At 70.7% G+C, this 55948-nt stretch carries 51 protein-coding genes and 3 pseudogenes (1 of these 54 cut by a window edge); 25 read left to right on the top strand and 29 right to left on the bottom strand.

The window, feature by feature from the left end; all coding sequences use genetic code 11:
* Both ACFTZC_RS34520 and ACFTZC_RS34515 read left to right on the top strand, forming a co-directional pair.
* Positions 1 to 468, top strand: the 3' portion of a protein-coding gene (locus ACFTZC_RS34520; protein WP_365816803.1) for an ATP/GTP-binding protein. It extends 147 nt beyond the left edge of the window; the window shows 468 of its 615 coding nt (coding positions 148–615); its start codon lies off the left edge, out of view; it ends in the stop codon at positions 466 to 468.
* The gene (locus ACFTZC_RS34515) at positions 465 to 1733 is read left to right on the top strand and encodes a cytochrome P450 (RefSeq protein ID WP_382896606.1); all 1269 of its coding nucleotides are present in this window, start codon (positions 465 to 467) and stop codon (positions 1731 to 1733) included. The genes ACFTZC_RS34520 and ACFTZC_RS34515 overlap by 4 nt, the downstream gene beginning before the upstream one ends.
* Before the next feature lie 133 nt (positions 1734 to 1866).
* Here ACFTZC_RS34515 and ACFTZC_RS34510 read toward each other — a convergent pair whose 3' ends face one another.
* Both ACFTZC_RS34510 and ACFTZC_RS34505 read right to left on the bottom strand, forming a co-directional pair.
* Positions 1867 to 3090: a cytochrome P450 gene (locus ACFTZC_RS34510; RefSeq protein ID WP_382896603.1), complete on the bottom strand. Its 1224-nt coding sequence runs from the start codon at positions 3088 to 3090 to the stop codon at positions 1867 to 1869.
* 106 nt (positions 3091 to 3196) lie between these two features.
* Positions 3197 to 3865, bottom strand: coding sequence for a DedA family protein (locus tag ACFTZC_RS34505; protein WP_382896600.1), 669 nt, complete (start codon positions 3863 to 3865; stop codon positions 3197 to 3199).
* Positions 3866 to 4143: 278 nt separating this feature from the next.
* Between ACFTZC_RS34505 and ACFTZC_RS34500 the strand changes: the two genes are divergently transcribed.
* Entirely contained in the window at positions 4144 to 5265 is a 1122-nt protein-coding gene (locus ACFTZC_RS34500) for a hypothetical protein (protein ID WP_382896598.1), read from the top strand.
* Positions 5266 to 5370: 105 nt separating this feature from the next.
* On the opposite strand, the gene ACFTZC_RS34495 is transcribed toward ACFTZC_RS34500, so the two are convergent.
* The 3 genes from ACFTZC_RS34495 to tuf are packed head-to-tail and all read right to left on the bottom strand — an operon-like array spanning position 5371 to position 8149.
* On the bottom strand, positions 5371 to 6024 hold the full coding sequence (locus ACFTZC_RS34495; RefSeq protein ID WP_382896595.1) for a class I SAM-dependent methyltransferase: 654 nt from the start codon (positions 6022 to 6024) through the stop codon (positions 5371 to 5373).
* A gap of 28 nt (positions 6025 to 6052) precedes the next feature.
* Complete coding sequence (locus ACFTZC_RS34490; RefSeq protein WP_382896592.1) at positions 6053 to 6913, bottom strand: spermidine synthase; 861 nt, start codon at positions 6911 to 6913, stop codon at positions 6053 to 6055.
* A 57-nt stretch (positions 6914 to 6970) separates the two neighbouring features.
* Positions 6971 to 8149, bottom strand: a complete 1179-nt coding sequence (gene tuf, locus ACFTZC_RS34485) for an elongation factor Tu (protein ID WP_382896590.1) — start codon at positions 8147 to 8149, stop codon at positions 6971 to 6973.
* Between the two features lie 395 nt (positions 8150 to 8544).
* Here tuf and ACFTZC_RS34480 point away from each other — a divergent pair, with 395 nt between their 5' ends.
* Positions 8545 to 9267, top strand: coding sequence for a TVP38/TMEM64 family protein (locus tag ACFTZC_RS34480; protein WP_382896587.1), 723 nt, complete (start codon positions 8545 to 8547; stop codon positions 9265 to 9267).
* A gap of 16 nt (positions 9268 to 9283) precedes the next feature.
* Here ACFTZC_RS34480 and ACFTZC_RS34475 read toward each other — a convergent pair whose 3' ends face one another.
* Genes ACFTZC_RS34475 through ACFTZC_RS34460 form a run of 4 tightly spaced genes read right to left on the bottom strand, consistent with a single transcriptional unit; the run spans position 9284 to position 15529 of the window.
* Complete coding sequence (locus tag ACFTZC_RS34475) at positions 9284 to 10369, bottom strand: enoyl-CoA hydratase/isomerase family protein (protein WP_382896584.1); 1086 nt, start codon at positions 10367 to 10369, stop codon at positions 9284 to 9286.
* A gap of 24 nt (positions 10370 to 10393) precedes the next feature.
* Positions 10394 to 11386 (bottom strand): methylmalonyl Co-A mutase-associated GTPase MeaB, encoded by a 993-nt coding sequence (gene meaB, locus ACFTZC_RS34470; RefSeq protein WP_382896581.1) that lies wholly within the window; start codon positions 11384 to 11386, stop codon positions 10394 to 10396.
* Positions 11387 to 11390: 4 nt separating this feature from the next.
* Entirely contained in the window at positions 11391 to 13610 is a 2220-nt protein-coding gene (scpA, locus tag ACFTZC_RS34465) for a methylmalonyl-CoA mutase (RefSeq protein ID WP_382896579.1), read from the bottom strand.
* Complete coding sequence (locus tag ACFTZC_RS34460; RefSeq protein WP_382896576.1) at positions 13610 to 15529, bottom strand: methylmalonyl-CoA mutase family protein; 1920 nt, start codon at positions 15527 to 15529, stop codon at positions 13610 to 13612. Before ACFTZC_RS34460 ends, scpA begins: the two co-directional genes overlap by 1 nt.
* A 479-nt stretch (positions 15530 to 16008) precedes the next feature.
* Here ACFTZC_RS34460 and ACFTZC_RS34455 point away from each other — a divergent pair, with 479 nt between their 5' ends.
* Positions 16009 to 16881, top strand: a complete 873-nt coding sequence (locus ACFTZC_RS34455) for an undecaprenyl-diphosphate phosphatase (protein ID WP_382896573.1) — start codon at positions 16009 to 16011, stop codon at positions 16879 to 16881.
* Between the two features lie 46 nt (positions 16882 to 16927).
* Here the strand turns inward: ACFTZC_RS34455 and ACFTZC_RS34450 are convergent, their stop codons facing one another.
* A complete protein-coding gene (locus ACFTZC_RS34450; RefSeq protein ID WP_382896570.1) occupies positions 16928 to 17107 on the bottom strand; it encodes a hypothetical protein in 180 nt (59 codons plus the stop codon).
* Positions 17108 to 17273: 166 nt separating this feature from the next.
* On the opposite strand from ACFTZC_RS34450, the gene ACFTZC_RS34445 reads away from it, so the two are divergent.
* The 3 genes from ACFTZC_RS34445 (at position 17274) to lnt (ending at position 19727) form a co-directional block, all read left to right on the top strand.
* Entirely contained in the window at positions 17274 to 17444 is a 171-nt protein-coding gene (locus ACFTZC_RS34445; protein WP_365816834.1) for a hypothetical protein, read from the top strand.
* A 133-nt stretch (positions 17445 to 17577) separates the two neighbouring features.
* Entirely contained in the window at positions 17578 to 18033 is a 456-nt protein-coding gene (locus ACFTZC_RS34440) for a nuclear transport factor 2 family protein (protein ID WP_382896567.1), read from the top strand.
* Between the two features lie 62 nt (positions 18034 to 18095).
* Positions 18096 to 19727: an apolipoprotein N-acyltransferase gene (gene lnt, locus ACFTZC_RS34435; RefSeq protein WP_382896565.1), complete on the top strand. Its 1632-nt coding sequence runs from the start codon at positions 18096 to 18098 to the stop codon at positions 19725 to 19727.
* Here the strand turns inward: lnt and ACFTZC_RS34430 are convergent.
* Complete coding sequence (locus ACFTZC_RS34430) at positions 19642 to 20556, bottom strand: Gfo/Idh/MocA family protein (RefSeq protein WP_382896670.1); 915 nt, start codon at positions 20554 to 20556, stop codon at positions 19642 to 19644. The genes lnt and ACFTZC_RS34430 overlap by 86 nt on opposite strands.
* A gap of 46 nt (positions 20557 to 20602) precedes the next feature.
* Positions 20603 to 21868, bottom strand: a complete 1266-nt coding sequence (locus ACFTZC_RS34425) for an FAD-dependent monooxygenase (RefSeq protein ID WP_382896563.1) — start codon at positions 21866 to 21868, stop codon at positions 20603 to 20605.
* A gap of 103 nt (positions 21869 to 21971) precedes the next feature.
* On the opposite strand from ACFTZC_RS34425, the gene ACFTZC_RS34420 reads away from it, so the two are divergent.
* From ACFTZC_RS34420 to ACFTZC_RS34410, 3 genes are all read left to right on the top strand, one after another.
* The gene (locus ACFTZC_RS34420) at positions 21972 to 22661 is read left to right on the top strand and encodes a TetR/AcrR family transcriptional regulator (RefSeq protein ID WP_382896560.1); all 690 of its coding nucleotides are present in this window, start codon (positions 21972 to 21974) and stop codon (positions 22659 to 22661) included.
* Between the two features lie 152 nt (positions 22662 to 22813).
* The gene (locus tag ACFTZC_RS34415; RefSeq protein WP_382896667.1) at positions 22814 to 23281 is read left to right on the top strand and encodes a DinB family protein; all 468 of its coding nucleotides are present in this window, start codon (positions 22814 to 22816) and stop codon (positions 23279 to 23281) included.
* A gap of 169 nt (positions 23282 to 23450) precedes the next feature.
* Positions 23451 to 23924: a hypothetical protein gene (locus ACFTZC_RS34410; RefSeq protein ID WP_382896558.1), complete on the top strand. Its 474-nt coding sequence runs from the start codon at positions 23451 to 23453 to the stop codon at positions 23922 to 23924.
* A gap of 77 nt (positions 23925 to 24001) precedes the next feature.
* On the opposite strand, the gene ACFTZC_RS34405 is transcribed toward ACFTZC_RS34410, so the two are convergent.
* The 12 genes and pseudogenes from ACFTZC_RS34405 to ACFTZC_RS34350 form a co-directional block, all read right to left on the bottom strand.
* Positions 24002 to 24466, bottom strand: coding sequence for a hypothetical protein (locus tag ACFTZC_RS34405; protein WP_382896556.1), 465 nt, complete (start codon positions 24464 to 24466; stop codon positions 24002 to 24004).
* A gap of 70 nt (positions 24467 to 24536) precedes the next feature.
* A complete protein-coding gene (locus ACFTZC_RS34400) occupies positions 24537 to 25220 on the bottom strand; it encodes a uracil-DNA glycosylase (RefSeq protein WP_382896554.1) in 684 nt (227 codons plus the stop codon).
* Between the two features lie 105 nt (positions 25221 to 25325).
* A complete protein-coding gene (locus tag ACFTZC_RS34395) occupies positions 25326 to 26123 on the bottom strand; it encodes an SDR family oxidoreductase (RefSeq protein ID WP_382896553.1) in 798 nt (265 codons plus the stop codon).
* Positions 26124 to 26140: 17 nt separating this feature from the next.
* Positions 26141 to 26902 (bottom strand): 3-oxoacyl-ACP reductase FabG, encoded by a 762-nt coding sequence (fabG, locus tag ACFTZC_RS34390; protein WP_382896550.1) that lies wholly within the window; start codon positions 26900 to 26902, stop codon positions 26141 to 26143.
* Positions 26903 to 27021: 119 nt separating this feature from the next.
* Entirely contained in the window at positions 27022 to 27450 is a 429-nt protein-coding gene (locus ACFTZC_RS34385; protein WP_382896547.1) for a DUF3037 domain-containing protein, read from the bottom strand.
* On the bottom strand, positions 27447 to 28307 hold the full coding sequence (locus tag ACFTZC_RS34380) for a HipA family kinase (protein WP_382896544.1): 861 nt from the start codon (positions 28305 to 28307) through the stop codon (positions 27447 to 27449). The genes ACFTZC_RS34385 and ACFTZC_RS34380 overlap by 4 nt, the downstream gene beginning before the upstream one ends.
* Before the next feature lie 76 nt (positions 28308 to 28383).
* Positions 28384 to 28581: an integrase gene (locus tag ACFTZC_RS34375; protein ID WP_382896664.1), complete on the bottom strand. Its 198-nt coding sequence runs from the start codon at positions 28579 to 28581 to the stop codon at positions 28384 to 28386.
* A gap of 174 nt (positions 28582 to 28755) precedes the next feature.
* Positions 28756 to 28953, bottom strand: a pseudogene (locus ACFTZC_RS34370) (transposase); the annotation flags it as partial.
* A gap of 466 nt (positions 28954 to 29419) precedes the next feature.
* Positions 29420 to 30502: an MBL fold metallo-hydrolase gene (locus ACFTZC_RS34365; RefSeq protein WP_382896541.1), complete on the bottom strand. Its 1083-nt coding sequence runs from the start codon at positions 30500 to 30502 to the stop codon at positions 29420 to 29422.
* A gap of 45 nt (positions 30503 to 30547) precedes the next feature.
* Complete coding sequence (locus ACFTZC_RS34360; protein ID WP_382896538.1) at positions 30548 to 31663, bottom strand: NAD(P)-dependent alcohol dehydrogenase; 1116 nt, start codon at positions 31661 to 31663, stop codon at positions 30548 to 30550.
* Positions 31664 to 31975: 312 nt separating this feature from the next.
* Positions 31976 to 33082: a Gfo/Idh/MocA family protein gene (locus ACFTZC_RS34355; protein ID WP_382896535.1), complete on the bottom strand. Its 1107-nt coding sequence runs from the start codon at positions 33080 to 33082 to the stop codon at positions 31976 to 31978.
* Positions 33083 to 33193: 111 nt separating this feature from the next.
* Positions 33194 to 34165 (bottom strand): aldo/keto reductase, encoded by a 972-nt coding sequence (locus tag ACFTZC_RS34350; protein WP_382896533.1) that lies wholly within the window; start codon positions 34163 to 34165, stop codon positions 33194 to 33196.
* Between the two features lie 206 nt (positions 34166 to 34371).
* Here ACFTZC_RS34350 and ACFTZC_RS34345 point away from each other — a divergent pair, with 206 nt between their 5' ends.
* Positions 34372 to 35001: a MarR family winged helix-turn-helix transcriptional regulator gene (locus tag ACFTZC_RS34345; protein ID WP_382896530.1), complete on the top strand. Its 630-nt coding sequence runs from the start codon at positions 34372 to 34374 to the stop codon at positions 34999 to 35001.
* Between the two features lie 601 nt (positions 35002 to 35602).
* Positions 35603 to 35924 (top strand): annotated as a pseudogene (locus ACFTZC_RS34340) (IS5/IS1182 family transposase); the annotation flags it as partial.
* Between the two features lie 195 nt (positions 35925 to 36119).
* Here ACFTZC_RS34340 and ACFTZC_RS34335 read toward each other — a convergent pair.
* Positions 36120 to 38879: a helix-turn-helix transcriptional regulator gene (locus ACFTZC_RS34335; protein ID WP_382896527.1), complete on the bottom strand. Its 2760-nt coding sequence runs from the start codon at positions 38877 to 38879 to the stop codon at positions 36120 to 36122.
* A 489-nt stretch (positions 38880 to 39368) separates the two neighbouring features.
* Positions 39369 to 39473: pseudogene (locus tag ACFTZC_RS34330) on the bottom strand (IS5/IS1182 family transposase); the annotation flags it as partial.
* A 68-nt stretch (positions 39474 to 39541) separates the two neighbouring features.
* Here ACFTZC_RS34330 and ACFTZC_RS34325 point away from each other — a divergent pair.
* From ACFTZC_RS34325 to ACFTZC_RS34300, 6 genes are all read left to right on the top strand, one after another.
* Entirely contained in the window at positions 39542 to 40450 is a 909-nt protein-coding gene (locus tag ACFTZC_RS34325) for a TIGR03619 family F420-dependent LLM class oxidoreductase (RefSeq protein ID WP_382896524.1), read from the top strand.
* Positions 40451 to 40984: 534 nt separating this feature from the next.
* On the top strand, positions 40985 to 41284 hold the full coding sequence (locus ACFTZC_RS34320) for a hypothetical protein (protein ID WP_382896522.1): 300 nt from the start codon (positions 40985 to 40987) through the stop codon (positions 41282 to 41284).
* Positions 41285 to 41380: 96 nt separating this feature from the next.
* Positions 41381 to 42283, top strand: coding sequence for an LLM class flavin-dependent oxidoreductase (locus ACFTZC_RS34315; RefSeq protein WP_382896519.1), 903 nt, complete (start codon positions 41381 to 41383; stop codon positions 42281 to 42283).
* Between the two features lie 261 nt (positions 42284 to 42544).
* A complete protein-coding gene (locus tag ACFTZC_RS34310; RefSeq protein WP_382896516.1) occupies positions 42545 to 43984 on the top strand; it encodes an aldehyde dehydrogenase family protein in 1440 nt (479 codons plus the stop codon).
* Positions 43985 to 44011: 27 nt separating this feature from the next.
* The gene (locus ACFTZC_RS34305; RefSeq protein WP_382896513.1) at positions 44012 to 44623 is read left to right on the top strand and encodes an antibiotic biosynthesis monooxygenase; all 612 of its coding nucleotides are present in this window, start codon (positions 44012 to 44014) and stop codon (positions 44621 to 44623) included.
* Between the two features lie 399 nt (positions 44624 to 45022).
* Positions 45023 to 45841 (top strand): IS5 family transposase, encoded by an 819-nt coding sequence (locus ACFTZC_RS34300; RefSeq protein WP_382896511.1) that lies wholly within the window; start codon positions 45023 to 45025, stop codon positions 45839 to 45841.
* Between the two features lie 59 nt (positions 45842 to 45900).
* Here the strand turns inward: ACFTZC_RS34300 and ACFTZC_RS34295 are convergent, their stop codons facing one another.
* Positions 45901 to 46632: a TetR/AcrR family transcriptional regulator gene (locus tag ACFTZC_RS34295; RefSeq protein WP_382896508.1), complete on the bottom strand. Its 732-nt coding sequence runs from the start codon at positions 46630 to 46632 to the stop codon at positions 45901 to 45903.
* Between the two features lie 122 nt (positions 46633 to 46754).
* Between ACFTZC_RS34295 and ACFTZC_RS34290 the strand changes: the two genes are divergently transcribed.
* Positions 46755 to 47552, top strand: coding sequence for an NmrA family NAD(P)-binding protein (locus ACFTZC_RS34290; RefSeq protein WP_382896506.1), 798 nt, complete (start codon positions 46755 to 46757; stop codon positions 47550 to 47552).
* Positions 47553 to 48684: 1132 nt separating this feature from the next.
* Positions 48685 to 49701, top strand: coding sequence for a helix-turn-helix domain-containing protein (locus ACFTZC_RS34285; RefSeq protein WP_382896503.1), 1017 nt, complete (start codon positions 48685 to 48687; stop codon positions 49699 to 49701).
* Between the two features lie 84 nt (positions 49702 to 49785).
* Here the strand turns inward: ACFTZC_RS34285 and ACFTZC_RS34280 are convergent, their stop codons facing one another.
* Positions 49786 to 50091 carry a hypothetical protein gene (locus ACFTZC_RS34280; protein WP_382896501.1) on the bottom strand — a complete coding sequence of 102 codons (306 nt, stop codon included), beginning with the start codon at positions 50089 to 50091 and terminating at the stop codon, positions 49786 to 49788.
* A 532-nt stretch (positions 50092 to 50623) separates the two neighbouring features.
* Here ACFTZC_RS34280 and ACFTZC_RS34275 point away from each other — a divergent pair.
* The 3 genes from ACFTZC_RS34275 to ACFTZC_RS34265 all read left to right on the top strand — a co-directional run bounded on the left by ACFTZC_RS34275 (position 50624) and on the right by ACFTZC_RS34265 (position 53725).
* On the top strand, positions 50624 to 52000 hold the full coding sequence (locus ACFTZC_RS34275; protein WP_382896498.1) for a PHB depolymerase family esterase: 1377 nt from the start codon (positions 50624 to 50626) through the stop codon (positions 51998 to 52000).
* Positions 52001 to 52066: 66 nt separating this feature from the next.
* The gene (locus tag ACFTZC_RS34270) at positions 52067 to 53089 is read left to right on the top strand and encodes an LLM class flavin-dependent oxidoreductase (RefSeq protein WP_382896660.1); all 1023 of its coding nucleotides are present in this window, start codon (positions 52067 to 52069) and stop codon (positions 53087 to 53089) included.
* A 147-nt stretch (positions 53090 to 53236) separates the two neighbouring features.
* Positions 53237 to 53725 carry a Rieske (2Fe-2S) protein gene (locus tag ACFTZC_RS34265; protein WP_382896495.1) on the top strand — a complete coding sequence of 163 codons (489 nt, stop codon included), beginning with the start codon at positions 53237 to 53239 and terminating at the stop codon, positions 53723 to 53725.
* Positions 53726 to 53895: 170 nt separating this feature from the next.
* On the opposite strand, the gene ACFTZC_RS34260 is transcribed toward ACFTZC_RS34265, so the two are convergent.
* Entirely contained in the window at positions 53896 to 54801 is a 906-nt protein-coding gene (locus ACFTZC_RS34260; protein WP_382896492.1) for a LysR family transcriptional regulator, read from the bottom strand.
* Between the two features lie 74 nt (positions 54802 to 54875).
* Here ACFTZC_RS34260 and ACFTZC_RS34255 point away from each other — a divergent pair, with 74 nt between their 5' ends.
* On the top strand, positions 54876 to 55898 hold the full coding sequence (locus ACFTZC_RS34255) for a DMT family transporter (protein WP_382896489.1): 1023 nt from the start codon (positions 54876 to 54878) through the stop codon (positions 55896 to 55898).
* Positions 55899 to 55948: the final 50 nt, after the last annotated feature.

Raw genomic sequence — 55948 nt, 5'->3', positions numbered from 1 at the left:
GAAGAGGTCATGACGCAGGCCGGGGTCGGCGTCGACGAGACCGCCGGGCTGACCACGAAGACGACCACGACCGTCGCCTTCGACTTCGGCCGCATCAGCCTCAACGACCGCATGGTGCTCTACTTGTTCGGGGCACCGGGCCAGGAGCGGTTCTGGTTCCTGTGGGACCGGCTCTTCTCGGGCACGCTGGGCGCGGTCGTCCTGGTCGACACCCGGCGGATGAGCGAGTCCTGGTACGCCATCGACCGGCTCGAACACCACCGGACCCCCTTCGTGGTGGCCGTCAACCGGTTCGACGACGACGCCTCGGCGTTCTCGCTGGACGAGATCCGCCAGGCCCTCTCGCTGCCGGAGCATGTGCCGCTGATCGACTGCGACGCGCGGGTCCGCTCCTCCGGCAAGAACGTTCTGATCACCCTCGTGGACCACCTCTACGAACTGGCCATGGCCCGGGAGATGACACCATGACCGACCCCGCAGGACCTGTCGAGGGACAGGCCCCGCCACCCGGCTGCCCCGCGCACGCGGGCGGCGCCGTGCGGCTGGGCGGCCTCGAATACCAGCAGACGCCGTCCCAGCTCTACCGCGCCCTGCGCACGGAGCACGGCGCGGTCGCGCCCATCCTGCTCGACGGCGACATCCCCGCCTGGCTGGTGCTCGGCTACGCCGAGGTCTCCTACGTCACCGGCCACGACGAGCTGTTCGCCCGGGACTCACGGCGCTGGAACCAGTGGCCGAACATCCCCGCCGACTGGCCGCTCATGCCGTTCGTCGGCTACCAGCCCTCGCTGCTGTTCACCGAGGGCGCCGAGCACCAGCGGCGCGCCGGAGTGATCACGGAGGCGCTGGAGGCGGTCGACCAGTTCGAACTCGCCCACACCTGCCGGGAGATCGCCGAGGGGCTCATCGACGCGTTCGCGGGCAGCGGCCAGGCCGAGCTGATGGCCTCGTACGCGCACGCGCTGCCGATGCGCGCGGTGGTCCAGCTCTGCGGGATGCCCGCCGGCGGCGTGGACACCGAGGATCTCGTACGGGACCTGCGGATCTCGCTGGACGCCCCCGAGGACGACGACCCGGTCGCGGCCTACCTGCGGGTGCAGGACCGCATGGAGCGGCTGGTCAAGGAGAAGCGGAACAGCCCCGGCACCGATGTCACGTCGCGGATGCTGGCCCACCCGGCCGGGCTGACGGACGAGGAGGTCGTCCAGGACCTGATCACTGTCATCGCCGCGGCGCAGCAGCCGACGGCCAACTGGATCTGCAACTCGCTGCGGCTGCTGCTGACCGACGACCGGTTCGCGCTGAACGTGTCGGGCGGCCGGCTCAGTGTCGGGCAGGCGCTCAACGAGGTGCTGTGGCTGGACACCCCGACACAGAACTTCGTCGGCCGATGGGCGGTGCGGGACACGCAGCTCGCCGGGCGGCAGATCAAGGCGGGCGACTGCCTGGTCCTCGGCTTCGCGGCGGCCAACACCGATCCGCAGATCTGGCCCGAGGGGCATGTCGGGGCGGAGAACTCGGCGCACCTCTCGTTCAGCAACGGTGAGCACCGCTGCCTCTACCCGGGGCCGCTGCTCGCGGACGTCATCGCCCGTACGGCGGTCGAGACGCTGCTGGAGCGGCTGCCGGACGTGGTGCTGGCCGTGGAACCGCACGAGCTGACCTGGCGGCCGTCGATCTGGATGCGCGGGCTGACCGCGCTGCCGGTGAGCTTCACACCGGTGGTGCAGTAACCGACGGCGTACGGCGGCGGCTCGTGCCGTACGGACCGATGCGCGGGTACGTACCGACGCGGGCGTACGTACCGACGTGCGGGTACGTTTCGGCCGCCGGGCCCGGGAGTTCCGGGCCCGGCGGGCGCCGTGATCAGCCGACCGGTGTGAACTCCACCGGCAGCGACTGCGGTCCCCGGGTGAACACCCCCTGCTCGACCGGGTCGAAGCCGTCCGCCAGCCGGATGTCCGGCATGGCGTCCAGGAGCTGGTTGATCCCGGTCTCGACCTCCGCCTTGGCGAGCAGCGCCCCGACACAGAAGTGCCGGCCGAGGGCGAAGGCGAGATGGTCGGCCGCGGCGGAGAACGCGGTGGTGGCGGTCAGGTCGTCGCGGAAGATGTCGAAGGAGTCCGGCTCCCGGTAGCGCGAGCCGTCGCGGTTGGCCGCTCCGATCAGGCAGGTCACCGTCGAGCCGGCGGGGACGGTGCCGCCGCTCAGCTCCACGTCCGCGGCCGTCTGCCGCATGATCATGTGCACGGGCGGGGTGAACCGGAGCGTCTCCGCGAAGGCCCGGTCGATCAGCGTACGGTCGCGCCGCACGGCGGCGAGCTGCTCGGGGTGGAGCAGGAGGTTCGCGAAGATGCTGGCGATCGCCTTGTCGGTGGTCTCGCCGCCGGCGGCGAGCAGCAGGCTGCAGAACGCCTTGATGTCCTCGTCGCTCATCCGTACGCCGTCGACCTCGGCGGCGCAGAGGGTGGAGAGGAGGTCGTCCCCGAGGTGGTCGCGCCGCTCCCGGATGATCGGCAGCATGTACTCGGCGAACTCGACCCGGGTCCGCTCACCGGCCGCCGCCACCTCGGGGTCGCCCGAGAGGTTGCCCAGGAAGGCGATGACCGCGGTGTACCAGCCGTGGAAACGGCCGTGGTCGGCCTTGTCGAGGCCCAGCATGTCGGCGATGACGTTGACGGGGAAGCGGGTGGCGTACGCCTCGACCAGATCGACGGAGCCGGTGTGCCGGAACGTGTCGATCAGTTCACGGGAGTTGCGTTCGATGACGGGCTGGAACTTGTCCCGCAGATCACCGCCGCGGAAGGCCGGCGCGACCAGGGCGCGGCGTACGGCGTGCTCCCGCCCGCTGAGCTGCAGGATCGTCTTGCCGTGCACGGGTTCGAGCTGCCAGTCGTAGTTGTCGGTGGTGAACACCGACTCCTTGTCCTTGAAGGCCCGTTCGACGTCGTCGTACCGCGAGATGATGTAGCTCTTGGTGGCTTCGTGCCAGATGAGCGGGGCGCTCTCCCGCATCGTCCGGTAGGCGGGGTACGGGTTCTCCGCGAATTCCGGCGACAGTATGTCGGGGATCTGCTCTGCGGTGGCCATGGCACTCCCTCTGTAGGTGCCGCCCGATCGGTAACGGGCGGCACCTCAAGGGTATTGATCATTGGCCGACAGAAACAGGCCAGCTCCTGGCTGTTGGGTGAGTAGCTCAGTCCGCGACGGGTACGGTTTCCGGCTCGGCCGACGCCGCGGCCTTGGCCTGCCGTGCCTTCTCGCCGGCCTTCTTGGCGCGGCTCTTCAGGACGAGCATGGAGGTGATCCCGATGAGGACGGCGAGCACGAGTCCCAGCCAGGAGAAGCGCTTGAGCCATGCCTCGGCGACGACGCCCACGGAGTAGATGACGGCGGTCGTGCCGCCCGCCCACACGATGCCGCCCAGCACGTTGGCGATCAGGAACTTCCAGTACGGCATGCGCAGGACGCCCGCGAGCGGTCCGGCGAAGATCCGGAGCAGGGCGACGAAGCGGCCGAAGAAGACCGCCCACATGCCCCACTTCTCGAACGACCGCTCCGCCATGGCGATCTGGTCCTCGCCGAAGTGCTTGGGGAATTTCGCGCCGAGCCAGGCGAGCAGCGGCCTGCCGCCCTTGCGTCCGATGGCGTAGCCGATCGAGTCACCGATGATCGCGCCGGCCGTGGCGCAGGCACCGAGGATGTACGGGTTGATCTCGCCGTGCTGGGAGGCGAGCAGCGCGGAGCTGACGAGAACGATCTCGCCGGGCAGCGGGATACCGAGGCTCTCCAGTCCGATGACCACCCCGACCAGGATGTAAATACTGACCGCGGGGATGGTCTCCAGCCACTCCTGGACGTGCAACGGCGGTTCCTCCTGTGCGTCACTGGTTCCGTGGGCCGAGCCGCCATGGGCCGGATTCCCGGATTCCGGGTTCCCTGTGCCGGCGCGCGCGGCGCGCGCCGCGCGGGCGCACGCGGCGCAGCCTACCCGGGGTGACGGCCACGGGAAATTCGGGGCGCCCGCCGCCGGGCCGCGACCGTGACATCACCCGCGACATTACTTACGGGTAGGGCAGCTTCACCAACCCCTGACAAGGCGGACGTAGCAGCCCCGCCGGGTCCCCTCTATCGTTACTGGCCATGTGGCAAGGACAGCAGCCGCCCGGGGGCGAGCAGAACCCGCAGGACCAGAATCCCAATCCGTACCAGCAGCCGGGGTACCAGCAGCCGAACCCGTACCAGCAGCCGGGATACCCGCAGCAGCCCGGGTACGGCTATCCGCAGCAGCCGGGGGCCGAGCAGCAGCCCGGATATCAGCAGCCCGGATATCAGCAGCCGGGGTACCAGCAGCCCAACCCGTACCAGCAGCAGCCGACGGTGCCGACGCAGTACGCCGCGGCCGAGACGCCCGGCGGACCCGGGCCCTCGGGGGACGACAAGAAGAAGACGACGATCGTGGCGGTCGTCGCGGCCTCGGTGGTCGTGATCGCCGCCGCGGGCACGGCGTTCTTCGTGCTGGGCAAGGATGACGGTTCAAGCGACAAGGCGGCGGACCCGAAGACGTCGGCGTCGGCCTCGGCGTCCGGTTCCGACGAGCCGAGCACAGGGGCCTCGCAGGAGAACCCGCGCAGCGGCGCGGCCTCCGAGCCGCAGGTCGAGGGCTGGAAGGTCGTGACCAACCCCAAGCACGGGACGCAGTTCGACGTTCCCGCCGACTGGGAGGTCTCGAAGCCGGGGATCATAGCCGGTTTCGAGGATGTCGAGAAGGGTGACGGCTCGCCCGCGATCTCCTTCTCCGCGCCGGCCTACTTCAAGTCGGAGTGGTGCTCGCAGGACACGAACAAGGACGGCAAGCAGGAGTACAGCAGCCTGGCGGGCACCGGCACCAAGGGCGCGAGGGGCGCCACGGACACGGCGACGGCCTCGCAGAACGAGGCGGGCAGCTGGGTGTGGGCCGCGTACGCGCAGCACGAGCCGAAGTCCACGCTGAAGCAGAAGATCAAGGTCGGCAAGCCCGAGGCGTTCACCACCACGTCGGGGCTCAAGGGGCACTTCACGACGGCCGAGAGCACGGGGCTCGACCTGAAGAACAAGTGCGACACCGACGGCAAGGCGATCGCCTTCACGTTCACCAACGCCAAGGGCGACTACGCGACGTGGGTCCTGTACGCGAACAAGGGCGTGCCGGACGAACTGTCCGAGGCGACGATGAAGAAGATCATGGGCACGGTCCGCCTCGCGGGGGCGTCCCCGGAGTCCTGACCGGAATCCACCGGCCGGTACCACCGCCGACCGGTCCAGCCGCCGGCCGGGAGCCGGACGTCCCGGCCCCCGGCGGCCGGCGGCTGGACCGCCGTACGCGGGCGCCTAGCCGTCGGCGGGCCGGTGGGCCAGGAGGTACGCCTGGGGGACCTTTTCGGTGCCGCTGGGCTCGCGCACCAGACGGGCGTCCATCCTGAAGCCCGCCTTCTCCAGCCCCTCGGTGACCCGGTCGGGCGAGAGCCGGTGGAAGTCGAGGGACACGGTGTGGCCGAACGCCTCGGTGAAGCGCAGTGGTGCGTCGCCGACCTGGAAGGCGATCAGGAGGTGGCCGCCCGGGGCCAGCACGCGGTGGAACTCCGCGAACACCTCGGGATGCGACTCCGGCGGGACATGGATGACGGAGTACCAGGCGAGCAGGCCCGTGAGGGAGCCGTCCGGGAGGTCCAGCGCGGTCATCGACCCCTCGTCGAAGCGCAGCTCCGGGTGGTCGCGCCGGGCCAGCGCCAGCATCGCCGGGGACAGGTCGATCCCGGAGAGGCGTACGCCGAGGGAGTGCAGGAACCCGGTCACCCGGCCCGCCCCGCTGCCCACCTCGACGACGGGGCCGCCCCCGGCGCCCTTGATCAGCTCGGCGAAGGCCGTGAGCATGGCTGTGCCCAGCGGACCGTCCGCCAGCATGGTGGGGAACGTCTCGGCGTAGTCGCCGGCGATCTTGTCGTAACCCTCGCGGGTGTCACGCAGAAAGGTGGCTTCCGTCATGACGAGGACAGTAACCGGGGCCCGCTGGTCAGCCCACGGAAAACGCGCCATCGGGCGGCCGCGGCGAGGGGACCGCGCCCGCGTCCCGTACGGGTGCCGCGTCCCCGGTGAACCGGCGGAGCGACGCGCCGTGTTCGACCCGGGCGGGGAAGGCGTCCGCGGCGGTGCGGCGGGCCAGGGACGCCGTGTCGAGCGGGCGGTGCGAGGCGACCAGCACGGCGTTGCCGAAGCGCCGCCCGCGCAGTACGGGCGGTTCCGCGATCAGGGCCAGCTCCGCGAAGGCCGTGGCGAATGTGGCCAGTTGTGATCGGAGGAAGGCGAACGGGGCGCCGTCCGCGAGATTCGCCGCGTAGACCCCGTCCGCGCGCAGCACCCGCGCGGCCTCCCGCGCGTACTCGACGGAGGTGAGGTGCGCGGGGATCCGCGAGCCGCCGAAGACATCGGCGATCAACACGTCCGCGGAGCGGTCGGGCGCCGCTTCGAGGAAGCGCCGGGCGTCCGCCGTGTGGGCGGTGATCCCCGCGTCCGCCGGTATCGGCAGCTCCTGCTCGACCAGTGCCAGCAGCGCCGCGTCGGCCTCCACCACGGACTGCGCGGAGCCGGGGCGGGTCGCTGCGATGTAGCGGGGCAGGGTGAGGGCGCCGCCGCCGAGGTGGAGCACCGTGAGCGGCGCGGGCGGCTCCGCCCACCCTGCGGACGCCGCGCAGTCGACGACATGGGCGAGGCGCCGTACGTACTCGAACTCCAGGTGCGCCGGCTCGTCCAGGTCGACGTACGACTGGGGCGCGCCGTCGACCGTCAGCAGCCAGGCCCGCGCCCGGTCCACGTCGGGCAGGAGCCTGGCGGTGCCGTGGTCGACGGCGCGGATGACGGGGATCGACTCGTTCACCGTCCCATTGTGCGCCGCCCCGGGGACCCGGGTGCGGGGTCCCCGGGGCGGCCGTGGTCACAGCAGGGTGGTGACCGTGCCGGCGCCGACCGTACGGCCGCCCTCGCGGATCGCGAAGCCGAGCCCCGGCTCCAGCGGGATGTCGCGGCCCAGCTCCACGGTCACGGTGACCGTGTCCCCGGGGCGTGCCACGCCCGCCTCGCCCAGGTCGATGTCGCCGACGACATCCGCCGTACGGATGTAGAACTGGGGCCGGTAACCGCTGCTCACCGGTGTGGTCCTGCCGCCTTCCTTCGTGGACAGGACGTACACCCGCGCGGTGAAGCGCCGGCTCGGGACGACGCTCTCCGGCGCCGTGACGACATGGCCCCGGCGGACCGCGTCGCGCGGCATGCCGCGCAGCAGCAGCGCGACGTTGTCGCCGGCCTCGGCGGACTCCATCGGCTTGCCGAAGGTCTCCAGCCCGGTGACAGTGGTGGGCTGCGGTCCGGTGGCGGCGCCCAGCACCTCCACCCGGTCGCCGACCCGCACCGTGCCGCGCTCGACAGCGCCGGTGACGACCGTGCCGCGCCCGGTGATGGTGAGGACGTTCTCCACCGGGAGCAGGAACGGCGCGTCCGTGTACCTGACCGGCATCGGCACATACGTGTCGACCGCGTCGAGCAGCGCCTCCACGGCGGCGGTCCACCGTGGCTCGCCCGCCAGCGCGCCGAGCGCGGAGACCCGTACGACGGGCGCCGCGTCGCCGCCGTAGCCGTGCTCGGTGAGCAGCTCGCGGACCTCCAGCTCGACCAGGTCGGTCAGCTCGTCGTCCCCCAGGTCGGCCTTGGTGAGCGCGACGACGATGTGGTTGACGCCGACCTGCCGGGCGAGCAGGACGTGCTCGGCGGTCTGCGGCATGATCCCTTCGAGCGCGGACACGACGAGGATCGCCCCGTCGAGCTGGGCGGCGCCGGTGACCATGTTCTTGATGTAGTCGGCGTGGCCGGGCATGTCGACATGCGCGTAGTGCCGGGTGTCGGTCTCGTACTCGACGTGCGCGATGTTGATGGTGATCCCCCGCGCGGCCTCCTCGGGGGCCCGGTCGATCCGGTCGAAGGGCACGAAGGTGCCGGTCCCGCGGTCGCTGAGGACCTTGGTGATGGCGGCGGTCAAGGTGGTCTTGCCGTGGTCGACGTGGCCCATGGTGCCGATGTTGACGTGCGGCTTGGTGCGCACGTATGCCGTCTTGGGCATTGGTTCCTGCCTGGACTCGAAGCGTGAGCGGGACCCCTGGGCCTTGCCGACCCTCCCCCTGCGGGGTCCGCCGGACGTTCCGGGAAGGGTCAGCTTCGGGCGCCGCCGAGAGGCGCCTGGACTGCGGCCGCTGCCGCTGCGAGCGGCGCCGCCGCCAGGTGCCCGGCAGCCTTCGGCGCGTCCGCGACTGCGGACGGCGCTGCGAGGAAGGCGTACCGGAACATGCCGCCGATCCTGTCCCATGCCCGGCGCCACGTCGAATGGTTTTCCGCGGGCGGCCGGTTGGCGCGCTCAGGGGGTGCGCTCAGCGAGTGGGCACGCTCGACCGATGAGGTCCGGTACGACGTGCGCCACACTTTACGTCGCTCCTCCATCGGGTCGGTTAGTCTCCCCGAATGCTCGACACCGTCCCCCGGTCTGCCCCGGACCAAGGTCCCGCTGTCGTTGTCCGCCGCTCCAGGGCGCTGCTCTCGCCCTGGTTCCGTTTCGCCGTGCTGATCGCCGTGCTGGGCGCGGCGGCCACCGTGGTGCTGCTGTACGAGCCACAGCGGCTGCTCGCGGACGGCTGGCCCGAACAGCTGCGCGGGAGCACGGCCGTGGCGCTGTTCGCCGTGGCGTACGGGCTGTGCGCCACCGCGTTCGTCCCGCGCCCGCTGCTCAATCTCGCCGCGGGCGCGCTCTTCGGCTCGGCGTTCGGCCTGGCGGCGGCGCTCGGCGGGACGGTGCTGGCGGCGGGGGCGTCCTTCGCGCTCGGCCGCCTGCTCGGGCAGGACGCGCTGCGGCCGCTGCTGCGGGGCCGCTGGCTGAAGGCGGCGGACGGGCAGCTCAGCGGGCACGGCTTCCGGTCGATGCTGGCCATCCGGCTCTTCCCCGGCGTGCCGTTCGCCGCGGCGAACTACTGCGCGGCGGTCTCCCGGATGCGAGCGTCGTCGTTCCTGCTGGCGACGGCGATCGGATCGGTCCCGAACACGGCGGCGTACGTGATCGCGGGCAGCCGGGCCTCCTCGCCGACCTCACCGGCGTTCCTGCTGGCGACCGGGTTCATCGTGGTCACGGCGGTGGCCGCGGGCGTGCTCGCCTGGCGGGAGCGGCACCGCCTCCCCGGACGCCGCGCCTAGAGTCCCCCCGTTCGGATCAGAGGGTGAGGTGCGCTGTTCCCTCGGCCAGCCCGAGGTCGCCGTCGGGCGGCGGGGCCGCGAAGCGTGCCACATCCGCCTCGGTGACCTCCGCGAGTTCCCTCGGCGACCAGCGCGGCGCGCGGTCCCTGTCGATGAGCCGGGCGCGGATCCCCTCCACCAGATCGGGGTGGGCGAGCGCGGCGCACGAGGCGCGGTAGGCGCGGTCGAGCGTCTCCTCCAGTGTGCTCGGCGGCCCGTCCCGGCGTATCGCGGCGAGCGTCGCCTTCAGGGCCGTCGGTGAGCGGGAGAGCAGGGTCTGCGCGGCGTCCTTCGCCGCGGGCACCCCGCTGTCCAGCAGCCGTCCGACGATCTCCGGGACCGAGCCGGCCGCGTAACAGGCGTCGATCCACGGACGGTCCCCGGCGAGCCGGCCCCCGGGCGGCGTGGCCGCGTACCGCAGGACCGTCTCCCGTACGCCCGCCGCGTCCCGTACCCCGGGCGCGGCCAGGGCGTCGCACAGCGCGGTCAGCCGCTCGGCGGGGACGAAGTGGTCCGCGAGCCCGCACAGCAGCGCGTCGGCCGCGCCCACCGTGTTCCCGGTGAGGGCGAGGTGGGTGCCGAGTTCGCCGGGCGCGCGGGCCAGCAGGTAGGTGCCGCCGACGTCGGGGACGAGGCCGATGGCGGTCTCCGGCATGGCGACGGCGGACCGCTCGGTGACGATCCGCACCGCGGCGTGAGCGGAGAGACCTACGCCGCCGCCCATCACGATGCCGTCCATGAGCGCGACGAAGGGGATCGGGCAGTGCGCGATACGGGAGTTGAGCCGGTACTCGTCGCGCCAGAAGGCGGGCGTGGCGGTGGCGCCGGCGCGGGCGTCCTCGTGGATGGCTCGGATGTCGCCGCCGGCGCAGAGCCCGCGCTCCCCCGCGCCGGAGAGGATCACGGCCGTCACGCTCGCGTCGCGCTCCCACCGGTCCAGGGCGGCGTTGATGGTCAGCACCATGGGGTGGGTCAGGGCGTTGAGGGCGCGCGGGCGGTTCAGCGTGATGCGGGCGGTGGAGCCCGCCCGGCCGAGGAGCACCGGTTCGTCGTCGTGGACCATGCCGCCCAGTATCGGGCACGGCGGTTACGGCCGGGCCAGCGCCTCAATGATCCGCTCGGCGGCGAGCGTCGCGGTCAGCGTGCCCTCCCGTACCTGCCGTTCCAGCGCGGGCGCCACCTCCCGTACGCCCGGGTGCTCGCGCAGCCGGTCCAGGAGGTGGTCGCGGACCATCGTCCAGGCCCAGTCGACCTGCTGGTCGCTGCGCTTGCGCGTGAGACGGCCGTCGGCCTCCAGGACCCGGCGGTGTTGTTCGAGCCGTTCCCACACCGCGTCGAGTCCGGTCCCCTCGCGGGCGCTGCAGTGGAGCACCGGGGGTGTCCAGGCCGCGTCCACCGGGTGCATCAGCCGGAGCGCGCCCGCGAGTTCGCGCGCCGCGGAGCGCGCGTCGCGTTCGTGCGGGCCGTCGGCCTTGTTGACGGCGATGACGTCGGCCAGTTCCAGGACGCCCTTCTTGATGCCCTGGAGCTGGTCGCCGGTGCGCGCGAGGGTGAGCAGCAGGAAGGAGTCGACCATGTCGGCGACCGCCGTCTCCGACTGCCCCACGCCCACGGTCTCGACGAGGACGACGTCGTAACCCGCCGCCTCCATCACGACGATGGTCTCCCGGGTCGCCTTGGCGACCCCGCCCAGCGTGCCCGCCGTGGGCGAGGGCCGGACGAACGCGGCCGGGTCCGCCGCCAGCCGCTCCATCCGGGTCTTGTCGCCCAGGATGGAGCCGCCGGTCCTGCTGGAGGACGGGTCGACGGCGAGGACGGCGACCCGGTGGCCGAGGCCGGTGAGCAGGGTGCCGAGCGCGTCGATGAAGGTCGACTTGCCGACCCCGGGCACCCCGCTGACCCCGATCCGGCGGGCCCGCCCCGAGTGCGGCAGCAGCTCCGTCAGCAGCCGCTGCGCGAGTGCGCGGTGGTCGGCCCGGGTGGACTCCACCAGGGTGACAGCACGGGCGATGTACGAACGGGAGCCGTCCAGGACGCCCTTGACGTAGGTGTCGATGTCGATCTCGCTGCGGGGCGCCACCCGTTCACCGCTCGTGGCCGAGCGAGGCCGCCAGGGAGACCAGCAGGTCGTGCGCCGCGTCGGGAATGACCGTGCCCGGCGGGAACACCGCCGCCGCGCCCGCCCGGCGCAGCTCCTCGACGTCCTGGGGCGGGATCACCCCGCCGACGACGATCATGATGTCCGCCCGGCCCTCCGCGGCGAGTTCCTCGCGCAGCGCCGGTACGAGGGTGAGGTGCCCGGCGGCCAGCGAGGAGACGCCGACGATGTGCGCGTCGGCCTCGACCGCCTGCCGGGCCACCTCGGCCGGCGTCTGGAAGAGCGGGCCGACGTCGACGTCGAAGCCCAGGTCGGCGAAGGCGGTCGCGATCACCTTCTGGCCGCGGTCGTGGCCGTCCTGGCCCATCTTGGCCACCAGGATGCGCGGGCGGCGTCCCTCGGCCTCCTCGAACTCCCGGGCGGCCGCGCGGGTGCGCTCGACGGCCGGGGAGCTGCCTGCCTCGTTGCGGTACACACCGGCGATGGTACGGATCTGGCCCGAGTGGCGCCCGTACACCTTCTCCAGGGCGTCGGAGATCTCGCCGACGGTGGCCTTGGCGCGGGCGGCGTCCACCGCGAGGGCGAGGAGGTTGCCGTCGAGCCCGGGGCCGGGTCCGGACGCGGCGGCGGCGGTGAGGGCGCGCAGCGCGTCCTGGCAGGCGGGCTCGGAGCGCTCGGCGCGCAGCCGGCGCAGCTTCTCGATCTGCTGGGCGCGTACGGAGGAGTTGTCGACCTTGAGGACGTCAATCTTCTCGTCGGTCTCGACGCGGTACTTGTTGACGCCGATGACGGGCTGGCGCCCGGAGTCGATCCGCGCCTGGGTGCGGGCGGCGGCCTCCTCCACCCGGAGCTTCGGGATGCCGGCGTCGATGGCCTGGGCCATGCCGCCGGCCGCCTCGACCTCCTCGATGTGCTGCCAGGCGCGGCGCGCGAGGTCGTAGGTGAGCTTCTCCACGTACGCGCTGCCGCCCCACGGGTCGGTGACCCGGCAGGTGCCGGACTCCTGCTGGATGAGGAGCTGGGTGTTGCGGGCGATGCGGGCGGAGAAGTCGGTGGGCAGGGCCAGCGCCTCGTCGAGCGCGTTGGTGTGCAGCGACTGGGTGTGGCCCTGGGTGGCGGCCATCGCCTCGACGCAGGTGCGGGTGACGTTGTTGAAGACGTCCTGCGCGGTGAGGGACCAGCCGGAGGTCTGGGAATGGGTGCGCAGGGAGAGCGACTTGGCGTTCTGCGGGTCGAACTTCTTGACCAGCTTGGCCCAGAGCAGCCGGGCCGCCCGCAACTTGGCGATCTCCATGAAGAAGTTCATGCCGATGGCCCAGAAGAAGGAGAGCCGGGGCGCGAACGCGTCCACGTCGAGCCCGGCGCCGAGTCCGGCGCGCAGGTACTCGACGCCGTCGGCGAGGGTATAGGCCAGCTCCAGGTCGGCGGTCGCGCCCGCCTCCTGGATGTGGTAGCCGGAGATCGAGATGGAGTTGTAGCGGGGCATCCTCTGCGAGGTGTACGCGAAGATGTCGGAGATGATCCGCATCGAGGGTTTCGGCGGATAGATGTAGGTGTTGCGGACCATGAACTCCTTGAGGATGTCGTTCTGGATGGTCCCGGCGAGCTTCTCGGGCGGTACGCCCTGTTCCTCCGCCGCCACGATGTAGAGGGCGAGTACGGGCAGCACGGCGCCGTTCATCGTCATCGAGACGCTCATCCGGTCGAGCGGGATGCCGTCGAAGAGCCGTCGCATGTCGTAGATCGAGTCGATGGCGACCCCGGCCATGCCGACGTCGCCGGTGACCCGGGGGTGGTCGCTGTCGTAGCCGCGATGGGTCGGCAGGTCGAAGGCGACCGACAGGCCCTTCTGTCCGGCCGCCAGGTTGCGCCGGTAGAAGGCGTTGGACTCCTCCGCGGTGGAGAACCCGGCGTACTGGCGGATGGTCCAGGGCTGGTTGACGTACATCGTGGGGTACGGGCCGCGCAGGTACGGCGCGATCCCGGGGTAGGTGCCGAGGAAGTCGAGCCCGGTCAGGTCGTCGGCCGTGTAGAGCGGTTTGACGGCGATGCCCTCCGGGGTGTCCCAGCGGAGGTCGTCGTCGCCCTTCCCGGTCCGTTCCTTGACGGCGGTGCGCCACTGGTCGGCGGTGACTTCGGCGCTGTCGGCGCTGTCGGCGCTGTCGGCGGGGTGCAGTTCGATCTCGGAGAAGTCGGGGATCCCCATCACGCCACTCCCATCCGGTCGAGGACCGAGGTGAGGACGGCGATCGCGTCGCCGCCCGCGACGACGAAGTCGTCGACCCCGGCCCGTACATAGGTCTCACGCTGTTCGCCGGGGCGGCCGGCGAGGAACACCTGCCCGGCGCCCGCCGACTTGAGCGCCTCGGCGACGGGTGCGGCGCCCTCGGCGTAGAGCGCGTCGCTGGAGCAGATGCAGGCGACGCCCGTCCCGCTGCGGGTGAAGGCGTCGGCGGCGGTCGCCGGGTCGATCAGGCCGGCCGGCTCCGGGTCCTGGACGGGTTCGATGCCGCCGGCCTGGAAGAGGCCGGCGGCGAAGGCGGCGCGGGCGGTGTGCGCGGCGGCGGGGCCGAGCGTGGCGAGGAAGACGCGGGGCCGGGAGCCGGTGGCGGCGAGGTGCGCGTCGGAGCGGGCGCGCAGTTCCTCGTACGCCTCGTCGCGCCGGACGACGGGCAGCCCACCCGGCAACGGCGCGGGCGGCACGGGCGGCGCGTCGCGCTCCACCGGGGGCTGGGACAGCTGCGGGAACTCGCTGACGCCGGTGATGGGTTCGCGCCGCCGGGCGAGGTTCGTGGAGCGCTCGGCCCAGGTGGCGGCGAGCCGCTCGCCGACGAGTCCCGAGCGCAGGGCGGCGTGCTGGCCGCCCGCGCGTTCGATCTCCTGGAACCAGGCCCAGGCGGCGTGGGCGAGTTCGTCGGTGAGGCGCTCGACGTACCAGGAGCCGCCGACGGGGTCGATGACGCGGCCGAGGTGGGACTCCTCCAGCAGGATCGTCGAGGTGTTGCGGGCGATCCGGCGGGCGAAGGCGTCGGGGAGTCCGAGGGCGTGGTCGAAGGGGAGCACGGTCACGGCGTCGGCGCCGCCCACCCCGGCGGCGAGCGCGGCGACCGTGGTGCGCAGCATGTTCACCCAGGGGTCGCGGCGGGTCATCATCACGGCGGAGGTGACGGCGTGCTGGCGCTGCGCCGAGGCGGCGGGGCCGGCGCCGCTGACCTCCGCGACGCGGGCCCACAGCCGCCGGGCGGCGCGGAGTTTGGCGATGGTCAGGAACTGGTCGGCGGTGGCCGCGTACCGGAATTCGAGCTGGCGGCAGGCGGCGTCCACGGAGAGCCCCGCGGCGGTGAGGTCGCGCAGCCAGCCGACGCCGGTGGCGAGCGAACACCCCAGTTCCTGCGCGTCGGAGGCGCCGGCCTCGTGGTAGGGCAGGGCGTCCACGGCGATGGCGCACAGGCCGGGGTAGTCGCGGTCGCAGAGGGAGGCGAGTGCGGTGGCCTCGGCCGTACGGTCCGTCATGTCGCGTCCCGTACGGGCGAATCGGCCGACCGGGTCGGCGCCGAGGGTGCCGCGCACCGCCTCGCGGGCCACTCCGCGCTCGTCGTGGATCCGCAGCAACTCACGTGCGGCGGGCTCGAACGCGTCGCCCGCGTCGAGTGCGACGGGCGCCAGGTCGAGATGGACGCCGTCGAGCGCGGCGGCGAGCGCGGACACGGGCACCCCGTCCGTGCCGACGGCGAGCCACAGGGAGGTGACCCCGTTCTCCAGGTCGGCGAGGACCGCCTCGTTGGTCAGGGCGGGGTCGGGTCGGGTGTGGCGCTGGCGCACGTCCCACCCGGAGACGGCGCCGCCCTCCGGCCTGCCGCCGCGGGTGAACGGCGCGAAGCCGGGGAAGCCTCCGGTGCCGGGGGCTCCGTCGGGGGCTGCGCCGGGGGCGTCCTCCGCCGTGTAGAGGGGCCGGGTGGACAACCCGTCCTGGAGCGCGGTGGAGAGCGCTTCCTCGGCCGCCGCCCCCGCCGCGTCCCGGCCCGTCCTGCGCAGCACACCTGACACCAGGTTCTGCCACTGTTCGCGGGTCGCGTCGGGGAACTCTGCTGCCAGGGAAAGCCCGTCGTCATTGAGGACCGTCATGGCGCGATCGTAGGACAGCGCGTTGATCGCGCAGCAGAGCGCGTGGCTGTGACCTTCCCCTCTCCCGCCCCTCCGGGATCCCTTCGGATGAGGGTTCCGCCGGTGCGGGGGCGCGCGGTACGGGAGGGCGGCGTACGGGCGGTGTGCGCCGTACGGCGGCCCCCGTGACGTCAGATCCCTGCCGCCGTCCGTTCACCCGCAGGCGCTACGCTGCCCACGCCCGGGACGATGAGATCGCCATAGTTTGCGCCTGAACGGGGTCATTTGACATGCCATGACTCCGCCCCAGCAGCGCCGCGCAGAAGAGGAGTCAGTGTGTGCGGCCCCTCTCCTTCCCCCATATGAGCGACTCCCTGTCCGGGCCGCAGGCCCTCACTCCTCCCGCACCCTTCCCTCGTCCACTGCCCCTCACCACCGCTCACCGGACCGTCGTCGCGCCGGCCGGTGGCTGATCATCTTTTGGATGGCGTCCTCCTCCCATGTCTTGGTTCGAATCTTTCATCCTGGGGCTCGTCCAGGGGCTGACCGAGTTCCTGCCCATCTCGTCCAGCGCGCATCTGCGGCTGACCGCGGTGTTCGCGGGCTGGCACGACCCGGGCGCGGCGTTCACCGCGATCACCCAGATCGGCACGGAAGCGGCCGTGCTGATCTACTTCCGCAAGGACATCGCCCGCATCCTCTCGGCGTGGTTCCGTTCGCTGACGAACAAGGAGATGCGCGGCGACCACGACGCGCAGATGGGGTGGCTGGTCATCGTCGGCTCGATCCCGATCGGGGTCCTGGGCGTCACGCTGAAGGACCAGATCGACGGGCCGTTCCGGGATCTGCGGCTGATCGCCGTCACGCTGATCGTGATGGGCATCGTCCTCGGCGTCGCCGACCGGCTGGCGGCCCGCGACGAGACGGGCGGCAAGCACCGCTCGATCAAGGAGCGCAAGTCGCTGAAGGACCTGAGCGTCAGGGACGGTCTGATCTTCGGCTTCTGCCAGGCGATGGCCCTGGTGCCGGGCGTCTCCCGGTCGGGCGCGACGATCAGCGGGGGTCTGCTGATGGGCTACACCCGTGAGGCGGCGGCCCGCTACTCGTTCCTGCTCGCGATCCCGGCCGTGCTGGCCTCGGGTGCGTACGAGCTGAAGGACGCGGGCGAGGGCCATGTCTCCTGGGGGCCGACCCTCTTCGCGACCCTGGTCGCCTTCGTGGTGGGATACGCGGTCATCGCCTGGTTCATGAAGTTCATCACCACGAAGAGCTTCATGCCGTTCGTGATCTACCGGGTGCTGCTGGGCATCGCCATCCTCGTCCTGGTCGGTACGGACACACTGAGCCCGCACGCGGGCGAGTCGGCCGGCTGACCGCGTACGGGCCCTGTGCGACCGGGACGGAACGGTGACCGGCGGATCAGGGGAAGAGCACGATCCCGACGGCGATCACCAGCACGACTACGACCACGATGGCGAGGACGCTCCAGGTACCGCGGTGGAGCAGCGGAGCCTTCGGGCCCCCGCCGCGCGGCCGGTCCTCCGGCAGCTTCGGGTGGGGCGGCCGGTCGCTTGCGTAGAAATCCGCTTCCGACAACATCTGAACCTCCTCACAGAGGTCACCACTCACGTGCCTTATACCCTCAAAAGTACCAAATGCACATGATGTGACCGCTGGATGTGTGAGGAGTCGCCTACCACGAGTGTGAGCAAGGACGCTCCCGGAACGGCACCGGCCGCCCCTCGGCCGCCCCTAGGCTGGTCACATGTCCTCCACTTCCGCATCCGCCATCCGGGCCTCCGGCGCCGTAGCGGCCAATGAGCGGATCCGCGCGCTCGTCGACGCGGCCGACGGAACCTGGCCCTCGGAGGCGTACGAAGTCCTCCTCCTCGAATGGGCCGCGGCCCTGCACGACGACGTCGACCAGGCCGCCTAGGCCCGCCGGAGCGCCGCACCCGGCGCAGAACGGCACAGCACCGCACAGCCCCTGGACCATCCAGGGGCTGTTCCTTTTGCTCCCTGTGTGCGCGTCTCTTGGCCCGGGGCCCTCCCTGCCGGAGACTGAACCGATGACACAGCGTGTGGATCTCGCGACCGTGATGGACCGTCTCGCCATCGATGAGGTGATCACCGGCTACGCGGTGGCCGTGGACGAGGGCGACTGGCCGGGATTCCGCGCCCTGTTCACCGCGGACGGCCGCGCCGACTACACCGCGGCGGGCGGTATCGAGGGCCCGGCGGCCGAGGTCGCCGACTGGCTCGCCGGCACGCTGCGCCCGTACGGCGTGCGCCAGCACCTGATCGTCAACCGGCGGCTGCGCCTCCAGGACCTGGGCGGCTACCCCGGCGACCGGGCGGAGGTCCGCGCCGACTACCTGAGCCCGCTGCGCCACACCTCGGGCGCCGACCTGCTGCGCGGCGGCACCTTCGCCTTCGGGCTGCTCCGCGACGACGCCCGGTGGCGGCTGCGTACGGTCGCGGTGCACGAGAAGTGGCGGCGCGGCCCGGATCCCGCCTCTCACTGATCCCGCTTCGCCGCCGTCCTGCGGGGAAGGGTCTGCTGGGACGGACACGGTGAGGAGGCACGGTGACGGGGACCACGGTCGTCCTGCGGGAGCGGTCACGGCGCGGCCGGGGCCTGGTGTCGCCGTGGTGGCGCGGGGCCGCGGCGGTGGCGGCCGGGGCGCTCTCCGCACCGGCCTTTCCCGCGCCCTCGCTGTGGTGGCTGGCGTATGTCTCCCTGGTGCCCTGGATGCTGCTCGTACGGAGCGCCCCCACGCCGCGCCGGGCCGCGCTGGACGGCTGGCTGGGCGGGCTCGGCTTCATGGTCGCCGTGCACCACTGGCTCATACCGAGCCTGCATGTCTTCATCGTGCTGCTGGCGGGCCTGCTCGGGCTGCTCTGGGCGCCCTGGGGATGGCTGGTGCGCTCCGTGCTGGGCGGCCCCGCGCCGTCCACGGGGCGCGCGCTCGCCGCGCCCGCCGTGGTCGCCTCGGGATGGCTGGTGATCGAGGTGACCAGGTCCTGGGAGGGACTGGGCGGCCCGTGGGGACTGCTCGGCGCCAGTCAGTGGGAGGTCTCCCCCGCCCTGCGGCTCGCCTCGGTGGGCGGGGTGTGGCTGGTGAGCCTGGTGGTGGTCGCGGTGAACACCGCGCTGACCCTGCTCATAGCAGTGGCCGCCGCGCGGACCGCCGCGGCCGTGACCCTGGTGGTCTGCGGTCTCGTGGCCGGGTCGGCGGCGGCCTGGGCGCCGCGGCCCGAACCGTCCGGCCACACCCGGATCGCGGTCGTCCAGCCGGGCGTCATAGGCGGCGCCGACTCCGTCGAGCGGCGCTTCGCGCGGGGCGAGGCCCTGACCCGCACCCTCGCCGGGCAGCGGCCCGCTCTGGTGGTGTGGGGCGAGAGCAGCGTCGGGATGGATCTGGAGCGGCGGTCCGATCTCGCCGAGCGGCTCGCCGCGCTCTCCCGCACCGTCGGGGCGGGGATCCTGGTCAACGTGGACGCGCGCAGCACGGACGCGTCGGGGCGCCCGGGCATCTTCAAGCGCGGCGTCCTCGTGGGCCCCGGCGGACCGACCGGCGATACGTACGACAAGATGCGCCTGGTCCCCTTCGGTGAGTACGTCCCGGCCCGTGCCGCCCTCGGCTGGGTGACCTCGGTGGGCAAGGCGGCGGGCGAGGACCGGGTGCGCGGCACGCGCCAGGTGGTGATGACGGCGCCGGAACCGGGCGGGGGCCGACTGCGGTTCGGGCCGCTGATCTGCTTCGAAACGGCCTTCCCCGACATGAGCCGGCGGCTGGTGCGGTCGGGCGCGCAGGTGCTGGTCGCCCAGTCGTCCACCTCGTCGTTCCAGGGCAGTTGGGCGCCGGAGCAGCACGCGTCGCTGGCGGCGCTGCGGGCCGCGGAGAACGGCCGCCCGATGGTCCACGCCACGCTCACCGGCGTCAGCGCCGTCTTCGGCCCGGACGGCCGGCGGGTCGGGAGCCCCGTCGGTACGGAGCGCTCCACCGCCACCGTCTTCGACCTACCGCTGGCGAACGGCACGACCCCGTACAGCAGGCTGGGCGACTGGGCGGTGTACGGGGCGCTCGCCGTGCTGGCGGTCGCGCTCGCGGTGGAGGGCGTACGGTCGCTCAGGCGTCCCGGGGCCTCTCGTCCAGCACCGCGCGTACCACCCGCTCGCACAGCTCGTGCGTCCGCAGGGCGTCCTGTGCGCTGAGGGCCCGGCCGGCCCGTACCGCGTCCAGGAAGCTCAGGACGCACTGTTCGACACCCCGCTGCCGGGCGACGGGCACCCAGTCGCCGCGCCGCCGTACGCTCGGCTGCCCCTTGTGGTCGATGATCGTCGCGAGATCGTGGACGGCCCGCTTGGTGTCCTGCCCCGAGACCTCCAGGATCTCCTCGGCGGAGCCGCTCAGCCGGTTCATCATGCCGATCGCGGTGAAGCCGTCGCCGGAGAGCTGGAGCACGACGTGGTGCAGCAGTCCGTCCCTGATCCTGGCCCGCACGTCGGTGTGCTCGACGGGTCCCGGCAGCAGGAAGCGCAGGGTGTCGACGACATGGATGAAGTCGTCCAGGACGAAGGTGCGCGGGTCCTCGGGGAGCCCGACGCGGTTCTTCTGGAGCAGGATCAGTTCGCGCGGATGGTCCAGGCACTGGACGTAGCCGGGCGCGAAGCGGCGGTTGAAGCCGACGGCGAGACCGACGCCGCGCTCCTCGGCCAGCTCCACCACCCGCCGCGCGTCGGCGAGTTCGTACGCCAGGGGCTTGTCGACGTACGTGGGCACGCCCGCCGCCAGCAGCCGCGTCACGATCTCGGCGTGGGCGGCGGTCGGGGCGTGCACGAACGCGGCGTCGAGATCCTGCGCGAGCAGGGCGTCGAGGTCCCGGTGGCAGTGCTCGGCGGGGACGCGGAAGGTCTCGGCGGTGCGCGTGAGGGTCGCGGGACTCCGGGTCTGGAGGTGCGGTTCGACCCCGGGGAGGGTGGTCAGCACCGGCAGGTACGCCTTGTGCGCGATGTCGCCGAGCCCGATGCAGCCGACCTTCACGGGGATCTCCCTGGCGTGGGTGGAGCGCGGTCGCTCCACGGTGTGTTCAGTGCTCCGCGCGGCCTTCTTCCCACTGTCCGCGCGGTGTCCCGGCAGCATACGGGCGCTGCGGTGGACGCCAGTCGGCGATGCCGTCGAAGTTCCGCAGCACGAGCCCGGGGACGAGCCGGGACACCCCCGCGACGAGGTGGTCGCGCAGGGCGGCGGTGACCGCTCCGCCGGCGCCGGCCAGCCGGCCCGTCCGGTGCGCCTGGCGGACGATCGCGGTCGTACGGGGCAGCCGGGCGGCGGTGTACGCGGCGAGGTCGGGGGCGGCGTCGGCGGTACCGGGTCCCGCGTGGTGGGCGAGGACGACGGCGTCCTCGATCGCCTGGTTGCCGCCCTGCGCCAGGGTGGGCTGCATGGCGTGGGCGGCGTCCCCGATCAGGGCGACCCGGCCGCGATGGTACGCGGGCAGCGGCGACCGCATCTCGTGGACGTCGTGGCGCAGGACGTCCCCGGGCGCGGCCGCGTCGATGATCCGGGGTACGGGGTCGTGCCAGTCGCCGAAGAGCCGGCGCAGCTCCGCCCGTTCGTCGTCGGGGGCGTGACCGCCGGCGGGCGTCACGGCCATGGCGTACGCGTACACGCGGCCGTCCTTGAGCGGCTGGGTGCCCCAGAGGCGGCCCCGGCCCCAGGTCTCGTGCGGCGCGAACGGCCGCCCGGGCGGCGGGACCACCACACGCCAGGTGGTGTACCCGGCGTACACCGGTCCCGGGTGGCCGGGGAAGAGCGTCCGGCGCGCGGCGGACCGGGCGCCGTCGGCGGCGACGACGAGTTCGGCCTCCAGGGCACCGTAAGCGGTGTCCACGACGGCGGCCCTCGGACCGGTGCCGGGGCCGCCGCCGGGGTCTCCGGAATCGCCGGGGGCTCTGCCGGGGTCGGCGAGCGTGGCGGCGGTCCCGGTCCGTACGGCCCCTTCGGGGAGCGCGTCGCACAGGAGCCCGACCAGGGTGGCCCGGTGGAGCAGGACGAGGGGTCCGCCGAACCGCTCGGCCGCCGCCTGCCCGTCCATCCGGTTGAGCCAGCGGCCCGCGGGGGTACGGAGCCCGCCGGCGCCCTGCCAGGCGGAGAGCTCCCTGACCCGGTCGCCGAGACCGATGACGTCGAGCGCGCGCTGCGCGTTGGGCATGAGGCCGATGGCGGCGCCGACCGGGGTGAGCGCGGGGGAGCGTTCCAGGACGGTGACCGCCCAGCCCCGCTGGTGCAGGGCGATGGCCGCGGTCAGACCGCCGATTCCACCGCCGATGACGACGGCACGGGGCTGGCTCATGGCGTCTCCTCCCCTGGCCGCGCCGATCCCGACGCGAACTACAGGTGTAGTGGCATGTACCGGCAGCGTACTACGGGTGTAGTGGTGGGGATAGATTGGCCTCATGTCTCCACGCACGACACGCCCCACCAGCACGCCAGGCACCACAGGCACCTCAGAGACCTCGGGCACCGGCGCCACGGGTACGGCCCGCGCGGAGCTGATCGCCGACGCCGCCCTCGCCCTGCTCGTCGAGCGCGGGATGCGCGGACTCACGCACCGGGCCGTGGACGAGCGGGCCGGGCTCCCGCAGGGCTCGACGTCCAATTACGCGCGCACCCGGCAGGCGCTGCTGGAGGCGGCGGTACAGCGCCACGCGGAGCGCGAGATGCGGGTGCTCACCCCGGACGAGATGCCCGCGGCCCTGGGCGGCGCGGCCGGTCCCGTCGACGCGCTGGCGCTGGCCCTGCACCGCTATCTGACCCGCCACCCCGATCTGCTCATCGCCCGCTACGAGCTGGCGCTGGAGGCCACCCGCCGCCCGGAGCTGCGGGCCTTCTACGACGCGACGGGCAGCCAGTTCCGGGAGCCGCTGGTCGCGATGATGCGGGCCGCGGGATCGGCCGAGCCCGAGCGGCACGCGCTCTCGCTGGTCGCGTGGTGCGAGGGGCTGATGTTCTCCTGCGCGGCGGGCTCGTACCACAGCGCCGTACCCACCCTGGACGAACTGCGCCGCGGCTTCGCCGAACTGCTGCGCGGCATGGTGGGCGACCTGACGCCGCCGCCGGGCGACGGGCCGGGCCCCGCCGGATAACCGCTGGCAGCGGCCGTCGGCGGTACGTGAGGATGGCCGCCATGACGACTTCCGAGACAAACACGGCGACCGCTCCCACGGCCGCCTCCGCGACCGCCACCGTGCCCGCCGACACCCGCGCCGTGCCCTCCAGTTTCGCGGGCGAGCGCGAAATGCTGGAGGGCTGGCTCGAATTCCACCGGGAGACCCTCGCCCTGAAATGCGCCGGACTGACCGGGGAACAGCTGAGGGAGCGGGCCGTACCGCCCTCGGAGCTGACCCTGCTCGGTCTCGTCCGGCACATGGCCGAGGTCGAGAGCTCCTGGTTCCGCAACCGGCTCCGCGACGAGAAGGCCCCGCCGGTCTACTTCACCGACGCGGACCCCGACGGGGACTTCCACGCCGGTGCGGACGACACCTGGGAGGAGGCGTACGCCACCTGGCAGGCCCAGATCGCCTACGCGCGCGAGGTGGCCGCGCCGCTCCCGCTCGACCATCGCGGTTCGGGCGAGCGGCAGCGGAGCAGCGGCGACCCGTTCACCCTCCGCTGGATCTACGCGCACATGATCGAGGAGTACGCCCGGCACAACGGCCACGCCGATCTCCTGCGCGAGCGTCTGGACGGCGCGACGGGCGACTGACCCGCTCGCGGCGCCGAGGTCCGGGCGCCACAGCACTGGCCGGCCCGGGGGGGCCGGCCGCGCCGAGCCGTCAACGTCGCAGGCCACACGCCCGGGCCACTTCACCCGTACGAGCCATCACCCCCTTCTCGGCTCGCCAACGACGTCCGCGCCCAGCAGAGTTGCGCGCGTGCAGCGAACGAGAAGCGTGGCGATGGCCCTGCTGGGCGTGGCGGTCACGGCCGTCTCCGGATGTGTGGCCGTGGGCCCTCGGCCCCCGCAGGACCCCCGGCCAGCGCCCCCGGCGACCGCCCCCGCCCCGGGGCCCGGCGGGGCGGAGCCGCAGGTCGTCCAGTCCCCGGTCAAGGAAGCCCTGGAGCGGATCACCCCCACCCCGAAGCCGCCCGCCTCCCCCGGGGCGTCGCGCCCGGCCCTCGCCCGGGAGACCGGCGGCGGGACCGCGGGCCCGAGGCACACCCCGGCCCCGGCGCCACCGGAGCGCGGCCAGGGCCGACTCCACGAGCGGCCCCATGAACCGCCGCGGCGACGGCCCGCCGCGCCGCTCCCGTCCGTACCGGCCCTCGCCGACCTCTGCGCCTTCGGCGAGGGCTACGCGCGCTGGCCGGCCGACAGCCCCCAGGCCGGCATCTGTCGTGGAACGTAACGGAATTACATGACGGAATTACGTCACGGAGCCACGCCCCTCGGGTCACACCCCCGCGCCCATCTCTCCCCCCGTGCTCACCACTCCCCCAGCCTCCGCTCCAGACGGTCGATGCCCGTCCGGATCCCGTCGCCGTACCCGGCGGGCCCGAGCGCGTCCGCCGCGTCCCGTGCCCGGTCGAGATGGAGCCGGGCCGCCTCCGGGCGCTGGAGCTTGAGATAGTCGGCCGCGAGATTGAGATGGAGGGACGGACAGAAGGCGCGCACGGCGGGCGACGGCTCCCCCGCTTCCCCGTCCGGCCCCTCCACCGCGGTCAGCGCCCGCAGGTCCCACGCCAGTTCGTCCCCCGGGTCGTCCTGGGTGTCGGCCATGTAGTGCGCCAGGGTGCAGCGGTGGAGCGCGTCCCCCGCCTCGCCGATCTCCGCCCACAGCTCGCCGAAGCGGTTGCGCGCCTCCTCGCGGTCACCGGCGTGGAGCAGCATGACCGCCTGCCCGATCCTGGTCAGGACGGCGTCCGCCGACGTCTGCCGCTGCTCCGCCACTGCCGCCTCCGCTTGCCCGTCCCATTTGTCCGACGAACATCACGCTAACCGCCCCGCCGGGCATCCGCTCTCAGCCGAGGTCGGGGATGCGCCAGTCGATGGGCGCGTGCCCCTGCGCGGCGACCGCCTCGTTGATCTGGGTGAACGGCCGCGATCCGAAGAACTTCTTCGCCGAGAGCGGCGAGGGGTGCGCGCCCTTCACCACCACGTGACGCTCCTCGTCGATCAGGGGGAGCTTCTTCTGCGCGTAGGCGCCCCACAGGACGAAGACCGCCGGGTCGGGCCGCTCGGCCACGGCGCGGATCACCGCGTCCGTCACCTTCTCCCACCCCTTGCCCTTGTGGGAGTTGGCCTCGCCCTCCCGGACCGTCAGCACCGCGTTGAGCAACAGGACCCCCTGCTGTGCCCAGGGCATCAGATAGCCGTTGTCCGGCACCGGAAGGCCCAGCTCCTCCTTCATCTCCTTGTAGATGTTGCGCAGGGAGGGGGGCGTCCTGACCCCGGGGCGGACCGAGAAGCACAGCCCGTGCCCCTGCCCCGCGCCGTGGTACGGGTCCTGGCCCAGGACCAGGACCTTCACCCGGTCGTACGGGGTGGCGTCGAGCGCGGCGAAGACCTCTTCACGCGGCGGGTAGACCGGCCCCTTCGCGCGCTCCTCCTCGACGAAGTCGATCAGCTCCTTGAAATAGGGCTTCTCCAGCTCCTCGCCGAGGACACCACGCCAGGACGCGGGCAGCATGTCGGTCTCGGTCACGTCAACAACCTCCGGTAAGCGATCACTTGTATCCCTGAACCTACCGGTGGCCACTGACAACCGCTCCTACCAGCTCCTTCTGCCCGCGGGGACCGGGACCGGCGGTCAGCCGACCCCCGTGTTGAGGAAGATCCCGCCGTCGACCACGAGCGTCTGCCCGGTGATCCAGTCCGACTGGTCGGAGGTGAGGAACGCGGCGGCGCCACCGATGTCCTCGGGTACCCCGAGCCGGCCCAGTGGGTACGCGGCGGCGGCCTCGGCCTCCCGGCCCTCGTACAGCGCCACGGCGAACTTGGTCTTGACCACGGCGGGCGCGATGGCGTTGACCCGGACGCCCGGCGCGAACTCATGCGCGAGCTGGAGGGTCAGGTTGACCATGGCAGCCTTGCTCATCCCGTACGCGCCGATGAACGGGGACGCGGAGATCCCGGCGACGGAGGCGATGTTGACGATCGCGCCGCCGTTCTCCTTCTGCCAGGCGCGCCAGGTGAGCTGGGCGAAGCCGAGCGCCGAGATGACGTTGGTCTCGAACACCTTGCGGGCGGCGTCCAGGTCCAGCTCGGCCATCGGGCCGAAGACCGGGTTCGTTCCCGCGTTGTTGACCAGGAAGTCGACCCGTCCGAACGCCTCCATGGCGCGTTCGACGGCGACCGCCTGGTGCGCCCGGTCGTGCGCCTTGCCCGCCACTCCGATGACCCGGTCGGCGCCGAGCCGCTCGACCGCCGCCTTGAGCGCGTCCTCGTTCCGGCCGGTGATGCACACCCGGTCGCCGCGCGCGAGGAGCGCCTGGGCCACGCCGTACCCGATGCCCCGGCTCGCGCCGGTGACGAGTGCGGCCTTCCCGCTCAACGGGGCCCGCGCGCCCCGTTCCGCGCGTTCGTCGCGTTCCGTCTGCTCCGTCATGTGGACCGCCCCCGGTGTCAGTTGAGCGGTCCGCCGGCGACGTACATGACCTGTCCGGAGACGAAGCCCGCCGCGTCGCCCGTGAAGAAGGCGATCGCGTTCGCGACGTCCTCGGGCCGCCCGACGCGCTGCACGGGGATCTGGGTGGCGGCCGCGGCCTGGAACTCCTCGAAGCCCATGCCGACGCGGGCGGCGGTCTGGGCGGTCATCTCGGTGACGATGAAGCCCGGGGCCACCGCGTTGGCGGTGATGCCGAACTTGCCGAGCTCCTTGGCGAGCGTCTTCGTGAAGCCCTGGAGGCCGGCCTTGACGGCGGCGTAGTTGGCCTGGCCCCGGTTGCCCAGCGCGGAGCTGGAGGAGAGGCTGACGATACGGCCGAACCCGGCGTCCACCATGTGCTTCTGGCAGGCCTTCGCCATCAGGAACGCACCCTTGAGGTGGACGTTGACCACGGTGTCCCAGTCGGACTCGCTCATCTTGAAGAGCAGGTTGTCCCGCAGCACGCCCGCGTTGTTGACGAGGATGGTCGGCGCGCCCAGTTCGGCGGCGACCCGCGCGACGGCCGCCTCCACCTGGGCGGCGTCCGAGACGTCACAGCCGACGGCCAGGGCGTTGCCGCCCGCCGCGGTGATCTTGCCGACGGTGTCCTTGCAGGCCGCCTCGTCGAGGTCGAGCACGGCCACGGCACGGCCCTCCGCCGCCAGCCGTTCCGCGGTGGCGGCGCCAATGCCGCGCGCCGCCCCGGTCACGACCGCTACGCGCTGCTCGGTGGTGGACATCCCTGATCTCCTCGCCCTAGGGTCCTGCGGCCCGATGCTGAGCAACCGCTTAGTAGGTTCAGCAGACAGACGCTAGAAGCCACAGCACGCCGTGTCAACGGCCGACGGCGCCGGACGGCTCAGAACACGAGCAGACGCAGCAGCCTTTCCGCCTCGGCCCGCGGGTCGGACGTCAGTCCCGTGTGGACGGGGCCGGGCTGCACGACGGTCGAGCGCGGGGCGATCAGCCAGCGGAAGCGCCGGCCCGCGTCGTCCGTGCCGGCCTGTCCGGCCGCGTCGCCGCCCGCGCAGATGTTCTCGACCGCGCGCAGTGCCGCCCGTACCCCCGCGAGGTCCGCCCGGGGGTCGAGGACGGACAGCTTGGCCTCGTCGAGATGGGTGAGGGCGCCGACGTACGACCGCGCCCGGCAGTAGACGAGCACCCCGGCGTTGAAGCACTCGCCCCGCTCGACGCGCGGCACGACCCGCAGCAGCGCGTACTCGTAGACATCCTTGTCGCCCTTGACGTTCTTGACGTACGTGGGCCCGGTGAAGCCGGTCGCGCTCACTGGGCGCCGCCCTTCTCGCTCCGCGCGCCGTGCGCGCGCCGCGGCTGCGGGGCCAGCCGGTCGGCCAGCCATCCCGGTGCCCGCGAGGGCCGTTCGGGGCTGGGCGCGTCGAACGTGACGCGCCCGTGGATCGTCGCGGCGCGCTCCAGGAGCGGCGTCACGTACGCACGGCGCAGCGCGTCGGTGGAGTCGAAGCCGGGCTCGTCGGCCAGCCATTCCTCGGGGACGTCGGCGGTGACCTCGGTCAGCAGTTCCTCGGTGACCAGCGGGGCGAGCCGTTCGGCGGCCGCGGCGACATCGGGGGCGAACGGCGCGAGCGCGTGGTCGGAGGCGTTGTACGGCTTGGCGGCGGACGCCTGCGCGCCCGGCCAGTTGTGGTGCCAGATCATGGTGGCCCCGTGGTCGATGAGCCAGAGGTCGCCGTGCCAGACCAGCAGGTTGGGGTTGCGCCAGGAGCGGTCGACGTTGTTGATGAGCGCGTCGAACCAGACGACCCGGCCCGCCTCCTCGGAGCTCACCTCGTACGCCAGCGGATCGAAGCCGATCGATCCGGGGAGGTAGTCCATCCCGAGGTTCAGCCCGCCGCTGGCCTTCAGCAGCTCCTGCACCTCCTGATCGGGCTCCGAGAGCCCGATGACGGGGTCGAGTTCCATCTGTACCAGTTCGGGGATCCGCAGGCCGAGCCTGCGGGCGAGCTGTCCGCAGATGACCTCGGCGACCAGGGTCTTGCGGCCCTGGCCCGCGCCGGTGAACTTCATGACATACGTGCCGAGATCGTCGGCCTCGACGAGCCCCGGCAGCGAACCGCCCTCACGGAGGGGTGTGACATAGCGGGTCGCAGTGACCTCATTCAACATTTTCCCAGGCTACCCGTCTCTTCAGCCTTGCGATCCATGAATAACTGCGGAAGGCTGCAACAGTGCGCATCACCCGTCAACGGCCCTGGGGAGAATCTGGGGAGTTTCGACCGGCAGGCGGTTCCCCCTGCTCTCCGAGCAGTCCGTCGATGGCGGTACGCCCCTTGCTTCCGGCCTCCGGCATGAAGTGAGCATAGTAACCGAGTGTAATTGCCGGCGAAGAGTGCCCAAGACACCGTGCCAAGGTGACGACGGACTCCCGGGCCTCCAGCATCATCGAGGCATAGGTGTGCCGCAGTACATGAAAGTATCCCCTCTTGTCCCTCCGGGTTCCCACGGAAGCTCTACTGCTGTCGACAGGAACGCCCACCGTGTCGGGTCAGTTCCTCAGCCACCGAGGAGGGAATGTCGACCGTACGGGTCTTCCTCCCCTTCGGCAGGGTGAGTTCCAGGGAATTCCCGTGCGGCTCACGTGGAGGGGCGCGTTGAATACGTCCCGTAAATCGACCTTGGCCGACTGCCCGGTTGGTCTGCGGTCGAGCCGTGTCTTTCTCCACGCCGTCAGCGTCGGCTCGATCAGGGCCCATCGGGCGTCGGACAGGTCGCTCGGGTACCCCGTCGGGTCGGAGGCTACCGGCCCGAACACGGCCGGCTCGGCCCGCAGCAGGCCCACATCGGCCAGGCAGTTCTTCGCCCAGGGCCACCGCGAGCGCACATCCAGCAGGATCTCGCCCGGATCGTGCACCGCCCGCGGCTTGCACCACGGCAGGAGCGGCACTGATATCGCCGCATCCAGACCGGTCTTGCGGACCGTCTCGACCAGGAGCACCGAGCCGACCTGCGAGACGACCCCTCGACCACCGCCCTCGACACGGACACGCTGGTAGGACCCGATACGCTTCTTCGCCTGGGAAGTGCTTCTTTTCCTGGAGTCAGCAGGAACCTCAGCAATTCCTACTCTTTGCAAGTCAGAAGTACTTTCCGTCTTTTGGTCAAGCCTCGGGCAGTCCGCCCCGTAAAAAGCGGGAGGCCAACGGTCAGCGCAGTGAGCGGTGCGACGGACCAACACAGTTCGTCGCGCCGCTCATCTGGTCGTACTGTTCAGGACGGGGTCAGGTCAGGAAGACCGGGGGATTCTCACCCCGCAAGCGGTAGTCCGGGCGAGGCCGTTCCAGCCGGATCGACTCCAGCACGGTGTACGCGTGGTACTTGGTCTGGGTGGTGGCACCTGCCAGACGCTCCCACCAGAGCTGGCCGTTGCTGGTCGTCTTCTCGAGGACGTGCCGGGTGGTGTAGTTCGCCATGGAGTTGATCCAGTTCTCGGTGCCGACAAACATCCTGTTCCAGCCGGTGCCGGAAACGATGTCGACGAGCGCATCCGAGCGACTGAACCGCTCGACCGCCGCGGTCGCCCCCTCGAGCACGTCGGCGAAGTACTCCACGCACAGTTTCACCTGCTCGTAGGTGCCGTAATGCATGTGATGCCCGCCGACGAAGAAGTCGAAGTCATATTCGAGAATCTGCGACTGCGCCTCGTACCAGCCAGAGATGTTCTGCGAGGCGTCGCAGTGCATGAACGTTACGCTTCCCGGACTTACGATGTCCACGGCAGTGAGCACCTTCTGCTGCGGCGCGTAGATGAAGATGTTTCCGGGGCAGTGGTTCTCGCCCTTGTAGGAGAGCTGCAGGCTCACTCCGCCCACTTCGAGGACGAGCTCGTCGTCGAATGTCGTCGTCGGCAGGGGCCGCTTCGGGTCGGGAAAGCGCTCCAGGAGATCCTTGGTGATGCGGTGGGCGACGATCTCGACGTCGGGACCGAATACGGAAGCCGCGCCGATGTGATCGGCGTGCCAGTGACTGTAGATCACGTGGGTCACCGGTTGGTCGGTGACGTCGTCGATCGCCGCCAGCATGTTCTCGCCCAGCGTCGGCGGCGCGTCGATCGCGATCACGCCCTGCTCGGTCACCACGAACGCGGCGTCGTAGCCGGCGCTGGTGACCCAATAGAAACCGTCGCGCAGTTCTTCGACGTGGTAGCCGTACTTCTGGAAGTGCTCACTCTGGAAATAAGGGGGGTAATACCCCTCGGGATCCGACGGGTCGTCCTCCCCCACTGGAGGGAAGCCATAGTGGTCGATCGCGTAGAAGCTCGAAGTGTTGTCAACGCTGATGGGTTTCTGACTGCTCTGGCACATCGACGAGATGCCTCTCTGTTGTGGAAAATCTGTCGAACGGGAGGGCTATCCCGGTGACGTGAAGCGAAGGATCGCCTTGGTGGCGCGGCCCGAACCCGCGTCCTCGAACGCGGTGTTGATATCGGAGAAGTCGTAGAAGGACAGCAATCGGTCGATCGGGAACCGGCCGGCTCGATAGAGCTGGGCGAGATCGTTGATCAGTAGCGAGGAGACAGCGTCTCCCTGGATGATGCCCTGCAGCGACTGGCCGACCGTGAGCCGGCCGGCGTCGATCATGGCGCCTGTGCCTTCATGGAACGCCACGAAGCCGAATCGACCCAGCGGCGCCAAGGCGCCGACCCCTGCGTCCAGATTCTCCGTGCGGCCGCTCGTGTCGAGGACGTACTCCAGACCGCGCGCCTCGATGGCGCGGAGCGCGCCGGTCAGATCCTGGACCTGGCCGGGATTGACGATGTGCGTCGCTCCGAGATCGCGGGCGAGTTCGAGCCGGCCGGCGTCGACGTCGACGGCGACGATCGTGGTAGCCCCCGCGACGCGAGCCGCCATGACCGCCGCCAAACCCACCGCGCCCACGCCGAACACCGCGAAGGACGCCCCCGGCGGAACAGCGAGGGCCTTGAACACGGCCCCCGCGCCTGTCTGCAGCCCGCACCCCAACGGAGCCATGACGTCGAGGGGCAGATCACGAGGGACCTTGATCGTGTTCCGTTGGTGGGTCAGGGCGTAGGTGGAGAATGAGGACTGGCCGAAGAAGTGACCGTGTGGCTCAGCGCCATGGGCGACGTGCAGGCCGTTCGAGCCGTCCAGGCGGGCACCTGCGAAGTTGGCGGCCCATACGTTGTCGCAGTAGGCCGCGTGAGCGGACATGCACGGCTTGCAGTGGCCACACGAGTGGTAGGACAGGACGACGTGGTCACCGGGCTCGACGGTGGTGACAGCGGCCCCCACACGTTCGACGACCCCCGCGCCCTCGTGCCCCAGCACCACAGGTAGCGGCGTCGCCATACGTTGCGCCCGCACATGAGCGTCGGTCGCGCATATTCCGGTCGCGACCATGCGGACGAGTACCTCATCGGGTCGCGGGTCTTCGATCTCGATGTCACGGAACTCGAACGGCCCGTCCTGGGTGTCGAGAACGGCGGCACGCGCGGACGTGGTCATACGTCGTGAGCCTCTCGCGAAGCGCCACCGGCGCCGTGGTGGCAGAGGACAGAAATCATCAACGACTCCTGGATCGGGGTTGTGGAGCTCAGGGGGGCCTCCGACGTGTCCGAACCTACGTCGGCTGCCCGCGCTCGCGGATCGGTCGCCCTATCGGTCACGACCCGGTTCTCTCGAAGACCGCCGTGATCGGGCCTGGTGTCCGCGACCTCGATCGCGGACACCAGGCCTGACCGGGCAGGGCACGGCCGTCGGCTGTCCGTACATCACCGGCAGCGGTGCACGGTGACGAGCAGGAGTGGTGCTACACCTTCACTGCCGGTGACCGGTGCGTGAGGCCTGTTCGACTCGGGCGATCAGGCGGCTGTTGTGGACGGCGTGGTCGAATCCCGGGGTGTGGTGGGTCCCGTGCGCCATGTCGCGCGCCAGGCCGGCATAGACCTCCCCCACGTTGATGGACGCCCCCGTCCAGATCTCGGCGGCGGTCGGGCCGGTACCGGTGGCAACGGGGCTGTCGGGCGCGGTGAAGTCCACGCTCGACGACAGCGCGAGGTCACCGACCTGAACGCCCGCGGGGTGATCGCCGGTCAGCTTCAGCCAGCCGTCCGACCCACGAACTTCCAGGCTGAAGTGGGCGTCGGGCGCCGGTACGCCCGCCAGAATCTGCACCCCGACCGGCGCCCCCGACGAGGTCTTGACGATGGCGTCGAGGTGATCCGGGACTTCCCGGACGGAAATCGCGGCAGTGTCCACCAGCTTCACCTGCGGCCAGAGGAGTTCGGTGCGCGCATCGATTTCGGTGATGTCACCGAGAACGGCTTCGATGACATCCAGGACGTGGCCTGCCGCGATCGTCAGGAAGCTCGCACCCGCCGCAGCCTTGTCAAAGTACTCGTACGCGCTCACCGACTCCGGGCCGTTGCCGAATGTCGTCGCCGCGACTCGCGCCGAAAGCAGCCGCCCGAGCCGGCCCATCGCGATGATCTCCGCGGCGCGGCGCACCGAGGGATTCTGCCGGCCCTGCAGGCCGATCGCCGTGTGCAGCGAGCCGGCCGCGGCAGCCATCTCTTCCGTCTGTGCAACGGTGGCCCCCAGCGGAGACTCCGAATACACGGCCTTGTTGGCCGCGAGGGCCGCCAGGACAAGCTCGCGGTGAGCCGGGACCTTGACAGCCACGGTGATCAGATCAACCGACGGGTCGCGGATGAGCTCGAACGGATCGGCAAACCAACGCTCGGCGCCGAACGCCTCGGCAGCACTGCGGGCACTCTCCTCGTGCCGCGTCGCCACGCCCGCCAGCTGGAAGGCCGGCTGTGCCGCCAGCGCGGGGATGTGCGATGCCCCCGCCCAGCTCGCCTTCGTGTCCGCACCGATAATGCCGACACGAATGACTCCACTTGACATGATGTAATGCTCCATTCCATCCGCTGCAACAAAAAATATGGGTCTGCCCGGTCCGCCGCTTACTGCCCGGCCTGATGTACGCAACCGGCGGATCGATGGGGGCGAATCCCTCACCCCGCGCTTTTCTCACTGGTCGATGGCCGCCATGTCGGGCTCGGCATGGCGTTCGCCGGACGCCGGTGTCAGGTTTCCCAGACGGGTGAGCTGGCCCGCGGTGAGCCGGATTCCGCCGGCGGCGCTGTTCTCCTCGAGCCGGTCGATACGCTTCGTCCCCGGAATAGGCGCGACATCGTCCCCCTGCGCGAGCAGCCAGGCCAGAGCGACCTGCGCGGGAGTGGCCCCGATGTCGTCGGCGACCTCGCGCACTTGGTCGACGATGCGCAGGTTGCGCGTGAGGTTGTCGCCGGTGAACCGAGGATTGGTACGACGCCAGTCGGCGGCGTCCAGGCCGTCCAGGCTGCGGATTTGGCCGGTGAGAAAACCGTGCCCCAGCGGCGAATAGGGAACCAGTCCGATGCCGAGCTCACGCAGCGTCGGCAGCACTTCCGCCTCAGGGTCCCGTGTCCACAGCGAGTACTCGGTCTGGACAGCGGCCACCGGATGAACCGCGTGGGCCCGGCGGATCGTCGCCGCAGCCGCCTCCGACAGCCCGATGTGGAGGACCTTGCCCGCGTCCACCAACTCACTCAACGCTCCCACCGTCTCCTCGATGGGAGTGCCGGGGTCGACCCTGTGTTGGTAGTACAGGTCGATGTGGTCGGTTCCCAGTCGCCGCAGCGACCCGTCAACAGCCGAGCGAATGCCGACGGGAGTGCTGTCCGGGCCTGGTCGGCCGGTGTGGGAGACGAGGCCGAATTTGGTGGCGAGAACCACTTCGTCTCGACGGCCCTTGACGGCGCGCCCCACCAGTTCCTCGTTGACGTAGGGCCCGTACACCTCGGCGGTGTCCAGATGCGTGACACCGAGGTCCACAGCGCGCCGAATGGTGCGGATCGACTCGGCGTCGTCTCGACCGGCGCCGGTGTAGAACGCCGACATGCCCATGGTCCCAAGACCGATGCGCGAGACTTCGAGCCCTCCAAGCGACGTGACCTGCATCCGGTTGTCCTTCCCTGGATCCATTCGCGAGCCCCACACTTCGCCGCGGGGACCGGTTTCAGCGCCGCGGCAAGCTGAGTGACGACGCCGACGGCGCACCGCGCCGGCATCAGTTATGCGCTCGGGCGACAGTGAGACGAACTTGACGCATCAATAACTACACCCTCTCAACTTGACGCGTCAACAAGGGTGACTAGCATGGCCTCATGGCGAGTACCGCAGGTGGCACAAACGGACGAAGCCGTCGGCGTACGTCGAACGGGTCGGCATCCGAGACGACGGCGTCGGCCGAAAAAGGCTCTGGGTCAGGGAAGTCCACTGGTCCGGTTACCGAAACGCGATGGCTGAACCATGACGAGCGGGCGGCGTGGCTGGCCAACTCCGCGATCATGATCAGCTTGCCGGCTGCCCTGGACGCGCGGATGCAGCGCGAAGCCCAGATGACCTTCTTCGAGTACATGGTCCTCTCCGTCCTGTCCGAACAGCCGGCTCACACACTGCAGATGAGCGATCTGGCTGCACGAACGGCGGCGTCGCTGTCACGGTTGTCGCATGTCGTCGGACGGCTGGAGAAGCGCGAGTTGCTCACACGAGCCCGGATCCCGGGCTCCGGCAGACGCACCAACGCGACGCTGACCGAGAGCGGTTACGAAACGGTTGTGGCGGCGGCGCCGGGACATGTCGCAGCGGTTCGCGCATACCTGATGGACGCGCTCGGGCCCCAAGAACTGGCGACACTGCGCCGCATCGGCGCCGCAGTCGACGCCGCCATCAAGCGCGAGCAACTCGACGCGGGCTCTGCGGCATCGACTCCGCCCGAAACATCGACGCCATAGTCGCACGACCGCATACCGTCACCGATTGTTCTGGGGGCACTCGCTGATCCAACACATGCTCACCGGCAGCTGTCCGCAGGGCCGTACCAGTGACGTCGCCGTCAACATCGCCGAGCGGCAGGTCGGCTCGTGGGCCCCCGAGGCTCCTGCCCTCGCGGCTCATTCTCCAGTTCGCGGTCTTCGGCCTGCAGATGCCGTACGCACCGGGCTGTGGACCGCAGTGGAGGCGTGCACGGCACCCTGTCGGGTGGCCAGCAGCACGCGCATGGCCTCGCGTTCTCCGCGTCTGCGGGCTGGATGCCGTGCTCCGTGACCAGTGCCTCGCACGCTGCGCGGATGGCGTCGAGCATGTGCGTCCTGCGTCCGCCGCGGACCGGCGGGCGATGGGGGCGGCCGACCTCGATGACGTATTGCACGGAACACGCTCGACGTCTACGGACCGACATTGCCGGGGAGTTCCACGGCTCGGTGATTGTGGTGGGTCCTGTGCACCGTCGGAACAAGCGCTGTCCTGTCCGAGGAGTTGTCGTGCACCTCGATGGCCAGCAGGAATTGCCGACGGGCGCATGTGATGCGAATGTTGAATCCCCGCAGGTAGCCACCACTGGGCTGCCACCGTCGGCGTAATCAGCGAACGGGTCGACTTCGACAAGCTCCTTCAACTGCTGTGCTTCGGCTGTTCTTACGAGGCGATCGCCGGCACGACCTGTTCGGCCACCACGATCCGCAGCCGCCGCGACGAGTGAATCCGACTCGGCGTCCTCGCCCGGCTCAAGCAGATCGCGCTGGAGTTCTACGATCGGATCCTCGGCCTCGTCCTCGGCCAGATCGCCGTGGACGGCTCCATCATCAAGGCGCCCGGAGGCGGCGAGGCCGCAGGCCGATCACCGGTCGACCGTGGTCAACAGGGCCTGAAACGCTCGGAGTCCGACTCCCGCCCGTCGATGAGATGGCGGGCGTGACGGAGGCGATCAGACCGGTCACAGCAATGGGTCCCTCTTGTCGTCCGAGCCGCGTGCCGACACTTGAGCCGGATGCCGGAAGGCTCGCCGGAAGCGCTGCAAAGGTCCTGGTCCGAACGAATCTGGTGTGCAAGCGGCTATCGGCGTACGGCACGGTCAGTCACCGGCCGCGCGGAGCCGCAGGCTCCCCGCGAAGTCGATCCGGGCCAACTCCGCACGGGAGGTGATGCCCAGCTTGGAATAGACCTTGGCCAGGTGGTGGCCGACCGTGCGTGGGCTGATCAGCAGATGTGCCGCGATCTCCCGATTGGTCAGACGCTTCGCCGCCAGTTGCGCGACCCGCAGTTCCTGCGTGGTCAGCCCGGCCTCGTCGGTGCAGCTGGGCACGAGACGGACTCGCGGGCTCTCGGTCAGAGCGTGCTCGGACAGCGCCCGCGCCCACAGTGGTTTCGCACCCAGGCGGTCGAAGATCTCGGCTGCTCCGGCAAGCTGGATCCGGGCGTCGGCCCGGCGGCGCGCCCGTCGCAGCCACTCCCCGTAAAGCAGCCGTGTACGGGCGTACTCGAACGGATAGTCCGCCGCACCCGCCACGTCGAGGGCCGCTTGATACGAGGCCTCTGCCGCCGGGCCGCCGAGCACGAGGGCGCGGAGACGATGGCCGGTGGTACGGGCCCACGTCGCACCCGTGCGCTGTGCCCACGCCTCCACCATGGCCACCTGGGGTTCGACGACGTCGGCGTTCCCCAACTGCACCGCCGACTCGACGGTGTCCATGGCGGCTAACAGCGCACAGGTAGGGTGAGCGGCCTCATGCTCGGGGTCGGCGAGCGGCATCAGGTGAGTCAGTGCGTCCTGTGGGCGACCGTCGAACAGCGCCGCGCGGCCGCGGTGCAGGTACGCCGATGCGCTGAGTCCCCGCACCCCGCGTGGGACCGAGACCCGCAGGATCTGGGTGGTGTGCTCGTCGACGGTGGGGTGATCGCCCCGGGCAGCGGCCAGTGCTCCGAGGGAGACGCGGCACTGCGTGGCCAGGTGATCCGCCCCGACTTCCTCGGCCAGCCGCAGCCCGTCGGCCGCCGCGGTCTCGGCGGCTTCCCAACGCCCCGCGGCGATGTCGAGGACTGCGGTCTGTGCGAGCACCAGCGCCAGCGCGGTGAGTTCATGCCGACGCCGCAGGTGTACGGCCTGCTCGCGCAGCACATCGAGCAGCGAGCCCTCTATCCCCCAGGCCTGGGCCAGCGGTACGGGTGGCAGCAGCTCCCACGCGGCCGTACCGAGCCGGCTGACCGTGCCGCCGGCCATCTCCGGGGTGGTCGGCGTGGCCTCACCGGTCTGGTCGTAGCAGGACCACCAGACCCTCAGCACGGGCAACAGCTCCGACAGGGCGGGATCACTGTCGGTGTCCACGGCGAGCAGCCGCTGTAGTGCCTCCTGCTGGAGGTCGGGCCGCCCGGCCGACCACGCGGCGCGGACGGCCACCGTGCCGAGTTCCACCGCGCCGCGAGCGCCGGGGACGACAGCCATGTCGCAGACCAGGTAGCGGTGAGCACGCTCAGGAAGGCCGTGGGCGAACTCGAGGATCCCGCGCAACCCGCCGCTCAGCCGGGCGACGAGAAGCTCGCCCCCCAGGCGCTCGGCGTCGTCCAGCAGTTGCCGTGCCGCCTCCGCGTCGCCTGCGTCCCATGCGGCCCGGGCGGCAGCAGCCAGGCGGCGCGCGGCCGCGGCCGGTTCGGGGGACAGCTCGGCCGCCCGCCGCAGTGTGCGAGCTGCCATCGGCCCCGCACTACGTTGCAGGCACTGCTCGGCGGCTTGCTCCAGCAACGTGGCGACGTCCTCGTCCACCGTGTCGGCAGCGGCGGCCAGATGCCAGGCCCGTTCCGCGGTGGCGTCCCTCGGCAGGGCGACGGCCAACGCCCGGTGCGCGGTCTGCCGGTCCAGGAAGGGGGCGCCGTCGTAGATCGCCGCCCGGATCAGCGGGTGGCGGAACTCCAGCCGGGCCCCGGTCGCACGGATCAGACCGGAGCGCAGGACCTCGTCCCAGGTGGGCGTGTCGACGCCCCAGTCGGCCCCGGCACGGTGCACGACATGGCGGTCGCCCCGGTCCTCGGCAGCGGCCAACAGCAGCAACGCCCGGGCCGGCGGCGTCATGGCCATGGCCCGGGAGCCGAACGCCCGCCGCAGCCGTGGCCCGACCGGCGTCAGATCGCCGGATCTCCCGAGCGGCGCGTCGCCATCGGGCTCGTGATCAATGGTGGGCAGCTCGTACAGCGCCAACGGGTTGCCCCCAGCTGCCCGGATCGTGCGATCGACCAGCGCCTCGTCGGCCCCCGGGGCGGCCGCGACCAGGAGCCGCCGGGCGTCGTTGTCGGCCAGCCCCATGACCTCCAGTGCCGGCAGTCCTTCCCACGGCCCCGAGGCAGGGTCCTCATGTCCGGTGAGCAGCACCGCGACCGGATCGGCCGCCACTCGCCGGGCGAGGAAGCCCAGGCAGTGCGCGGTCGCCTCGTCGACCCACTGGGCGTCGTCCACTGCGACAAGCACCGGTCGCTCCCGGGCAAGATCGCTGACCAGTGACAACACGGCCGCGCCGATGAGGAATCGGTTGGTCGTGTCCCGGCTCAGTCCCAGCGCGCCGCGCAACGCCGCAGCCTGTGGAGCGGCGAGCCTCTCCAGTCGGTCCATCACCGGCCAGAGCAGCTCATGCAGCGCCGCGAATGCGAGCCCTGCTTCCATCCGGGAGCCCCGGCACCGTAGCACCGTCGCGTCGGACGCGGCCTCGACGGCGTGCTCGAGCAGGGCGGTCTTGCCGATACCCGGCTCGCCCCACAGCACGAGTCCGGAGCCCGAGCCGTGTGCGGCCCGATCCAGCAACCTGTCGAGGGCCGCGGTCTCGGCGTGCCGTCCGAACAGCTCCATGTCCCACCCCAGAATGTCGTGCCAGGCCGCGGTGATGCGACCGTTTCGAGGCTATAGGCCATTCTGCCGCTGTGGCCGAGCGACCGATCCGGCGGGGACGGCGGCGCCCGGCATTCTGTCCCGTCGGCCGTTCGGGCGTCGATCCGGTCGTGGAACCCAGGAGCTGCTCGTGATCCGCCTGCACGGCCTTACCACGGTCGTCCCCACTGACGTCGCCGAGCATCAGGCGGTTCGTGAGCCGGCCCCGCCCGCATGGTCGCGACCGGCATCTGCGCCACCGATCCCACCACCGAAACTCTGCGGCTTCTGCACCGTGCCGACGACCTGGAACACCCTATCGGCCTGCTTCCTGGCCACCCTGCCCCGTTCGTCCGCCGGCCTCCGAGCGGCCCCGTTCCGGACCACGTGCCGGTGCGGTGCGAGCCGCGACCGATACGGTGACCGATTCGCGAGCTCGGGCGGCCGACGTAGGTTCGGGCCTGAGTGAATGGCCTTGCGTTCATAACGGCGGTGGAGGCGGCCGTATCCGGCGAGCCAGGTGCGTTCGATGATCCAGCGATGGCGTCCCGGTCGCTGGGAGGACTCAGTGCCTTTACAGAAAACCGAAGTTGATGCTTCAACATGGGATCGGTCAATTTATCGTTGTCTCTCCAGGAGTTCGCATGCACATCGGATTCTCGCTTCCGCAGTACGGCGCGATGGCTCAAGAGCTCGGCAAGGTCGCCGACTTCGCCCGACAGGCCGAGGAACTCGGAGCCGACAGCCTATGGGTGGGTGACCGCGTGCTGGCCGCGGTGAATCCAAGCGTGGGCTACGGGGGCACGGACACAATTCCGTGGCAACTGCACACCATGCTCGACCCGTTCGTGGCGCTGAGCGTTGCCGCGAGCGTCACCGAACGGGCGCTGCTGGGCACCTCCACGCTCATCGCCCCCTGGTACCCTCCGCTGCTGCTCGCCCGGTCGCTGTCCGGCGTCGATGTGGTGAGCGGGGGGCGTCTCATACCCGGCCTCGGCACCGGCTGGTCGCCCGAGGAGTACCAGGGCGTGGGCGTTCCTTGGGAGGAGCGGGGCGCGAGGCTGGACGAGTGTCTGGACGTACTGGAGGCGGTGTGGACCACCGAGCCCGTCGGGCAACACGACGGCAAGCACTACGCTTTCCCCGCCGCCCACATCGGGCCCAAGCCGGTCCAGCGCCCTCGGCCTCCGGTCTATCTGTCTGGCTTCGCCCCGGCCTCCCAACGCCGTGCGGCCCGCCGCGCGGACGGCATACTTCCCGTGGCGTTGCCCGTTCCGGGTTCCGTATTCGACCCTGCCGCCGTGGTCGACCAGCCGCTGCAGCAGGTCCGCCGCATGGCCGAGGCCGAAGGTCGCGACCCGGCCAGCATCGACGCCATCCTGCGGATCAACCCCACCTCCGAGTCGACCGTGCCGGAGATCGCGGACATCATCCTCCGTACGGGAGACGAGACGGACGTCGACCACGTCTTCGTGGACTTCGTCTACCTGGCCGACCAGGGCGTGGACCAGGCACTGGACCTGCTCCATCAGACGCTGGAACTGACACGCTGAAAGCCGTGGTACGGCGAAGGGCCGTCAGCGGCGTCTCCCCCTCTCCCCCGGCGGTGCGCAGGGCCTTGATGGCAGTGGGTCGTCTCCTCGTCGTGCGGCATCCACAACTGAAGCCAGTGCAGTGTTCGCGACGAAGTGGGTGTTGCAGGCGCAGGCTTGAGGCTCGGCCGGAGCGGGGGTGCTGGTGACCCCGACCGCGGCCAGACGTAAACCCCTTGGCAGGACGGTCCTCTCTCACAAGATCGTCCGCTGCGGACACCAGAAACTTCGGGTTGGTCACCTGTGTTGCCATGCTCGATGTCCCCGCGTCGCCTCCGCGGGGCGGACGACCGGCGTTGGTGCCGAGTCGCGCCATGGTCGACGCCGTGGACCGGGAGACCGTGCTCACTCGGCTGGAGCCGCTGGCCGCGATCTCTCCGATGTACGGCCAGGACGTTGTCGTCACGTCCTGCGCGGCCGTGTATGGACAACGCGAGCGACGACCCACCGGTTTCCAGCGGCGAACCGGTCTCCCGAAGCGGCCTGCTCCGGCACATGACCCCGCGGTTTGCCGCGGCGGCCGCCCGCGTGATCCGCAGTGGCGCGATCGGATGGTTCCAGCTCCGTTCGGTCGGCGGCGCCGTCGCCGGTGGTCCCTCGGACGCCACCGCCTACGCCCACCGCGACGCGAACTTCTCGCTCGTGGTGATGGGCGGTGCCGGCGAGGCGGTCGACAGGGCCTCGGCCCAGCTGCGCCCCTTCCTCGATGGCCTCTACATCAGCTTCGGGTCCAGCCTTCGGCCCGGGCGTCTCGCCGGGGCATCGCCCCCCACGGACCCTCTCGCGTCTGCGTAAGCTCAAAAGCGTCTACGACCTACGACCCGGAGGGCGGTTCGGCGACACCTTCGCCCTCACCCCCCTCCCCACCAACCACCCCGGAGGAAGCGACCTATGACCGACTACGGCCACGAACTGTGGTTCGGCAGCTTCGTTACCCCCGCTGCCCGCCCGCCTCAGGCGCCGGTCGAGCTGGCCCTGGCGTCCGAGCGGGCCGGACTCGACCTCGTCAGTTTCCAGGACCACCCCTACCAGTCGGCGTTCCAGGACACCTGGACCCTGATGTCGTACGTCGCGGCACGCACCGAACGGATCCGGATCAGCGGAAATGTGCTGAGTCTTCCGTTGCGTCCCCCGGCCGTGCTGGCCCGCGCGGCCGCGAGCCTGGACCGGCTCACAGGCGGGCGGGTCGAACTGGGCATCGGCGCGGGTGCGTTCTGGGACGGCATCGTCGCGATGGGAGGCCGTCGGCTCGAACCGGCCGAGGCCGTGCGGGCGCTGGAGGAGGCCGTGGGTGTGATCAGGGGGCTGTGGGCCACCGACGAGTCCGGTCCCCTCCGGATCGAGGGGGAGTTCTACACCGTGACCGGCGCGAAGCGGGGGCCCGCGCCCGCCCATCGGATTCCGATCCGCATCGGTGCCTACAAGCCGCGCATGCTCCGGCTGACCGGCCGGATCGCCGACGGCTGGCTGCCCTCCCTGGGATTCCTGCCCGACGGCCCCGCATCGCTTGACGCGATGAACGAGCAGATCGACGAGGCCGCGTCCGCCGCCGGTCGCGAGCCTGCGGCGGTCAGCCGCTTGCTCAACCTGAGCGGCCGATTCACGACCGGCGTCGGCGGCGGACTGTTGGAGGGGACTCCACGCGACTGGGCTGAACAGATCGCCGACCTCGCCCTGCGGTACGGCGTTTCCGGGTTCATCCTCGCCTCGGACGAGCCTGCCGACCTGAACCTGTTCGGTCACGAGGTCGCGCCGCGCGCCCGCGAACTCGTCCAGTCCGAACGCGCGGCATGACGCGGTTTGCGCCTGGCCCGTACGGTGCCGGAGCCCTGACAGTCGCAGCGCAGGCGGCGTTGTTCTGACGCCGCAAGGAGAGCGCAGTTCTCGACGACCTTCTCTCGCAGGCCCGCGACGGGAGCGGTGGCGCGCCTGGCGTTGCTTCCGCCGATGACCGATTGCCCGCCCGATTCGCATACGGGCCCTGATTTGTAACGTCGCTGTCGTTGTCCCGCGGACCGCCGCGCAACATCGATCGACACACGACGAGGTCACTTCATGCCCACATCCGAAACCTTGCCCCACGCGCGCCACTACATCGACGGACGGTGGCACGACTCCGGCTCCCGGAGCGAGTCACGCAGCCCCGCGACAAACGACCTTCTCGGTACGTTCGCCGACGGTGGTGCGGAGGAAGCGAGATCCGCCGTGGCCGCAGCCCGACGGGCCTTCGACACCACCCAGTGGCCCCGCGATCGCCACCGACGTGCGGCAGCCCTGCACGAGCTGGCCGACCGGTTCGAGAACCGCAGGGAAGAACTGATCACTCTCCTGGCGCGAGAGAACGGAAAAGTGCTCCCCGAGGCGGCTCTCGAAGTCGACGGCACAATCCCCAAACTCCGCTACTACGCGGCGCTCGCCGTCACCGACCACGGCAGGGCCGCGGAAGTGCGACCCGGCATGTACTCGATGACACTGCGCGAGCCTGCGGGCGTCGCCGGTGTGATCGTGCCATGGAACTCACCAGTCATCCTCTCAACGCGATCCTTCGCACCCGCCCTGGCCGCCGGCTGCACCGTGGTCATGAAGATGCCGGCACAGACCGGCCTGGTCAACGGGCTGCTGAGCGAGATCATCGCCGACACTCCGAGCCTGGATCCGGGCGTGTTCAACGTCTTCACCGAAAGCGGAAACGCCGGGGCTCCGGAACTTGTCTCCTCCCCCGATGTCGACGTGGTCAGCTACACCGGCTCCACCGCGGTCGGCCGCGTGATCATGGAACAGGCTGCTCCGACGCTGAAAGCGTTGTCCATGGAACTGGGCGGAAAGACCCCGATGCTCGTGTTCGACGACGCCGACCTGGACGCGGCCGTGCCCGTGCTCGCCAAGGCCATCACCACTTTCGCGGGCCAATTCTGTATGACGGGTAGTCGGGTGCTGGTCCAGCGGGGCGTGGCAGACGAACTCCGCCGGCGGCTCGTCGCGGCCCTCGAGACGGTTCGGGTCGGGCCTGGCGACGACCCGGCCAGCGAGATGGGTGCCATGATCGACGAGAGCAACGCACAACGGGTCGAACAGACTGTGGCCGCCGCGGCCGATTACGCCACCGTGCTCGTGCAGGGTAAGCGGGACCGGGCGCTTCTCGGTCCGTCCCTGATCGAGGTCGCCGACGTGTCCGCTCCGATCGTGCAGCGCGAGGTGTTCGGACCGGTCGCCACCTTCGAACTCTTCGACTCCGAGGCCGACGCCGTGGCGCGCGCCAACGCAACCGAGTTCGGCCTGGCCGCGAGCATCTGGACCCGTGATGTCGACCGCCCCCTGCGCGTCGGTCGTGAGCTGCAGGCCGGGACCGTCTGGACCAACACCTGGGCCGTGATCCACGACCAGTTCGAGGAGGGGGGATTCAAGCAGTCAGGAGTGGGGCGTCTGAACGGCATCCGCGGGATCGAAGAGTTCCAGGAGACCAAGCACCTCGTTCGCGTGGCTCCACAGCTCTGACAGCTCACGACGGCAGGACGAGTAACGATGACCGAAACGGACGACGACGGCTCGACCGACGTCACCCTGCTCACCGCGCGCACAGTGGAGCCCGGCTACGAGCAGGACTTCCGGGAGTGGTTCGGGCGGGTGACCAACACCGCCTCCACTTTTCCCGGCCACCTGGGGGATGGCTTGTTCCGACCTCCCACGACCGCCGGGCCGTGGGTCCTGATCCACCGGTTCCGCGATCACGAGTCCGCACAGGGCTGGACGACGTCACCTGAGCGGGCAGCACTGTTCGACAACTGCGACGGCCACCATCAGACCGAAGTAGCCCGTCGCGAACTCTCCGGAATGGAGACCTGGTTCACCAGTCCACAAGACACAACCACCATGGCACCGCCTCGGTGGAAGATGGCGCTCGCTGCCTTCGCAGGCGTACTCCCGATCTCCCTGATCGGCAACGGCTTTCTGGGGCCGGCGCTCGGCGCTTTGCCGCTGCTGGCGCGGGTGCTGATTCTCGCGCTGCTGTTCAGTACGTTGATGACGTATCTGATGATGCCGACCGTGACCCTCGTCCTTCGCCGTTGGCTCTATTCCCCCACCTCAACCCGGGAAAACCACCCGCGCGCCTCCACCAGGCGGCGGCCTCAGTAGACGGAGCGCAGCCGACACGGATGAATGACGAAAGGTGGCGGGCGCCCATCCGTCGCTGCACTGCTTCCGTACCGCTTCTGTCCCTGATCCTCTTGGCCGGTTCGGGGAATGCCGAGGCACTGGGCAAGTGGCCCGCGGGAACAGGCGAAGTACAGTCCGAGGGAACTCACAACCTCCGAGGGCCAGACCAGATGCTTGCTGGGCTTCTTGGAGCTCGTAAAAGAATCGTGTGGCCTCGGAGAGGGAGTACCGATGCTCACTTCTCGGAGTCGGACCAAGTCGCCACAAGGGCTCTCTGATCTGGAAAGCGAGGACCGGGGACTGTCTCCTGGATGGGTTCACCGTTGAGCCAGCACACTTGGACCGTGTCCTACGTGGTGAGGGCTCATTGAGCCATGTATGGGGCGGGGTACGTGGAGTTGGATTGTTCCGGACGGGCTGTGGGAGATCGCGAGGCCGCTGATCCCGCCGTCTCGAGTGCGGCCGCAGGGCGGCGGAACGCAGGACACGCCTGGTGAGACGCTGTTCGCGGCCATCGTCTACGTCTTGGTCAGCGGCTGCGCCTGGCGTCAACTGCCGCCGTGCTTCGGCATATCGAAGTCGACGGCTCACCGCCGCTTCTTGATCTGGTCGAGAGCCGGTGTCTGGGGGCGGCTGCACGAGGCCGTGCTGCACCTGCTCGACGACGCCGGCCTCATCGATGTCACCCGCGTCGTCCTCGACACCGCCCACGTACGCGCTAAAAAAAGGGGCGAACACACAGGTCCGAGCCCCGTGGACCGCGGCAAGCCGGGTTCCAAGACGCACGTCCTGTCGGACGCGAACGGACTGCCCCTCCTCGTCGGCGTCTCGGCCGGCAACACCCACGACAGCGAAGGGCTGAAGCCCATGATCGAGGGTCACCAAACGAGACACGACCCCGATCGCGGCCGCCACTTCAAGCCCCAGCGCCTCCACGCGGACAAAGCCTACGACCGCGCCGACCTGCGGAAATGGTTACACAGCAAACGCATCGGAGTGCGGATCGCGCGCAAAGGCATCGAGTCCAGCGAACGATTGGGCCGCCGCCGCTGGGTCATCGAGCGGACGATGTCCTGGCTGTCCGGCTACCGACGTCTGAGCCCTCGCTACGAGCGCGATCCCCGCAACTACCTTGCATTTCTCGGCCTCGCCGCCGCCCTCTGCTGCTACAAACGACTCGTCCGCCTCACCACGTAGGACACGGTCTTACTGGAGGATGGACGACCTCCATGCTGCCACGGCCTGGTCGCGCCGGCCTACCGGCTGTCCGTACCGCCGCGCGCCGCGGGGTGCCGCTCAAGGTTCAGAGAGCGCAGAAGCTGGGTGACGTCGTCGTCGTACAGCTTGTCCAGGCGGGTGGTGCGGGCGTGGAGGTGCCCGTGGACCTCCAGGCTGATCAGGCCGTGCAGGTGGCCCCAGATGCGCAGGGTCAGGGCGACGACGGCGGGCGGGAGGTCGGGGAAGGCCGGACGAACCTGGTCGAGGAGGCCGGGGTCGAAATCGGACCAGTGGAAGTCGCTGTCGACGTACAGGTGCTCGGCGTGGGGCCAGGCGGCGGCGGCCAGGGCAAGCAGGCCGGTGCAGAAGCGCAGTTCGGCCTGCGGGGCGGCGCCTCCCTCGGGGGGCTGATATCCGGGCACCGCGTCGCCGTAGATGAGGCGGAAGCCCTCGGGGTTGGCCAGCGCCCAGGTCCGCAGGGCGTAAGCCCACGCCCTGATCCGGGCGCCGGTGTCCAGGTCGGCCGCCTGGACGGGGACGTCGACGGCGTCGGCGAGCGAGGTGTAGACGTCATCGATGAGGGCGGTGACCAGGTCGTCGCGGGTGGCGAAGTAGCCGTAGAGGGCGTTGGGGGTCATGCCGATCCGGCGGGCGATGGCCCGCAGGGTGATGGCCCCCGGGCCACCGGTGGCCATCAGCTCCAGCGCCACACTCTTGATCTCGGCCGTCGTCTCGGTGCGCAGACGTTCGCGCCGCCCCATGGTCGCCATTCCGCAACTTTACAGCGTCACCGTACTGCCTGCCGTTCGGAAACTTCACGGCGTATAGTTAATTCACGGCATGCACTCGCAATGAGTGGGCAGCCCAGTCCAGCGATCAGGAGAAGAAGCTCATGTCTGCATCCGCGCAGCTCACCCTTGTCATCGGGGGCACCGGCAAGACCGGTCGCCGCGTCGTCGACCGGCTCACCGCCCTCGGCCGCCCGGTCCGTGTCGGCTCCCGCTCCGGCCACCCTCCGTTCGCCTGGGAGGACCAGGCGACCTGGAAGCCCGCCCTGGAGGGGACCGACCGCGTCTACATAGTCCATCCCGACCCGTTCCAGCCGGACTACGCCGAGCAGATCGGTACCCTTGCCCAGGCTGCGGCCGACTGCGGGACGCGGCGTCTGGTCCTGCTGTCAGGCCGGGGGGACAGCGTTTCCCAGGCGAGCGAGGAGAACGTCAAGGTCGCCGGTGTGGAATGGACCGTGGTGCGCGCGGGCTGGTTCAACCAGAACTTCAGCGAGGCGTTCTTCCTCGACGCCATCCGCGCCGGCGAACTCGCCCTGCCGGCCGGTGACTGGACCGAGGGCTTCGTCGACGCCGACGACATCGCCGATGTGGCGGTCGCCGCCCTCACCGAAGACCGCCACCACGGCAAGACCTACGAGCTCTCCGGGCCCCGCCTGCTGAGTTTCGCCGACATCGCCGCGGAACTGTCCGCCGCAACCGGACGCCGGATCACCTACACCGCGCTCATCCGGGAGACGAGCCCCGGAGACGAACCCGGTTTCGCCGAGGTGTTCGCCTCCGATCCCGCCGCACCGCACCGGCAGCTCGCGCACGGAGTCCAGGAAGCCCTCGGCCGCGAGCCCAAAGACTTCTCCCGGTACGCCAGGGACACAGCGGCAACCGGCATCTGGAACGCCTGACCGCCATCCAGCCGGGCAGCCGGTCAGGCCGCCCGGCTGTAGCTGTCGGCACCGAATAAATCGTCACCGCGGAGCAGACTGAAGACCGGCATCCACTGCCTCCTCCAACACGATGTCGATCAGGTCCGCCGGGCGGTTCTTCGGCACCGCCTCGCTCCGCATCACCGCCTCGGCGATCTTCCGGGCATGAACCGCCCCAGACGAAACTCAACATCCCCACAACGACGCCGGGCCGGACGAGTGACAGACGAGACGCTCAACTTTCCAAGATCGTCTGCGGCGTCTGGTAACCAGTCAGCAGTATGGCCGGGCCCTTCTTGCTGAGGTTCAACTCCCGCTGGCACGGAGAGGACCGCACCGGCATCGCCACCGGGGCGCCGGCGTCCGGTTCACCATCACTCGAGCGGGGGTCACCCGACGCAGGGGGAGCTTGCGCTCTACCCGCCGGAGTCCTCTCCGCGCGAGTGGAGGTCACCCGTGACAGTGAGCAGACCTACACGAGGCTCCGTCTGACAGCCAATCACCCACTTCGGGCATCGCCTGGCAAGAAAAGCCACGACCAAGAGGTGACCGGCCCCAAGGTTTACCAGGTCAGCCGCACCCAGTGCCCCTTTGGTTCGGTCCGCAAGGGTCGGGGGCCAAGTCGTGCGTCACCGCGGTCGCCGCCTCTCCCCCGGCTGCCAACCGAACAGTCACAGTACGACAGGGCACAGCCCCACCAAGATCCGGACCATGCCCGGGCCACCCTCCCGTATTCAATCCAGCGGACCGGCATCCTTGCCGGCCAGAAGGCCGTACTGCCTGTACCACCAGCAGACGAAGAATCTACTGGCGCCCCCAACGGCCCCATTCGTGAAGGTAACTCACCGTGCCTAGCCCGTTCTGCCGGCCAGCTGGCTTTCGAGGTCTCCTGGCCTGCCGGGAAGACCGGCCCTGGGGAGAATCCGGGGAGTACGGAGCATCCACCCCCGGCGCAAGGGAGCATAGTAACCGCGTGTGATCGCGGGCGAGGAGTGTCCGAGCCACGGGCCACCGCCCCGTGTGACCCCCACCCCGCCAGGGAATCCCCCAGTATGTATCCGCCATGTATCCGCACGGGATGTGCTCTTGTGCAGGGTCGGCGATGCGGACCATGCCGAGCAGGAACGTGTGGGGAGAGGAAATGCTGCTGGAGACGGCTTTCTGCACCGGGGACGTGCTCGCGTCGGACAGGTTCTCCTGTTGGCGCGAGCACATTTCCCAGACGTATGTGCCGATGGACGTCGACAGTGACCGCACGGCGGACACCACGGCGTCGCAGCGCGTCCTGGCGCTGGGAGCCGTACAGCTGTGGACGACGGAGCACTCACCGATGACGCTGCGGCGCACGCAGAAGCTGATCCGGCAGTCCGACCCCGAGCTCTACCATCTGTCACTCCCCCTGCGGGGAACGATGGGGCTCACCGGCTCCGGTCACGAGGTCACGTACGAACCGTACGACCTGGTTCTCCACGACACCTCACGGCCCCATCTCATGCGGGCGGCCACCGGCGGGAGCGAGGATACGATCATGGGGGCAGGGTTCTTCATCCCCCGAAAACTGCTGCCGCTGCCGGAGAACGCGATCGACTCGCTGATCATGCGGCGGTTGTCGGGGCGTGAGGGGGTCGGAGCGCTGCTCGCCCAGTTCCTCACCCAGGTGACCCGGGACTCCGGCTCCTACCGACCCGACGACGGACCCCGGCTGGGAAGGGTCGCGGCGGATCTGCTCTCCGCACTGTTCGCCCAGGCGCTCGACGCCGGCAACGCGCTCCCGCCGGAGGGCCACCAGGAGACCCTGGCGTTACGCATCCGTGCCTTCATCCAGGCGAACCTGTGTGATCCGCAACTGACCCCGCCCGCCATCGCCGCCGCGCACCACATCTCCACCAGCTACCTGCACCGCCTCTTCCGGCACGAAGAGGAAACGGTCGCTGCCTGGATCCGCCTCCAGCGCCTGGAGCGCGCACGCCGCACCCTCGCCGACCCCGCGATGCGCGCCCTCCCCATTCACGTCGTCGCCACCCGCTCGGGCTTCCCCCGTGCCGCCGACTTCACCCGCGCCTTCCGGCGCGCCTACGGCGTCTCTCCCCGGGACTACCGCCACCGGTCGGCCCCACCGGGTCCGTGAGCGGAAGCGAATAGTGGTGTCGGCTTCGGGGAAAGCCGCGGGAAGTCCCTTCCGTGAGGTGAGTCCGACGAATTCCAGTTGGCCTTATCGTGCGGCCCCGAGCCGGCAAGCGGCCTTGGCGTGGCTGTTGCTGACGCCCAGTGCTTCGAGGCGGGAAAGGCAGATCGAGAGCGAGTTCGTCGATCCCTCACCATCTTCCGCGATGCTGCACGCCTTTGCCGCATTTCCGCCCACCGGTACGTTGTACCCCTTGCCACGCAGATACTCCTGGCAGTCCCACGACCACGCCGAGGCCGGGGTGGCCACGGCGAACAGCGCCAGAACAGCGGCGCTGCTCGTGGTCGCGGCAGCGATGGTCAGCGTGGTGAAGGTCTTCCTGATGCGGTTCATTCCCCGTCTCCCTCTGTGACGCGTTCGAAGCTGGATTCAGAGGCCCCTCAAGCACTTCGGAATACCACTGCCACGAAATCCGCGTCGGGTCGTCAGCAGCGGTTCCAGCAGTGCCGTCCAGGTCTCTCTTCGTACGTCCTTCACGGTAGGCGGCGGCAGCTTGATATTCGTTAGCGCTGAGTGCACACCCGTTTGGCAATGCGTCTACTCGGCGATATGCCGGGCTGCCGTAGCTCAGGGGAGCGCCGGTCTCCCTGACGGGCCGCCCCGGGAGCCGGTCCGGCGACTGGCGCCGGAACTATCCGGCCAGGCCCGTGGGAGCGCTTCCATAGCGGTCGTGGGCATGCCACGATGCCCCCCGGCAGCGCCTCTCGGGAGGGGCGGCGCCACGAGAACTCCGGGCGGGCGAGGCCGGTACCCCTCGCCCGCCCGAGCGCCGACCCGCACACGTTTCGAGCCGCGGTCTTTCCCCCGCACGCGCACTTCCCTGAGCGATACCCCCCACGAACCGCGATCAGGAAGGGACAAGGACGTGTCCAGAACCGGCAACAACCGTACAAGAACACCCCTGCACCGAGCACTCGTCACGTTTCTCGGAGCGCTGGCGCCCTTGCTCGCGACGCTCTTCCTCACTACCCCGGCCGCCTCGGCCGTACCGTCCGGGGCGCCCGCCGCGGCCCGTCCGGCGCCCGCGGCCGCGCCCGCCGCGCCCGCCGCCGCCCTCACCGAGGTCACGAACTTCGGCAGCAACCCCAGCAACCTCCAGATGTACCTGTACGTGCCGGACACCGTCGCCGTCCGCCCGGCCGTCCTGGTGGCCGTGCACTACTGCGGGGGCTCCGGGCCGGCGTTCCACTCCGGTACCGAATTCGCCTCGCTCGCCGACCGGTACGGCTTCATCGTCGTCTACCCGTCCGTCACCCGGGCCAGCAGGTGCTTCGACGTCTCCTCGCCCCAGGCACTGCGCCGCGGCGGCGGGAGCGACCCGGTGGGCATCCGGTCCATGGTCGACTGGGCCACGCGTACGTACGGCGCCGACACCGGCCGCGTCTACGTCACCGGCGCGTCCTCCGGCGCGATGATGACCAACGTCCTGCTGGGCGACTACCCGGACGTCTTCGCCGCGGGCGCCGCGTTCATGGGCGTGCCGTTCGGCTGCTTCGCCACCACCGACGGCTCCGAGTGGAACAGCGCGTGCGCCAACGGTACGGTCAGCCGCACCCCGGCGGCCTGGGGAGACCTGGTCCGCGCCGCCTATCCCGGCTACAGCGGGCCACGGCCGCGCATGCAGCTCTGGCACGGCACCGAGGACGCCATCCTGCGCTACCCCAATTTCGGGGAGGAGATCAAGCAGTGGACGAACGTCCACGGGCTCGCGCAGACACCGGCCACGACCGACTCGCCCCAGAGCGGCTGGACCCGTACCCGCTACGGCTCCTCCGGCAACCAGGCCGCGGTCGAGGCCATCAGCTTGCAGGGAGTAGGGCACAACCTCCCCGCCGGCGGGATGGCCGCGCGTGCCGTCACGTTCTTCGGGCTGGACAGCGGCGGCTCCGGCCCCGGCCCCGGCCCCGGGCCTGAGCCGCAGCCGGGCACCTGCCGGGTGGCCGTCACGACCAGCGCCTGGAACACCGGGCTGACCGCCTCCGTGACGGTCACCAACACCGGCACCACCCCGGTCGACGGCTGGAAGCTGGGCTTCACCCTGCCCTCGGGCCAGACCATCACCTCCGGCTGGGGCGCCACCTACGCCCCGGTCACCGGCGCGGTGACCGCCACCAACGCCCCGTACAACGCGACGATCAACCCGGGCGCCGGTGTCACCATCGGCTACCAGGCCGGCCACAGCGGGGTCGCGGCCGCCCCCGGCGCCTTCACCCTGAACGGAACGGCCTGCGCGCTCGCCTGACCGGGCCGTCCTGGAAATTCGACCCGGGAATTTCGGCCCCCTCCGCGCGTTGAACCGAGCGTGGCCATCGCGACGACGACGAAGTTCTCCGTACTGGACCGTTCCCGCATCCGGCAGGGGGTGACGGCCCCCGAGGCACTGCGGGAGACCGTACGGTTCGCGCGGTACGTCGAGTCGCTCGGCTACCACCGCTTCTGGGTCTCGGAGCACCACAGCGTGCCGGGGGTGGCCGGTTCCGCGCCGACCGTGCTCGCGGCGGCCGTGGCGGGCGCGACCACCACCATCCGGGTCGGCACCGGCGGTGTGATGCTCCCGAACCACCAACCGCTGGTCGTCGCCGAGCAGTTCGGGGTGCTGGAGTCCCTCTTCCCGGGGCGCGTCGACATGGGGCTCGGCCGCTCCGTCGGCTTCACCGACGGCATCCGCCGGGCGCTGGGCCGGGACAGAAGTGACGCCGACGACTTCCCCGGCCGGCTCGCGGAGCTGCTGGCGTACTTCACCGGCGACGGCACCACGCACCCCGAGGTCCACGCGCACCCCGCCGAGGGGCTGCGGCCGCCCGCGTTCGTGCTGGCCACCGGGAAGGGCGCGCGGGTCGCGGCCGAGGCGGGGCTGCCGCTCGTCATCGCGGCCGTCCGGGGCGAGGACGCGATGCTCCGGGCGGTCGAGGAGTACCGCCGGGACTTCCGGCCCTCCGCGTGGGGCGAGCGCCCGTACGTGATGCTCTCCGGCACGGTCGCGGTCGCCGCCACCTCCGAGGAGGCGCGGCGGCTGCTGATCCCGGAGGCGTGGTCCACCGCGTACTCCCGCACGCACGGCGCGTTCCCGCCCCTCACCCCGGCCGGCACGGTCCTCGCCACGCCCATGACGGAGCGGGAGCGCGCCCTGTTCGAGGAGGCGCGACGGGGCCATCTGGCCGGCTCCGAAGAGGAGATCACGGCCGGTCTGGAGAAGCTGCTCGCGCGCAGCGCGGCGGACGAGTACCTGGTCACGACCAGCACATACGACCGGGACGCCCTGCTGGACTCGTACCGGCGGCTGGCCGGTCTGGTGGGGCTCACACCCCGCTCCGGGGCGACGACTTCCTGAGAAATCTCCGAGTCGCTGAGTAATCCGCCGCTCCGTCACGTACTTTCTGACGAACCGGCGAGGCGGAACAGCCAGATCGATCGAGTGACCACCGGGTGACCGGGCCAATCGAGTGACCAAGTGCCGGACAGGGAACGGGAGCTGGGCATGACGGAACCGCAGGGGACCGCACGGATCGTGGAACGCCGGACCGTCGGGCGCAGAGCAGTGGTCACGGCGGCGGGCGCCGTCGGGCTGAGTGCGGCGCTCGTCGCGTGCGGCGGGTCGGACGACTCGTCGGACTCGTCGGGCTCCTCGAATGCCGCGTCCGAGCAGCCCGCGACGGGCGGCGGCGCGGGCGCCGGCGCCACGGACGTGCTCGCGAAGACCACCGACATCCCCGAGGGCGGCGGCAAGGTCTTCGACGCGCAGGGAGTGGTGGTCACCCAGCCCACGGCGGGCGAGTACAAGGCGTTCTCGTCCAAGTGCACCCACACGGGCTGCGCGGTGAAGGACATCGTCGACGGTGTCATCCACTGCCCGTGCCACGGCAGCAAGTTCAGCGCGACGGACGGCAGTGTGCAGGCCGGCCCCGCGACGAAGCCGCTGCCCACGGCCTCCATCAAGGTCTCCGGAACGTCGATCACGCTCGCGTGACCATGGCCGCCGAGCGGCCGTGACCCCCGGCGCCCCGGCGCCACCACAGACCGACGGCTGACGGACTTCACTTTTCGTCGGCAGCGGGTGAAGCCCGTCAGCCGTCAACCCCCTCCCGTACGGATGCCTCGGCTCGTACGAGTGTCTCCCGCACGAGGGTCGGCCCCGGCTCAGCCGGCCACCTCGGCCGACGCCCGGGCCAACGCCCGGGCGGCCGCCCTGATCGACGGGCGGCGACCGGCGTCGGTCCGCCACACGGCGTGGATATGACGGCGCATCGTGTTCCGTACGGGCACGACGGCGACGCCCGCGGGCAGCGCGCCCCGCCCGAGCCGGGGCGCGACACAGACTCCGAGTCCCTCGGCGATCAGCGCGAGCTGGGTGTGGTACTCCCCCGCGAGATGCGCGATCCGTGGCTCGAACCCCTTCGCGCGCAGGGTGAACATCAGCCAGTCGTGGCAGAACTCGCCCTCCGGCCAGGACACCCAGTCGTCCTCCGCGAAGTCCTCCAGCTCCACCTCCGCCCGGCCCGCGAGCGGATGGCCGACCGGCATCGCCAGGTCGGCCACGTCGTCCAGCAGATGCTCGGTGGCGAGGCCGCCGGGCACCGGCATCCGTTTGTTGCTCCACTCCAGCACGACCGCGAGATCGAGGTCTCCCCTCATGACCCCCCGGATCCCGGCCTCCGGTTCCAGCTCGCACGAGCGGACCCGCAGCTCGGGGTGGTCCTCCCGGAGGGCGCGGAGCGCACGCGGGAACAGCCCGCGGGCCGCCGTCGGGAACGCCGAGATCCGCACCTCGCCGACCACCCGGCCGCGCTGCGCCTCGATGTCCGACTGCGCGATCTCGACCTGCGAGAGGATCCGCGCGGCATGGTCGGCGAGCAGCCGGCCCGCGTCCGTGAGCCGTACGCCGCGGCCGTTCCTGGCCAGGAGCCGCTGGCCGACCTCACGTTCCAGTTTGGCCATCTGCTGGGAGACCGCCGAGGTGGTGACGTGCAGACCGTCGGCGGCGCCGCTCACCGAGCCGTGCCGCGCCAGGGCATCCAGGGTCCGCAGGCGCTCCAGGTTCAACATGTAAGCAATACTAATCAGACGGGTGGACAAAGTCTCGCTTGTTCTACGAGGTGTGCGGCGTCATCGTTGACGCCATGACCACCGCGACCCCGCGCCGCCGGCCCCGGGCCAGTTCCACCGCCGCCACCTCCACCTCGACCGCCGCCACCTCCACCGCATCCGCCGCCTCCATCCCCTCGACCGGCTCCGCCCCCGCGGCCGGGGCGGCCCGTCCGCGCCTCGCGCTCGACTGGCGCCTCCGGTTCGCCGCGCTCGCGCTCATCTGGGGCTTCAGCTTTCTGCTGATCAAGGTCGGCACCCACGGCTTCGCCCCCTTCCAAGTCACCTTCGGCCGGCTCTTCTTCGGTACGGCGGTCCTGGCCGTCGCGATGGCGGTCAAGCGGGAGCGGCTGCCCCGGTCGGCGCGGACCTGGGGCCACCTCACCGTCGCGGCGTTCCTGCTCAACGCGCTGCCGTTCTCGCTGTTCGCGTACTCCGAGCTGACGATCCCGTCCACACTGGCGGGCATCTGCAACGCCACCTCCCCGCTCTGGGGCATGGCGCTCTCCATGGTCGCGCTCTCCGAGGACCGGCCCACCCGCCGCCGGGTCGCCGGCCTCGGTATCGGATTCCTCGGGGTGCTGACGGTGCTCGGCGCGTGGCAGGGCTTCTCGGGGCTCGACCCGGCGGGTACGGCGATGGCGCTGCTCGCCTCGCTGAGCTATCCGATCGGCTGGATCTACGTACGCCGCACGCTGGCGGGCAGCAGCAGCTCGCACCTCTCGCTGACGGGTGCGCAGCTCTTCCTCGGTACGCTGCAACTCGCCCTGGTGACGCCGCTGTTCACCTCGATGCCGACCTCGTTCCCGGTGGGGCCGCTGCTGTCCGTGATCGTGCTGGGCGCGCTGGGTACCGGGCTGGCGATCCTGATCCAGTACGGGATCGTCGCCGAGGTCGGGCCGACGACCGGCCAGATGGTCACGTACTTCATCCCGGTCATCGCGACCGCCGCCGGGGTCACGCTCCTCGGGGAGCAGCTGAGCTGGAACACGCCGGTCGGCGCCCTGATCGTCCTCGCCGGGGCCGCGCTCACCCAGAGCAGGGCGCGCCGACCGTAGCGGGCCCGTCAGCCGTAACTCCGGGCGGGGGCCGGGCCGCTCGCCGACGC

It is taken from the genome of Streptomyces sp. NPDC056987 (assembly GCF_042673865.1).
Classification (GTDB): Bacteria; Actinomycetota; Actinomycetes; order Streptomycetales; family Streptomycetaceae; genus Streptomyces.
The sequence above is the reverse complement of the archived record's forward strand: the minus strand, read 5'-3'. Positions and strand labels throughout refer to the sequence as shown.

Excerpts from the sequence above, each read along its gene's own strand:
- ACFTZC_RS34345 (WP_382896530.1), top strand. The coding sequence starts at position 34,372 with ATGGCGAGTACCGCAGGTGGCACAAACGGACGAAGCCGTCGGCGTACG.
- ACFTZC_RS34295 (WP_382896508.1), bottom strand. The coding sequence starts at position 46,632 with ATGGCGACCATGGGGCGGCGCGAACGTCTGCGCACCGAGACGACGGCC.
- ACFTZC_RS34360 (WP_382896538.1), bottom strand. The coding sequence starts at position 31,663 with ATGACCACGTCCGCGCGTGCCGCCGTTCTCGACACCCAGGACGGGCCG.
- ACFTZC_RS34285 (WP_382896503.1), top strand. The coding sequence starts at position 48,685 with ATGCCGAGCAGGAACGTGTGGGGAGAGGAAATGCTGCTGGAGACGGCT.
- ACFTZC_RS34480 (WP_382896587.1), top strand. The coding sequence starts at position 8,545 with ATGCTCGACACCGTCCCCCGGTCTGCCCCGGACCAAGGTCCCGCTGTC.
- ACFTZC_RS34320 (WP_382896522.1), top strand. The coding sequence starts at position 40,985 with ATGACCCCGCGGTTTGCCGCGGCGGCCGCCCGCGTGATCCGCAGTGGC.
- ACFTZC_RS34380 (WP_382896544.1), bottom strand. The coding sequence starts at position 28,307 with ATGTTGAATGAGGTCACTGCGACCCGCTATGTCACACCCCTCCGTGAG.
- ACFTZC_RS34445 (WP_365816834.1), top strand. The coding sequence starts at position 17,274 with ATGTCCTCCACTTCCGCATCCGCCATCCGGGCCTCCGGCGCCGTAGCG.
- ACFTZC_RS34280 (WP_382896501.1), bottom strand. The coding sequence starts at position 50,091 with ATGAACCGCATCAGGAAGACCTTCACCACGCTGACCATCGCTGCCGCG.
- ACFTZC_RS34300 (WP_382896511.1), top strand. The coding sequence starts at position 45,023 with ATGGGGCGGGGTACGTGGAGTTGGATTGTTCCGGACGGGCTGTGGGAG.
- tuf (WP_382896590.1), bottom strand. The coding sequence starts at position 8,149 with ATGCCCAAGACGGCATACGTGCGCACCAAGCCGCACGTCAACATCGGC.
- ACFTZC_RS34395 (WP_382896553.1), bottom strand. The coding sequence starts at position 26,123 with ATGACGGAGCAGACGGAACGCGACGAACGCGCGGAACGGGGCGCGCGG.
- ACFTZC_RS34510 (WP_382896603.1), bottom strand. The coding sequence starts at position 3,090 with ATGGCCACCGCAGAGCAGATCCCCGACATACTGTCGCCGGAATTCGCG.
- ACFTZC_RS34350 (WP_382896533.1), bottom strand. The coding sequence starts at position 34,165 with ATGCAGGTCACGTCGCTTGGAGGGCTCGAAGTCTCGCGCATCGGTCTT.
- fabG (WP_382896550.1), bottom strand. The coding sequence starts at position 26,902 with ATGTCCACCACCGAGCAGCGCGTAGCGGTCGTGACCGGGGCGGCGCGC.
- ACFTZC_RS34355 (WP_382896535.1), bottom strand. The coding sequence starts at position 33,082 with ATGGAGCATTACATCATGTCAAGTGGAGTCATTCGTGTCGGCATTATC.
- scpA (WP_382896579.1), bottom strand. The coding sequence starts at position 13,610 with ATGGGGATCCCCGACTTCTCCGAGATCGAACTGCACCCCGCCGACAGC.
- ACFTZC_RS34310 (WP_382896516.1), top strand. The coding sequence starts at position 42,545 with ATGCCCACATCCGAAACCTTGCCCCACGCGCGCCACTACATCGACGGA.
- ACFTZC_RS34260 (WP_382896492.1), bottom strand. The coding sequence starts at position 54,801 with ATGTTGAACCTGGAGCGCCTGCGGACCCTGGATGCCCTGGCGCGGCAC.
- ACFTZC_RS34450 (WP_382896570.1), bottom strand. The coding sequence starts at position 17,107 with ATGTTGTCGGAAGCGGATTTCTACGCAAGCGACCGGCCGCCCCACCCG.
- ACFTZC_RS34305 (WP_382896513.1), top strand. The coding sequence starts at position 44,012 with ATGACCGAAACGGACGACGACGGCTCGACCGACGTCACCCTGCTCACC.
- ACFTZC_RS34420 (WP_382896560.1), top strand. The coding sequence starts at position 21,972 with ATGTCTCCACGCACGACACGCCCCACCAGCACGCCAGGCACCACAGGC.
- ACFTZC_RS34475 (WP_382896584.1), bottom strand. The coding sequence starts at position 10,369 with ATGGTCCACGACGACGAACCGGTGCTCCTCGGCCGGGCGGGCTCCACC.
- ACFTZC_RS34375 (WP_382896664.1), bottom strand. The coding sequence starts at position 28,581 with ATGCTGGAGGCCCGGGAGTCCGTCGTCACCTTGGCACGGTGTCTTGGG.
- ACFTZC_RS34255 (WP_382896489.1), top strand. The coding sequence starts at position 54,876 with ATGACCACCGCGACCCCGCGCCGCCGGCCCCGGGCCAGTTCCACCGCC.
- ACFTZC_RS34500 (WP_382896598.1), top strand. The coding sequence starts at position 4,144 with ATGTGGCAAGGACAGCAGCCGCCCGGGGGCGAGCAGAACCCGCAGGAC.
- ACFTZC_RS34315 (WP_382896519.1), top strand. The coding sequence starts at position 41,381 with ATGACCGACTACGGCCACGAACTGTGGTTCGGCAGCTTCGTTACCCCC.
- ACFTZC_RS34515 (WP_382896606.1), top strand. The coding sequence starts at position 465 with ATGACCGACCCCGCAGGACCTGTCGAGGGACAGGCCCCGCCACCCGGC.
- ACFTZC_RS34265 (WP_382896495.1), top strand. The coding sequence starts at position 53,237 with ATGACGGAACCGCAGGGGACCGCACGGATCGTGGAACGCCGGACCGTC.
- ACFTZC_RS34440 (WP_382896567.1), top strand. The coding sequence starts at position 17,578 with ATGACACAGCGTGTGGATCTCGCGACCGTGATGGACCGTCTCGCCATC.
- ACFTZC_RS34365 (WP_382896541.1), bottom strand. The coding sequence starts at position 30,502 with ATGTGCCAGAGCAGTCAGAAACCCATCAGCGTTGACAACACTTCGAGC.
- ACFTZC_RS34425 (WP_382896563.1), bottom strand. The coding sequence starts at position 21,868 with ATGAGCCAGCCCCGTGCCGTCGTCATCGGCGGTGGAATCGGCGGTCTG.
- ACFTZC_RS34460 (WP_382896576.1), bottom strand. The coding sequence starts at position 15,529 with ATGACGGTCCTCAATGACGACGGGCTTTCCCTGGCAGCAGAGTTCCCC.
- ACFTZC_RS34495 (WP_382896595.1), bottom strand. The coding sequence starts at position 6,024 with ATGACGGAAGCCACCTTTCTGCGTGACACCCGCGAGGGTTACGACAAG.
- ACFTZC_RS34335 (WP_382896527.1), bottom strand. The coding sequence starts at position 38,879 with ATGGAGCTGTTCGGACGGCACGCCGAGACCGCGGCCCTCGACAGGTTG.
- ACFTZC_RS34455 (WP_382896573.1), top strand. The coding sequence starts at position 16,009 with ATGTCTTGGTTCGAATCTTTCATCCTGGGGCTCGTCCAGGGGCTGACC.
- ACFTZC_RS34325 (WP_382896524.1), top strand. The coding sequence starts at position 39,542 with ATGCACATCGGATTCTCGCTTCCGCAGTACGGCGCGATGGCTCAAGAG.
- ACFTZC_RS34415 (WP_382896667.1), top strand. The coding sequence starts at position 22,814 with ATGCTGGAGGGCTGGCTCGAATTCCACCGGGAGACCCTCGCCCTGAAA.
- ACFTZC_RS34290 (WP_382896506.1), top strand. The coding sequence starts at position 46,755 with ATGTCTGCATCCGCGCAGCTCACCCTTGTCATCGGGGGCACCGGCAAG.